Source organism: Acidovorax sp. Root217, from assembly GCF_001428645.1.
Taxonomy (GTDB): domain Bacteria; phylum Pseudomonadota; class Gammaproteobacteria; order Burkholderiales; family Burkholderiaceae_C; genus Acidovorax.
The window spans coordinates 138,931-194,218 of sequence record NZ_LMIH01000012.1; the positions used below are offsets into that span (position 1 = coordinate 138,931).

Here is a 55,288-nt window from a genome sequence, read left to right on the forward strand (position 1 = left end):
CCCAAACCGGACAGGGCCACCACTGCGCGAGCGGATACCATTTGCGCATGCCCGCCCCGTCCCGACCGAACGCCCATGCACGCCTGTACGGAATGCAGGAGCGCGCCGAGCACCTGGATTTCGACATCCGCTTCCAGGGGGCGCGCGACGTGCTCAGCCGCCCGCACCGGCACGAGTATTTCCAGATCCAGGTGAGCCTCGAAGGGGGCGATCGGCAGGTGGTGGGCACGGCCACGCGGCCCTTTGGCGCGGGCACGCTGAGCTTTGTGCTGCCCTACCGCATGCACGTGGTGCCTCACCCTGCAGGCGCGCGCTACGCCATCATCAACTTCGACCAGCGCTTCCTCTGGCCCGAGCTCGACGTGCCCGCCCTGGACCTGGAGGACGTGGGCATGGCGCAGCACCCGGAGCTGGCACCCTTCCTGTTCCAGGAGTCCCTGGACTTCGCCTTCGGGCCCGAGGATTTCGCGCAGATTCGCCATTGGCTCGATGCCCTGGTGGCGTACAACCAGCCGCGTACGCTGGGCTCGGCGGCCAGCATCCGCGGCATCCTGCTGCAGTTGCTGGGCCTGGCCTGCGCGCGCTTTTCCAGCGAGCTGCATGCGCAGGCCGCGCGCCACCACCGGCGAGGCGGCGTGCAGCACGACGCCCTGCAGCGCGCGCTGCGCCACCTGCGCGCGCATTCGCACGAGGACATTGCGCTCACCGACACGGCCACGGCCGTGGCGCTGTCACCCAACTACCTGGCGCACCTGCTCAAGAAGCAGACCGGGCGCACCTTCACCGAGCTGCTCACCGAGCGGCGCCTGGAACATGCGCGCGAGCTGCTGGCCGGCTCCGATACGCTGATCCGCGAGATCGCGCACCAGAGCGGCTTCCACGACGAAGCGTATTTCAGCCGCCGCTTCCGGCAGGAGGCCGGGCTCACGCCGCGCCAATTCCGCCAGCAGGCCCGTCTGCAGGGGTAAGCCTCAAGCGGGAAGAGGGCAGCCTGTGCGCTCGCCCAGCGTGCGTAGCTCGGCCAGCAGGCCGGCGGGTAGGGGCACGCCATCGCGGCTGCGTTGTCGCTCGCACTCGGCCTGGCGTTGCCCTGGGTAGCGGGCGTCAGGGCCGCCGGCCGCAATATAGGTCTCCATCCAGGCCCGCACGCTGGCATCAAAGGCCTCGCGCCCGATTGTCAATGCTGGGTTGATCACCAGCGCAAAGGCGCTGGCGTTGGCTGCAGAACCCGCCGTACCGGCGGCAGCGTCCGGTGGCGAGGCGATGCCGCCCATGCTCGCCGCCAGGCACTCGACCAGCATGGCCAGCCCCAGGCCCTTGTGGCCGGCGATGGGCTGCATGGCGCCCTGCAGCGCCAGTACCGGATCGGTGGTGGGTTGCCCGTCGGGGCCGAGCGCCCATTCGGGCGGTACAGTGTCCTGGCCCTCGCGCACGGCCTGGGCCACGTTGCCGCGCGCCACCACACTGTTGGCCATGTCGAACACCAGGGGCGCGCAGCCCGCCAGCGGCAGGGCAAAGGCCAGGGGGTTGTTGCCGATCACCGGTCCGCTGGCGCCCGGCAGGGCCATGACCGGCGGCGTGCGCTGGCACAGAAAGGCGAAGAACCCCTGCTCCGCCGCAGCCGCCACATACACCGCCAGCGCTGCCAGGTGGCCGGTGGCCCGGATGTGGCAGGCCACCAGGGGCTGGTGGCGCGCCAGGGCCATGGCCTGCTCCAGCGCGAAGCTGGCCACCACCTGGCCCAGGCCGCCGTCGCCATCGCAGCGCAGCCAACTGGCGGCATCGGCATCGATGCGGGGCACGGCGCGGGCATTCACCTCGCCGCTTGCGAGCTTGTCCACATAGCCCGGCATGCGCGCAATGCCATGGGTATCGATGCCGCGCAGGCTGGTGCGCAGCAGCAGACCGGCGGTGAGGGCGGCAGGCTCCTCGGCCACCCCGAAGCCCATAAGCACCCGCGTGGACCAGGCCTGCAGCGTGCCGCTGTCCAGGGTGTTGGCGGCGTCAGGGCTTGCTGGCATCGAAATGCTTGCGCAGGCCCTGCCAGCAGCGGTAGTAGTCGTCCTGCAGCTGCGCCGACTGCAGCGCCTGCGCGGTCGGGCGCTGCACGCAGCGGGTCTCGAACATGAAGGCCATGGTGTCCTTGATGGCGTGCGGCACCGAAAGATCGGCGTTGCTGGCCTTCTCGAAGGTCTCCGCATCGGGGCCGTGGCCCGTCATGCTGTTGTGCAGGCTGGCGCCGCCGGGCAGAAAGCCCTCGGCCTTGGCGTCGTAGACGCCGTGCACCAGGCCCATGAACTCGCTGGCGATGTTGCGGTGGAACCAGGGCGGACGGAAGGTGTCCTGCATCACCAGCGTGCGCGGCGGGAAGACCACGAAGTCGATGTTGCTCACGCCCGGCGTGTCCGAGGCGCTGTGCAGCACCAGGAAGATCGAAGGGTCCGGGTGGTCGTAGCTGATCGATCCGATGGCGTTGAAGCGCCTCAGGTCGTACTTGTACGGCGCGTAGTTGCCATGCCAGGCCACCACGTCGATGGGCGAATGCTCCATCTTCGCCGACCACAGGTGGCCCATGAACTTGGCCACCAGTTCGTGCGGCGCGTCGATGTCCTCGTAGGCCGCATGCGGCGTGAGGAAGTCGCGCGGGTTGGCCAGGCCGTTGGATCCGATAGGGCCCAGGTCGGGCAGGCGAAAGTTGGCGCCATAGTTCTCGCAGATGTAGCCGCGCGCCTCGCCGTCCGGCAGTTCCACGCGAAAGCGCACGCCGCGCGGTATCACCACGATCTCCTGCGGCTCGGCGTCGATCACGCCCAGCTCCGTCACGAAGCGCTGGCGGCCTTGCTGCGGCACGATGAGCATTTCGCCATCGGCGTTGTAGAACACACGCCGCTGCATCGACCGGTTGGCCGCGTACAGGTGCATGGCCGCGCCGTTCTGGGCGTGCGGGTCGCCGTTGCCGGCCATGGTGACGATGCCCTGCACGAAGTCGGTGGGCTCCGTGGGCATGGGCAGCGGGCTCCAGCGCAGCTGGTTGGGGGGCGTGGGCACTGCATCGAACGCGCTCACGATGCGGCCGTCATCGATGCGCTCGAACGGCGTGTGCATGGCCGACGGGCGGATGCGGTACAGCCAGGAGCGGCGGTTGTCCGCACGCAGCGCCGTGAAGGCAGTGCCGCTCAACTGCTCGGCATACAGGCCGTAGGGGCAGCGCTGGGGCGAGTTGCGGCCCACGGGCAGGGCGCCTGCAAGCGCCTCGGTGGCGAATTCATTTCCAAAGCCGGACTGGTGGGGGGTGCTCATGGTGTGTGGCGTGCAGGGTGGGCAAGGTGGGGCTGCGCCATCCCCGATGGAGGCGCCTCGCAGGCCATTGTGGAGCGGGTCGCGCGCAGGTTTCCTGCGTGCCCGGCATACCGGCCCTGGCGGGCGGGTCAATGCCCGGCGCTCGGCGAACTCACTCGACCGTCACGCCCGCCTTTTTCACCAGCCGGGCATAGCGCTCCTGCTCGGTCTTGAAGAACTGCAGCGAGGCTTCGGGTGTCATGGGGTTGATGATGTTCTCCTGCTTGGCCATGGCTTCTTTGGTTTCCGGCATGGCGAAGGCCGCCACCACGGCGGCATGCAGGCGCTTGACCTCGGCAGGCGGCAGCTTGGCCGGGCCGACCACGGCGAACCAGCCGGCCACGTCCACGTCCGGGAAGCCCTGCTCGGCAATGGTCGGCAGGTCGGGCAACGAGGCCACGCGCTGCGTGCCCATGATGCCGATGGCGCGCAGGGCGCCGCTCTTGAGCTGGCCCTGCACGGCGGGCAGCGCCACCACGCCGATCTCGACCTGGCCGCTCACCATGTCGGTGACCATGGGGCCCACGCCCTTGTAGGGGATGTGGCGCACGTCTACGCCCGCTGCCTCCATGAACATGGCGCCCGCCAGGTGGATGATGGTGCCGTTGCCCGAGGAGGCGTAGTTGTAGCCATCGGGCTTGGCCTTGAGCAGGGCCTGCAGCTCCTTGGCGTTCTTCGCCGGAATCTTGGGGTTGACCACCAGCACGAAGGGCGTGGCACCCACCACCGTGATCGGCGTGATGTCGCCGATGGCATCGAACGGCATCTTCTTGAACACGCTGGGGTTGACCACATGGTTGTTCGACACCACGCCCAGCGTGAGCCCGTCGGCCGGCGCACGCACGATGACCGAGGCGCCGGTGATGCCGCCTGCGCCGGGCAGGTTCTCGATCACCACGCTCTGGCCGCCCAGCGCCTTGATCAACTGCGGGGCGGCCGCGCGCATGATGGTGTCCACCCCAGAGCCGGCGCCCACGGGCAGCACCATGCGGATGGGCTTGTCGTTGGCGCGCACGGTGGTGGCGGCGGCGCCGCACAGGGCCAGGCCGGCCAGCCAGAGGGCGGCGCGGCGGTGGGGCTGGAAGGAAATGGCGGTGGCTTGCATGGTGCTTGTCTCCTTTGGTTCTTGTCGGTTTGCGAAAAAGGGGGTCAGGCCGGCACGCGGCTGGGCAGGCCGGCGAGGATTTCCTCGGTGTGCTCGCCCACCTTGGGCAGCGGGCGGCGCACGCCAGGGCGGCGCCCGTCCATGCGCAGGGGCAGCAGCACCACGTCGGTGGTGCCGCCGTCGTCGGTCTGCATGGGCACCAGGCCGCCGCTGGCCTTGAGGTGCGGGTCGTCCATCAACTGGTCGGGCCGCACGATGGGTGCATAGGGTATGCCGGCCGCCTCCAGCCGGGGTGCGAGGTCCTGCACGCGGTGGTGCTGCAGGATGGCGCCGAGCTTCTCCAGCAGGGCCGGGCGCACGCCCACGCGCAGGGTGTTGGTGGCCAGGGCTGGGTCGGCCGCGAGTTCGGGCGCCTCGATCACGCGGCACAGCGTGAGGAACTGCTTGTCGCTGACAGCGCCGATGAAGAGCTGCTCCCCATCGGCCAGCGTGAACACGTCGTACACGCTCCAGGCCGACACGCGCGAGGGCATGGGCGGCGGCGCCTCGCCGGTCATGGCGAACTGCTGCATGTGCTGGGACGACAGGAACACGCAGTTCTCGAACAGTGCGCTCTGGATCTCCTGGCCCCGGCCGGTGAACTCACGCTCGCGCAGCGCGGCCAGCACGCCGATGGCGCCGAACATGCCGCCCATGATGTCGTTGACCGAGGTACCCGCGCGCAGCGGCCGGCCCACGGGGCCGGTCATGTACGACAGCCCGCCCATCATCTGCACCACCTCGTCCAGCGCCAGCCGGTTTTCGTAGGGGCCGGGCATGAAGCCCTTGTGCGTCACGTAGATCAGGCGCGGAAAACGCTGGGACAGCGTCTCGTAGTCCAGCCCAAAGCCGGCCATCAGCCCGGGGCGGAAATTCTCCAGCACCACATCGCACTCGCCCGCCAGCTCGGCTGCAGTGGCACGGCCGTCTTCGGTGCCGATGTCGATCACCACACTCTTCTTGTTGCGGTTGAACGAGCGGAAAAAGCCGATCCCCAGGCCCGGCAGCTCGCGCGTCTTGTCGCCACCGGGCGGCTCGACCTTGATGACCTCGGCGCCCAGGTCGGCCAGCACCATGCCGCAGGTGGGACCCATGACCATGTGGGTGAATTCGAGGACGCGGATGCCCGTGAGGGGCAGGCGCGGTTCTGGGGTGGGGCTCATGGCGGGTTCCTTGGGGCGGTGCAATTCAGGCGGCAACGGCCGCCTGGTGGGGAAAGGTCTTGGGCAGGCCCGCGCGCCACAGGGTGCCGTGCAGCGTCTCGCCGGCCAGCCATTGCGCCACCTGGCCGCGCAGCGCCAACAGCGCGGCAATATCGATGCCGGTGGCAATGCCCATGCTGCCGAGCATGTAGGCCAGGTCTTCGGTCGATACGTTGCCGCTGGCGCCCGGCGCGTGCGGGCAGCCGCCGATGCCAGCCAGGCAGGCGTCGAAGCGGGCCACGCCCACCTCCAGCGCCGCAGCCACGTTGGCCAGGCCCAGGCCGCGCGTGTCGTGGAAGTGCCCGCACCAGAATCGGTCGCCCGCCAGGCGCACGGCGTCCTCGAACAGGTCGCGCACCATGGCCGGGTCGGCATAGCCCACGGTGTCGGCCAGGCTCACGCGGTCGGCACCGGCGTCGAGCAGGGCCTGCATCAGGCGCAGCACCTCGCTCTTGGCGACATGGCCTTGCAGCGTGCAGCCGAAGGCCGTGCCCACGCCGCCTTCGATCAGGGTGCGGCCGCCGGCGGCGTCGCGTGCAGCGCGGATGCGCGCCACCTCGGCCACCACCTCGTCGGGCGTCTTGCGCAGGTTGGCCAGGCTGTGGGCATGGCTGGCCGACAGCGGCACGATCATCAGGTCGGCACCGCCCGCGATGGCGCTTTCAGCACCGCGCAGGTTGGGCACCAGCACCGAGGCGAACAGCCCCGGCAGGGTCTTGGCGAAGGCCAGCAGCTCGGCCGTGTCGGCCAGCTGCGGCAGCAGCCGGGCGGGCACGAACGAGCCCACCTCGATCTCGCGCTGGCCGGCTGCGTGGGCAGCGCGTATCCATGCGCGCTTGTGCTCGGTGGGCAGGATGGTGGCAATGCTCTGCAAGCCATCGCGCAGGCCGACTTCGCGGATGACGGCAGTGCGCGGCAGGCGCTCGCTCGTGGGGGGCATGGGTGTCTCCAGGGTGGGGCGCACTGCAATGTGGGCTCTCGGATGGAACTGTAGGCATTCCCGATGCATTGATAAAGCGGTATTCTGGAAGCAATAGCGTTCCCGTTGGGAACGGCAGGAGCAACCCATCCCATGCGCGATCTGGATCTGACCACCCTGCGGCTTTTCGTGGCCGTCTGCGAGGCGCGCAACATCGCCCGCGCTGCCCAGCTGCACCACATCGTGCCCTCGGCCATCAGCAAGCGCCTGGCGCTGCTGGAGCAGACCGTGGGCAATACGCTGATCGAGCGGCGCCGCCGCGGCGTGGTGCCCACGGGGGCCGGCGAGATCCTGCTGGAGCATGCCCGGGCCATGCTGGCAGCCGCCGACCGCGTGGGGCGCGACATGGCGGCTTACGGCAACGGCATCACGGGGCAGGTGCGCATCCTGGCCACGGTGTCGTCGATCGCGGAGTTTTTGCCCGACGACATTGCCTCTTTCCTGCAGGTGCCCGCGCACCGCGACATCCGCATCGACATCGAGGAAGCGGTCAGCAGCGAACTGGTGCGCGGCCTGCGCGAAGGGGCGGTGCCCGTGGGCGTGTGCTGGGATGCGGCGGACCTGGCAGGCCTGCAGACGCGCAGCTACCGGCGTGACCACCTGGCCATCGTCGCCCCGCTGTCGCACCCACTGGCCCGGCGCAGACGCTGCGCGTTCGAGGACACGCTGGGCTTCGACCAGGTGGGCCTGCCCGCATCGACGGCTGTGCACACCATGCTGGCGCGGGCCGCGGCCATCATCGGGCGGCCCATCAACTACCGGGCGGTGGTCAGCACCTTTGACGCGTCGATGCGCTGCGTGCGCGCCGGCCTGGGCATCGCCGTGGTGCCGCGCGAGGTGGCCGAGCCGGTGGCTGCGACCCTGGGCATCCGCGTGCTGCCGCTCACGGACGACTGGGCGCAGCGGCGCTTCGCCATCTGCTTCAACGATGAAAAGCGGCTCTCACCGGCCGCGCGCATGCTGGTGGAACACCTGCACCAGGTGGCCCATGACGAGGCTCAGGCCGCAGGATAGAGGCCGCGCACCCGGCCGAAGAGGCGCACCAGGCCCAGCAGGGCATCGATATTCGGCGAGGGTTCGGCCACCCGCTGGCCGATCTCCTGCACCACCGCGATGATGGCGTCGATCTCCAGTGCACGGCCGGCCTCCACGTCCTGCAGCATCGAGGTCTTGAAGGCGCCGAGCTTGCGCGTGAGCGCATGGCGCTCTTCGGGGCTTTGCGCAATCGGGCAGCCGATGCGTGCGCCGATGCGGCCGGCCTCCTGCATGGCAGCCGTGCAGAAGCCGCGCACCAGGTCGTCGTCGAGCAGGCGGTCTACCGTGGCACCGGTGATGGCCGAGACCGGGTTCATGGTCATGTTGCCCCACAGCTTGTACCAGATGTCGTAGCGCACGTCGGCCGAGTGCGTGGCCTCGAAGCCTGCGTGGTTCAGCAGGTCGGCCACGCGCTGCACGCGCTCGCTGCGCCCGCCTGCGGGCTCGCCGATGACCAGGCCCCGGCCCATCTTGTGCTGCACCAGCCCGGGCCCGGGTGTGGAGGTGGCGGCGTGCACGACGCAGCCCACCACATTGTGCAGGGGAATGGCGCTGGCAATGCCGCCGCCGGGGTCCACGCTGGCCAGCGGTTCGCCGCCCCAGCCCGCCACGCCCTGGCAGAACCACCAGGGCACGCCGTTCATGGCCGGCAGCACCAGCGTCTCAGGTCCCAGCAGCGGCGCAATGCCCTGTGCCACGCTGGCCAGCGCCGGGCCCTTGACGGCGATGACCACCAGGTCCTGCACGCCCAGGTCGGTCGGCCGGTCCGTGGCGTGCGCTGGCGCCTGCACCAGCCCGTCTGCGGTCTGCAGGCGCCAGCCGTGGTCCTTGAGCGCGGCCAGCGTGGCGCCGCGCGCCACGGCACTCACCTGGGCACCGCCGGCCGCTGCCAGCCGGGTGCCGATGAATCCGCCGATGGCGCCTGCGCCGATGATGCAAACCTTCATGGATGCTGCCTCTGGTAGTGGATGAGGCGCGCGAGTCTGCCCGGCTATCGGGCGCCACACAATCAATGATTTCTGAGGGATTGATTAGCGCAGCTGAACAGTAGTCAACCCTGGGCCATGCGTTCCAGCATCAGGTCCAGGTTCTGCACGGCCGCGCCCGAGGCTCCCTTGCCCAGGTTGTCGAACACGGCGGCAAGCAGCACCTGCCCGTGCTGCGGGTTGGCAAACATGGACAGGCGCAGCTGGTTGCTGCCGTTCAGCGCCTCGGGGTCCAGGTGCTCGGTGGATTCGGCCTCGGCCAGCCCCGTCACCTCCACATGGCGCTGGCCGGCATAGTGCTGCGCCAGGGCGTGGTGGATCTTCTCGGCGGTAGTGCCTGCGGGCAAGCTGCGCAGATGCAGGGGGATGGTCAGCACGATACCCTGGCGGAAGGCGCCATAGGCCGGCAGAAAGAAGGGCCGCGCCGACAGGCCCGCATACCGTTCGATTTCTGGCGTGTGCTTGTGCGCCAGGCGCAGGCCATAGACCTGGAAAGCCGGCGCCTGCGCGCCCGGGGCCTCGTGCTCCTGCACGCGCGCCCGCCCACCGCCGGAGTAGCCCGACACGGCGTGGATCGCCAGGGGGTGGTCGGCAGGCACCAGGCCGGCCTGCACCAGCGGCCGAAGCAGCGCGATGGCACCCGTGGGGTAGCAGCCGGGGTTGGTCACGCGTGTTGCACTGGCGATGCGTTCGGCCTGGCCGGCATCCATCTCGGGAAAGCCGTAGACCCAGCCGGCATCGGTGCGGTGGGCCGAGCTCGCGTCGATCACGCGCACAGCCGGGTTGGTGACGGAAGCGGCCGCTTCGCGCGCGGGCCCGTCGGGCAGGCACAGCACGGCAATGTCGCAGGCGTTGATGGCCTCGGCGCGGCGCGCCGGGTCCTTGCGGTCCTGCTCGGGCAGGGTCAGCAAGCGGAGGTCGGTGCGGCCCTGCAGGCGCTCATGGATCTGCAGGCCGGTGGTGCCCTGGTCGCCATCGATGAAGACAAGCGGTGTGGTGTTGCTCATGCGGGGTGCTCCTGGTGTGTGCCAAATGGGGGATGCGTGATCTTCAGCCGCTGCGTAGAATTTGAAAAGTTGAATTTCACAACCATCAGCATCAGGATTTCTGAACGACATGCGTGAACTGAACCTCGACCGATTGCGCACCCTCGTCACCATCGCCGACCTGGGATCGTTTGCCGAAGCCGCGCGCGTGCTGCACCTGGCGGCGCCCACGGTGAGCCTGCACATGGCCGACCTGGAGGCGCAGGTGGGCGCGCCGCTGCTGCTGCGCAAGCGCGGCGAGGTGCGCGCTACCGGCGTGGGCGAGGCCCTGGTCGAGCGTGCCCGGCGCCTGCTGGCCGATGCCGATGACACCCTGGCCATGGTGCAGCGCCAGGTGCAGGGCCTGGCCGGCCGCGTGCGGCTGGGGGCCTCCACCGGCGCCATCGCCCACCTGCTGCCGCAGGCGCTGGAGGTGCTGGGCCAGCAGCACCCGGACATCGACGTGCAGGTGGCGGTGCTGACATCGCACGACACCATGGCCCGCCTGGCCGGCGGCACGCTCGATGTGGGCCTGGTGGCGCTGCCCCAGCCGCCGGTTCCCGGCGTGCAGGTGGAGCCCTGGCGGCGCGACCCGGTCATGGCCTTCGTGCCGGCGCAATGGCCGGCGCCCACGCGGGCCACGCCGCACTGGCTGGCGGGCCAGCCGCTGATCCTCAACGACGAGGGCACCAGCCTCTCGCGCCTGACCGGCGAGTGGTTCGCGTTGGCCGGCGAGCAGCCCAGGGCACGCATAGAGCTCAACTACAACGATGCGATCAAGAGCCTGGTGGCCGCCGGCTATGGCGCCACGCTGCTGCCGCACGAGGCTGCGGTTGCCACGCTGCCCGACCCGCGCATCCGCATGCTGGCCCTGCGCCCGGCGCTGTGGCGGCCCCTGGGCCTGGCGCACCGCGCCGGCGCGATGGAGAAGGCCACGCAGCATGTGCTGGACGTGCTCTGGCAGCAGCGCCAGGCGTGATCGAAAGAGGCGGGAAAGTGAAATGAAAAAAGCCCAGGCGCTGCATCTGCATCGCCTGGGCTTCCGATCCGAAACCTGGAAAGACTGCTCCAGGAAGGGCCGATCAGGCCGTTGCGTCCTTGAGCTTCTTGAGCGCGCGGGTCTTGATCTTCACGGCAGCGGGCTTGGCGGGGAACCAGCGCTCGGCACCGGTGAAAGGGTCCTTGCCGAAGCGCTTCTTCTTGGCGGGCACTTGCTGCAGGCCGATCTTCAGCACGCCAGGCAGCGTGAATTCGCCGGAGCCCTTCTTGTGCACGGAGCCCAGGATGGCGGCTTCGAGCGCTGCCAGCACGGCCTTGGTGGCCTTGGGTTCCACGCCCGATTGCTCGGCCAGGTGGGCCACCAGGGTCGTCTTGTTGAAGGCGGCCTTGATGGGCTTGAGCGCTGCAGGCGTTGCTGCGGCGGCGGGTGCAGCCTTCTTCGCTGCGGGGGCTGCGGCCTTCTTGGCAGCGGGCGCTGCCTTCTTGGCGACAGGTGCTGCGACCTTCTTGGCCACGGGTGCTGCAGCCTTCTTCGCTGCGGGTGCTGCCTTCGCGACAGCGGTGGTTTTCTTTGCAGTTGCCATGATGTTTGTTCTTCGTTTCAAAGTTGCAAGGTGCCCCCCTGCATGTGCGGGGAGGTGCGCGATTTTAGAAGCACTGCGCGCACAAGCGCTATAGGACAAGACCGCAGAACCTCAGCGGCCTTTGGATAGCGTGATTTTTACAACGGCTGCAGCGCCCCGCTGCACGCCTTCAAGCGGGCAGGAACTCCGATGGCGGGCGCCCCAGTCGCTTGCGGAACATGGTGGAAAAGGCGCCGGGGCTTTCATAACCGAGGTCCAGCGCGACGGCGGTCACGGCATCGCCGCGCGACAGGCGCGACAGCGCCGCCAGCAGGCAGGCCTGCTGGCGCCACGCGCCGAACGACATGCCGGTCTGCAGGCGAAAGAAGCGCGTGAAGCTGCGCTCGCTCTTGTGCAACTGCCGCGCCCAGGCATCGGGCATTGCGTGGACCTGCGGGTTGTGCAGAAAGGCTGCGCACAGTGCCGCCAGCGCAGGCTCGCGCGGCATGGGAGCGAAGAAGGGCAGGGTCGGTGCGCGCTGCAACTCATGCAGCATCAGCTGCGCCAGGGCGCCATCGCGCCCGCTCAATTCATACTGCGCCGGCAACTCGGCCGAATCCAGCAGCAGCTGGCGCAGCAGCGGCGAGACCTGCAGCACCTCGCATTGCGAGGTGGCTCGGGGAACGGCCCGCGGCTCGATGTAGAGGCTGCAGGTGCTCACGCCCACCATGCGCACGCGGTGCGGCTTGCCCGCCGGTATCCACACGCCGCTGCTGGTCGGCACGACCCAGGCGCCATCGTCCGTGCCGACTTCCATGATGCCCGTGGCGCCGTAGAGGAACTGCGCACGCCGGTGGCTGTGCGTGTCGAGCAGGGTGCCTGCGGGGTAGTCGGTGGCGATGGCCAGGACCGGGCGGTCCACGGCATCGACGGTGTGCAGGGGCGTGTTGCGCATGCTCCGGGTACTTTGGCTGAAACGCAAACATTATTGACCTGCCGGCGAAAGCCGGCCAGGCCACCGCAGCCTAAGCTGGCATGGTGTTTTTTGCAATGGAATGCGCGCATGGAGTTCTACCTTGTCCTGGCCGTGTTTGGCACCCTGGCCGGAGTCACCACCGTGCTCTTCGGCTTCGGTGGCGGCTTCGTCGTCGTGCCCGTGCTGTACCGCACGCTGGTGCACATGCATGGTGCCGACAGCCCACTGGGCCAATCGGCCATGCAGGTGGCGGTGGCCACCTCCACCTGCGTGATGATCGTCGGCGCGGGACTGGCCACGCGGCGCCACCACCGGGCGGGCAATGTGGATTGGGCGCAGGTGCGGCCGCTGCTGGCCTTCATCGCGGCGGGCTCGGTGGCGGGGGCGGCTGCGGCCACCCTGGTCCGCAGCGACTGGGTGCGCTGGGCCTTCGTCGTCTACCTGGCGCTCACCATCCTCGACGGGCTGCTGCGCCCGGGCTTCATCCGGCCGCGTGCTGCGGTGGCTATGGCGCAGGACGGGCCACGGCCCTCGGGTCCGGTCACGGCCTTGCTGGGGTTGGCCATCGGTGCGGTGGCGTCGTTCCTCGGCGTGGGCGGCAGCGTGATGACGGTGCCGCTCATGCGCCGGCGCGGCGCGCCCATGGTGCAGGCCACGGCGGCGGCCAACCCGCTGTCGCTGCCGGTGGCGCTGGCGGGCACGGCCACCTACGTGCTGCTGGCCTGGGAGCAGGCCGCCCCGCTGGGTGCCTGGCATGCGGGCTTCGTGGACCTGCGGGCCTTCGCCGTGCTGGTCGCCGGCTCCTGGCTGGGCATTCGCCTGGGCGGGCGCTTCGTGGGTCGCCTGCCCGATGGGCTGCACGCCAAGGTCTACCTGGCGCTGCTCGCGGTGGTGCTGCTGGCGATGCTCATGCGCTGACGACCACCTCCGCACGCGGCGGCGTCGCGTGCAGGGCATGCACGTCGTCCTCGCGCTGGGCCAGCACCGCACCCTGGTTGATGTAGCCCTTGTCGGTGATCTCGCAGGCCTCTGCATCGGGCGGCGTGCGCAGCACCAGGGCCCGCGTGGGGCATTGCGACGAGCCTGCGCCCGCATCGCGCCGGGCCTGCATCACGGCGCGCAGGGCCTGCTCCAGCCGTGGGGAGTCGCTTGCGCCGGCGGCCGACGGGAAGACCAGCATGCCGACCTCGTCGCGGTCGTGCCCGGTGAGCACGATGTCCTGCACCAGCGGCGCCAGCTGCGAGACCAGTTCCACGCGCAGCGTGCCCACCGAGACCCAGCTACCGGTGGACAGCTTGAAGTCCTCGGCCACGCGGCCGTTGAAGACCACGCCGCGCTCGGGCCGCTCGGCGTCAGCCAGAAAGCCCGCATCGCCGATGCGGTAGAAGCCGTCGTCGTCGAAGGCTGCCGCCGTCTCGCGCGGCGCATTGCGGTAGCCCGGGAACACCGACACGCCCTTGACCCGCATCTCCAGCTTGCCGCCATTGGGCACCATCTTGAGCGTGAGACCGGGCAGCGGCGCGCCGATGCAGCCCGCGCCCTGCAGGCGCCAGTGCGCCGTGGTGATGGCCGGGGAAGTCTCGGTCGCACCCCACGAGGTGGTGAGCCACAGCGGCCGCGCGGGCCGGGCGCGCGCGGCCACGGTTTCGAGCCGCTGCCAGGTGGAGGGCGCGAGCGCCGCCGCCGCATAGAAGGCCAGGCGCAGGCGCGAGAGCACCTCGGCAGCCAGGGCCTCGTCGGCCTCCAGGTAGGGCAGCAGCATGTCGAAGCCGCGCGGCACGTTGAAGAGCAGCGTGGGCCGCACCTCGCGCAGGTTGCGCACGGTCTTCTCGATCAGGCCGGGTGCGGGCCGCCCTTCGTCGATGTAGAGCGCGCCGCCGTGGCACAGCACCATGTTCAGGTTGTGGTTGCCGCCGAAGGTGTGGCTCCAGGGCAGCCAGTCCACCAGCACGGGTTTCTCGTGGCCGAGAAAGCGCCAGGTCTGCGCCACCATCTGCTGGTTGGCGCAGAGCATGCGGTGGGTGTTGATCACCACCTTGGGCCGCCCGGTGGAGCCCGAGGTCAGCAGGTACTTGGCGTGGTCATCGGGCGCGATCGCCTCGAAGGCCTGCGCCACGGCCGGTGTTTCCCGTGCAGCGAGCAACTGCGCAAAATCGAGGGCGCCGGGGCATTCCTGCGCATGGCGGCTGAAGACCCGCACGGCGTTGCCGGAGTAGCCCGCCAGGGCCGGCGCATAGGCGCGGGCATCCGACGCATAGACCACGCACGGCCCCAGCGCCGCCAGCATGCTATGCAGCCGCTCCGGGTCGCGCGAGCGAGCGTACGCGCTCGACAGCGAGCAGGGCGTGCGGCCGATGTGCATGGTGGCCAGCATCAGCACGGCATGGTCCACCGCGTTGTCCGAGAGGATGGCGACCGGCTGCCCCGCGGGCAGGTCCATGTCCAGCAGCGACTGGGCCACGGCACCCACGGCCTGGCGCAACTGGGCATAGGTCAGGCGGCGCCAGTCGTCGCCGCTGTCGTCGCGCTCGGCAAGCGCCAGGGCGTCGGGTGTCTCGCGTGCCCAGCGCTCCAGCCACTCGCCCACGCAGCGCGCGTAAGGGCCCAGCGGCTCGGGCGATTGCAGGGTGAAGGCGCCGTCGGCCAGGTGCGTGAGCACGGTGCGGGGTGGTGCCAGTTCGGCGGGGTCATCGACGAAATCGGGGTGCATCGTGTTGTCTCTGGTGTCGTTCTTGTGTTCAGTCCAGGTGGCCAGACGACTGCTTGGCCCGGATCAGGTCCAGCAGCAGGGCATCGCGCGTGCGCGCCAGGTCCTCGGTGCTGCGCTCGCCCAGCTCCTCGGCCACGCCCTGCGCCACCTGCTGCTTCAAGGCCTCGGTCATCGCAGGCGTGCCCAAGTCCTGCCACCAGCTCTCGATGGGGCCGCCCAGGTGGTCCAGTACATGGGCCACGCCGCCTGCGCCGCCCGAGAGGTGCAGGTTCATGAACGGGCCCATCAGCGCCCAGCGCAGGCCGGGCCCCTGGGCGATGGCGGTGTCGATGTCGGCGACCGTGGCCACGCCTTCGTTCACCAGGTGGAAGGCTTCGCGCCACAGCGCGGCCTGCAGCCGGTTGGCAATGTGGCCCTTGATCTCGCGGCGCACGTGGATGGGGCGCTTGCCGATGGCGGTGTAGAAGGCCATGGCGCGTTCGATGGTCTCGGGCGAGGTCTTTTCACCACCCCCGACCTCCACCAGCGGAATCATGTGCGGCGGGTTGAACGGGTGGCCCAGCACCACGCGCTCGGGCCGCGCGCAGGATTGCTGCATGTCCGTGACCGACAGGCCCGATGAACTCGACGCCAGGATGGCATGCGCCGGTGCAGCGGCATCGATCTGACGGAACAGCTCGGCCTTGAAGTCGATGCGCTCCGGCCCGCTTTCCTGCACGAAGTCGGCCGTGGCCACCGCGTCCTCCAGCCGTGCATGGAAGGCCAGGCGTGCCAGGCTGGCGCCTGGCGCCAGCCCCTGGCGCTCCAGCGTGGGCCAGTGCGCGGCCACGGTCTCGCGCAGCCGATCTTCAGCACCGGGCGAGGGGTCGGTGGCGTCCACGTCCAGCCCGCGCGCCAGGAAATAGGCGGCCCAACTGGCGCCGATCACGCCCGTGGCGACCACAGCAACGCGCTTTACGCTTGAATCCATGGGGTGCGTTCCTCTCAAGACTCTGCCGTGAAGCCGATCTTTTTCACGAGCGGTCCCCAGCGTTCGAACTCGGAATGCTGGGAGGCCGCCATTTCTGCTGCGGTGGAGCCCTGGGCGATGAGCCCGACCACGGCCAGGCTGTCGATGACCGACTTTTCCTTGATGGCTGCGTTGATGGCGGCATTGGCGGCGGCCACCGCAGCAGCCGGCGTCCTGGCCGGCGCGTAGAAGCCGAACCATTCCTCCGTGGTCAGTTCGGGAAAGCCCTGCTCGGCAAAGGTCGCGACTTCCGGCGAGAACGGCGAGCGTGCCTTGCCCGAGGTGGCGATCAGCCGCAGCTTGCCCGCCTTGTGGTTGGGAATGAAGTCGCCGCTCGGGGTCACCATCGAAGCGATCTGCCCGCCCACCACGTCCGTGACGCCGGGGATGGAGCCGCGGTAGGGCACGTGCTTCAAGTCCACGCCGTTGTTCAGGCCCAGCAGCGCGCCGATGAAGTGCGGCGTGGAGCCTGCGGCGGGCGAGCCGTAGTTGGCCTGGCCGGGGTTGGCCTTGGCCCAGGCCAGGAAGTCCTTCACGTTCTTCACCGACGCCGGCACCAGCGGCCCCACGGCCAGGCCATGGTGCATGATGGCCGCGATGGACACCGGCACGAAGTCCTTGACCGGGTCGTAGCTGAGCTTGCTGTAGATGTGCGGGTAGATCGAGGTGCACGAGAACGGCGACAGCGTGAGCACGCTGCCGTCGGCGGCGGCACCCTTGAGTGACTCCAGCGCGATGCGCCCGCCAGCGCCGGGCTTGTTTTCCACCACCGCCGAATTGCGCGTGTAGGCCGAGCCCGCGAGCTTTTCGCCCACGCGGCGGGCTACGCTGTCTCCCGAGCTGCCGGCCGGAAAGCCGTAGAAGATCTTGACCTGCTCGATGGTCTGCGCCAGCGCTGCCAGGGGCGACAGCGTGCCCAGCGCGGCTGCGGCGCCCATGTGGCCCAGGAACTGGCGGCGGGTGTTCGTCATCGTCATCATGTTGCTCATCTCTGTCTCCTCGATGGGGTGGGAAAGTCAGGGTATGGTGGAGCGGGAATCGCTGCGGTCAAGTTGGGGCAAACGCGGGGCGCGGGCCGCCCACGCGCGGCAGGCCCATCAGTTCGCGCGCTTCGGCCGGCGTGGCGGGCTCCATGTCCAGCTCGCGGATGATGCGCACGATGCGTTCGGTGAGCTGCACGTTGGTGGCCAGCTCGCCGTGGCGAAAGTACAGGTTGTCCTCCAGCCCCACGCGCGCATGCCCGCCCAGCAGCAGGGCGGCGACGTTGGCTTCGAGCTGCGAGGGGCCGATGCCGCTCACGCAGAACAGGCTGTTCTTCGGCAGCGTGTCCACCATCATCTGCAGAAAGCGCGGCGAGTAGGGCATGGCGTTCTGGAAGGCGCGGTGCACGTTCATCACCAGGTTGATGAAGTGCGGGCCCTCGTCGTCGTGCCCCTCCTCGATGAGCGTGGTGGTGTCCTGCAGGATGTGCGTGGGGCTGAACACCTCCCATTCGGGCTTGATGCCGCGTGCCTTCATGCCTGCGGCCAGCTCGCGGCCCCGGCTCAGCGGCGTATCCATCAGGATCTCGCGGCCATCGAAGCTCAGGTTCAGTGTGGTGGCATCCAGCGTGCACATCTCGGCGCCTGCGTCCATGCCCTTGATGCGCTCCTCCCACGCAATCTCCCAGCGGCCGCCGGGCAGGGGCTTGACCATGTCGCCGTGCACGCCGCCGCCGGTGGAGTTGTTGAGGACGATATCGCAGCCCTTGGCGCGGATGCGGCTGTTGATGTCGCGGTAGACATCGGGGTTGCAGGTGGCGCCGTCGTCGGGCCGGCGCGCATGGATGGCGACCACGCTGGCCCCGGCGTTCCAGCAGCGCTCCACGTCATCGGCGATCTCGGCCGGCTGGGTGGGCAGGTGGGGGTTCTGCGACTTGTGGGCCATGCCGCCCGTGGGGGCGATGGTGACTATGACTTTGCGCTTGCTCATCGTGGTCCTGGTGGAGAATTGCGGGGTGCTCCGCATTATTTTTTTGGGCACCTTTCCACTCAGTCATCGCGATGACATTTGAGGGCAGGGTATACGCGGGGCCAGTGTCTTCTTCCGGGAGAACCCCACTTTGTCACCCCCTGCGACACGGCCGTCCACCACCAGCCTGCTGGCCGCGTCGGCCTGGTTCCCTCTGCTCGATGCCCCGGCGCAGCAGCGCGTGCTCGACGATGCGCGCGAGGTGAATGTGCCGGCAGGCGGAGCACTGTGCCGCCGCGGCGATGTGCCCCTGCACTGGTACGGCGCCATCGAGGGGTTGCTCAAGTGGTCCGTGACCTCGCCCGATGGCCGCGCCGTGACGCTGGGCGGCCTCTCGGCCGGCAGCTGGTTTGGCGAAGGCACGCTGCTGCGCGCCCTGCCGCGCACGGCCGACATCATCGCCCTGCGCCCCAGCCGCGTAGCGCTGCTGCCGGTGGAGACCTTTGCGTGGTTGCATGCCACAGAGCGCAGCTTCGACCACTTTTTGCTGCGCCAGATCAACGAGCGCATGCACTGGTTCCTGGGCAACTTCACGGCCCACCACCTGCTCGACACCGACAGCCAGGTGGCCCGCGCGCTGGCCGGCCTGTTCCACCCGTTCCTCTACCCCGGCATGGACCGGCACCTGCAGATCTCGCAGGAGGAGATCGCCAACCTCACGGGCGTCTCGCGCCAGCGCTGCAATGCGGCCTTGAAGCGCCTGCAGGAGTCGGGAATTTTGCAGATCGAGTATGGCGGTATCACCGTGCTCGACCTGCCGGGACTCAGGCGCTACGTGGAATAGCTGCTCGTCTGCGCGATGAAGTCCGTGGCTGCGGCGATCACTGCGTCGGGCCGGTCGCGGTGCGGCGAGTGTCCGCACGCGGGCAATTCGAGCAGCTCTGTGCCCGGCACCCGGCGCGCGATGCCGCGTATCTGCTCCAGCGTACCGTACTCGTCGTCCACGCCCTGGATGGCCAGCACGGGCGCGCGAACGGTGCCGATCTCGGCCTCGATGTTCCATTGCCGAAAGGGCGGGTGCAGCCAGATGCGGTTCCAGCCCCAGAAGGCCGAGTCGGCATCGTCGTGGTAGCGGCCGAGCTTGGCAGGCAGGTCGGTGCTGCGGTAGGCATCCCGGGCGATCTCGATGTTGGCGATGGTCACGTCCTCCACGAAGATGTGCGGCGCCATCAGCACCAGGCCGCGCACGGCTTCGGGGAAGCGCGCTGCGTAGAGCAGCGCGATCGAGCCGCCATCGCTGTGGCCCAGCAGCCAGGGCGCTTCGGTGATTCCCAGCGCCTCGAAGAAGGCGGGCAGCACCTCGTGCGCCTGGCGGTGCATGAAGTCCACGTCCCAGGTCTCATCGGCCTCGCGCGGGGTCGAGCGGCCATAGGCCGGGCGCGAGAACACCAGGCCGCGCACGCCGGCCGCGGCGCACAGGCGCTCGGGGAAGTCCTTCCACATCGCCACCGAGCCCAGGCCCTCGTGCAGAAAGACGATCAGCGGGGCAGCGCTGCGCTCCACGCCAATCCACTGGTGCTCGATCTGCACGGTGCGGCCACGCCAGGTGATGCTGGCGAACTGGGCGGTGCTCGCTTGCGTCACGCGCGGGCCTCCTTCTCGCGCAGGCGAAAGCGCTGGATCTTGCCGGTGGCGGTCTTGGGCAGCTCGTCGATGAACTCGATGTAGCGCGGGTACTTGTAGGCCGCCAGCCGTTCCTTGACGAAAGCCTGCAGGGCCTGCGCGTCCACCTGCTGGCCCTGCTTGAGCACCACGTAGGCCTTGGTCTTGGTCAGGCCCTCCCCGTCCTGCACGCCGATCACGGCCGATTCGAGCACGGCGGGGTGCTGCATCAGCGTGGCCTCGACCTCGAAGGGCGAGACGTAGATGCCGCTGACCTTGAGCATGTCGTCGCTGCGGCCGGCGTAGGTGTAGTAGCCGTCTGCGTCGCGCGTGTACTTGTCGCCGCTCTTGGTCCAGCCGCCCTGAAAGGTCTCGCGCGATTTCTCGCGGTTGGCCCAGTACATCAGCGCCGCGCTCGGGCCGCGGATGTACAGGTCGCCCACCTCGCCATCGGGCACGGGGCGGCCGTCCTCGCCGCGCAGCTCCACCTCGTAGCCCTCCACGGGCTTGCCGGTGGTGCCGTAGCGCACGTCGCCCGGTCGGTTGGAGATGAAGATGTGCAGCATCTCGGTGGAGCCGATGCCATCGATGATCTCGCAGCCGAAGTGCGCCTTGAAGCGCTGTGCGATCTCGCCCGGCAGCGCCTCGCCGGCCGACGAGCACATGCGCAGCGCCACCGCCTCGCGCGCTGGCAGCGCGGGCGAGGCCAGCATTCCGGCAAAGCCCGTGGGCGCGCCGAAGAACACCGTGGGCCGGTGCTGCGTCCAGCGGCGGAAGGTGGCGTCGGGCGTGGGCCGCTCGGCCATCAGCACCACGGTGGCACCCACCGAAAGCGGGAAGGTCAGCGCATTGCCCAGGCCGTAGGCGAAGTACATCTTGGCGGCAGAGAAGCACACGTCGTCCTCGGTCAGGCCGAGCACGGGCTTGCCGTAGAGCTCGGCCGTCCACCACAGGTTGGCGTGGGTGTGCACCGTGCCCTTGGGCTTGCCGGTGGAGCCCGAGGAATAGAGCCAGAAGCCCGGGTCGTCCGCTGCCGTGTTCACCGGGGCTGCGAGCGACTTGGCCTGCGCCAGGGTGTCCTCGAAGTCCCGGGCACCTTCTGGCAGCGGCCCGGTGGGCTGGGAGACGAGCAGCGTGCGCACCTCGTGCGGCGCGCGTCCCATGGCGTCCTGCAGCACCCCCAGCAGTGCACCCGAGACGATGGCGGCCTGCGCGCGGCTGTGGTCCAGCATGTAGGCGTAGTCGTCCGCCGTGAGCAGCGTGTTCACCGCCACCGGCACCACGCCCGCGTACAGGCAACCAAGAAAGGCCACGGGCCAGTCGCTGCTGTCGAGCATGTGCAGCAGCACGCGCTCCTCGCGCCGGACACCGGCGCTGGCGAGGGCCGATGCCAGGCGCCGTGCGCGGTCTTCTAGCGCGCCATAGGCCAGGCTGCCCCGGTCGTCGATGTAGGCGGTGCGCTGAGCACGGCCCCTGTTGAGGTCGAACAGGTGCTCGGCAAAGTTGAATCGTGGGGGCAGGCACATGGTGTTGTCTCCTTTGGCCCTCTCGGGCCGGGTGCGCGTGGTTTTTCTTGTCGCGTCGGTTGTGGTGTCAGAGTCCCAGTGCCGCCAGCACGCTGGGGCTGGCCTGCACGGCCGTGCGCTGGTGGTAGAAGTCGAGCGCGCGCAGGCCGCCCAGTTCGGCGCCACCGCCGGCGCGGCCCGGGCCGCCATGCTGCGACATGGGCATCACATTGCCGTGGCCGCTGTGCGTCTGCGCCACGTCGGGCGTGATCACGTGCACGCGGCCATGGCTGGCGGCCACGGCCAGGGCCGTTTGCGCCAGCGCGGCCTCGTCGCTGCCGTACAGCGAGGTGACCAGCGAACCCTGGCCCCGGTGCGCCAGCGCAATGGCATGCGCGCTGTCGCGGTAGGGCAGCAGCGTGGCCACCGGGCCGAAGACTTCCACGTCGTGTACCTGCTGCGCGGCGTCGGCATCGCGCGCGCCCAGCAGCACGGGGCCGATGCAGGCGGCCACGGCCGGGTCGGCATCCACCAGAGGTCGGTCGCGCCCGTCGTGCAGCACCGTGGTCTGCGCCTGCAGCGCCGCCAGGCCTTCGCGCACCGCCGCCAACTGCGCGCGGCTCACGAGCGAGCCCATGCGCACGCCCGCGTCGCGCGGGTTGCCCACGCTGATGCCGGCGAGCTTGGCGGCTATGGCCTCGGCTGCAGCGTCGTACACCTCGGCTGGCACCAGGATGCGGCGGATGGCGGTGCACTTCTGGCCCGACTTCACCGTCATCTCGCGAACCACCTCACGCACCAGCAGGTTGAAGGCCTCGCTGCCCGGGGCCTCGCCCGGCAGCAGCACGGCGCTGTTGAGGCTGTCGGCCTCGATGTTGGCGCGCACCGAACGCTGAGCCACGGCAGGGTGCGAGCGGATCACGCCCGCTGTCTCGGCCGAGCCGGTGAACGACACCACGTCGAAGGGCCGCAGCTGGTCCATCATCCCGGCCGAGCTGCCGGCGATGACCGACAGTGCGCCTGCCGGAAGCACCCCTGCATCCACCACATCCTTGACCATGCGCTGGGTGAGCCAGGCCGTGGCCGTGGCGGGCTTGACGATGACCGGAACGCCCGAGAGCAGGGCCGGCGCGGCCTTTTCCCACAGCCCCCAGGACGGGAAGTTGAAGGCGTTGATGAACAGCGCCACGCCCTGTGTGGGCACCGACAGGTGCTGCGACTGGAAGGCCGGGTCCTTGCCCAGCCGGGCCGCATCGCCGTCGCGCAGGGCGCGGGCATCGCCCAGGGCGTCGCCCCATTTGGCGTACTGGCCCAGGGTGAAGATGGCGCCGTCGATGTCCACGCCCGAATCGTTCTTCACCGTGCCGGCATTGGCGGTGGCGATCTCGTAGTACGCATCGCGGTTGGCGAGCAGCACCTTGACGATGGCGGCCAGCAACGCCGCGCGTTCGCGGTAGGTCAGGGCGCGCAGGGCCGCCCCGCCTTGCTGGCGGGCAAAGGCAAAGGCCTCGGGCAGGTCGAGCCCGGTGGCGTCCACGCGCACCAGCTCGTTGCCCAGCACAGGGTCGAACAGCGGCGTGCCGTTGCCGGTGCCTGCCTGCCAGCGGCCGGCAGCGTAGTTGGAGAGAAGTTCGGTCATGGACATATGGAAGAAGATGGGCGTGCGGATTTCAGGTGCGCGTGAACTGAATTTGGCCTTCGGGCAAGAGATAGAGCACCAGCGCGCGGCCCTGGGCCACGGTGGGGCGGTGGGCGGTGCCGGGGCCGTAGACGCACCAGCCCGCAGGCCGGCCGTCGAAGGTGGCGGCACTGTCGGCCATGGGCATGATCAGGTCGATCTCGCCGTTCGGGTGCGTGTGGTGCGGGCCGGCCAGGTCCTGCATGTCGACCAAGTCCACCGAGAAGCGGTGCAGCGCGTCCTCGGCCTTGAAGACCCGGCCGTACCTGATGCCGCCGCCCTCGCGCTCGCACAGCCAGCCTTCGGCCACGCCGGTGAGGCAGGCGTCGCGCAGCTGCGCATAGGTGGGGCTGCCGGCACCGTGGGCTGCGTTGAGCCACTGGTCCAGCGCTGCATCGAGCGGCCTGCCTTCGAGCTGCGCGGTGAGGTCGGCCAGCAGGGCGTGGAAGGCATCCTTGCTGGAGGGGGCGGTGGCGGGCGTCATCATGGGGCGGGCTTTCAGGGGAAAGGCGGGCTGGGCAGGGCGTCTGTGCGCCGCTTGCCACGGAAAATGATTGCCTTGCATGATCCTGCGACGTGCAGTATCTTGCGTGCATCTGGACGATAAACCTGTGAATGATCTTAGTCAAGCACTATAGTGCATATTTATTGGGGCTGCCGACCGCAGACAATCGGGTGGTGTGAACAAGGACGCGCATGAATGAGCAAGACGACGCAGTGCTGGCCACTGCGCCCATCGACGGCAACGGCGCTGCGGCGCCTGGCGGCGAGGCCCGCAACCCGCTGCTGACGGCGCTGGGCGAGCGCGTGCGCAACCTGCGCGCGCAGCGCGGGCTCACGCGCAAGGCCGTGGCGATTGCGGCCGATGTGTCCGAGCGCCACCTGGCCAACTTGGAGTACGGCACGGGCAATGCCTCCATCCTGGTGCTGCAGCAGGTGGCGGGTGCACTGCACTGCTCGCTGGCCGAGCTGGTGGGCGATGTCACGACCAGCTCGCCCGAGTGGCTGCTGATCCGCGAGCTGCTGGAAAACCGCAGCGAGGCCGACCTGCGCCGCGTGCGCCTGGCGCTGGGCGAACTGCTGGGTACGGCCTCGGTCGACCCGGCCCGGCACAGCCGCATTGCCCTGGTGGGGCTGCGCGGCGCGGGCAAGTCCACGCTGGGCCAGATGCTGGCGGACGACCTGGAGCTGCCCTTCGTGGAGCTGAGCCGCGAGATCGAGAAGCTGGCAGGCTGCAGCGTGCGCGAGATCCACGACCTCTACGGCACCAACGCCTACCGCCGCTACGAGCGCCGCGCGCTCGAGGAAACCATCCAGATCTACAGCGAGGTGGTCATCGCCACCCCGGGCGGCATCGTCTCCGACCCGGCCACCTTCAACGAGCTGCTGGCGCACTGCACCACGGTGTGGCTGCAGGCCGCGCCCGAAGAGCACATGGGCCGTGTGGCCGCGCAGGGCGACACCCGCCCCATGGCCGCCAGCAAGGAGGCCATGGACGACCTGCGCCGCATCCTGAGCGGGCGCGCGGCCTTCTATTCCAAGGCCGACCTCTCGGTGGACACCAGCGGCAAGAGCCTGGCCCAGGCCTTCCAAGGACTGCGCTCGGTGGCCAGACAGTCCATGAGCGCCTCCTGAGCGGCGCTCCCTCCACCGGCGGGCCTTAGCCGCCACACCTTTCGCAACGAAAAAGAGCACTCCAGGCATTGACGCGTCTGTAAACATGCAGCATGATGCATGTCATCGAAATCAAAAGCTGCATTATTTTTCTTGTTTCGAGGTTTGCAGCCGCTACCGGCCCCACAGGAGACATGCCATGACCGCCACCACCACCAGCGCCCCGGCGCGCGTCGACTACCGCACCGAACCCGGCCAGTACCGTCACTGGTCGCTCAGCGTCGAGGGCGCTGTTGCGCGCCTGTCGCTCAACATCGCCGAGGACGGTGGTATCCGCCCCGGCTACAAGCTCAAGCTCAACAGCTATGACTTGGGTGTGGACATCGAGCTCAACGATGCGGTCAACCGCGTGCGCTTCGAGCACCCCGAAGTGCGCACCGTGGTCGTCACCAGCGGCAAGGACCGCATCTTCTGTTCGGGCGCCAACATCTTCATGCTGGGCGTCTCCAGCCACGCCTGGAAGGTGAACTTCTGCAAGTTCACCAACGAGACGCGCAATGGCCTGGAAGATTCGTCGAAGCACTCGGGCCTGAAATTCCTGGCCGCCGTCAACGGCGCCTGTGCCGGCGGCGGCTACGAGCTGGCCCTGGCCTGCGATGAGATCCTGCTGGTGGACGACCGCTCGTCCGCCGTCTCCCTGCCCGAGGTGCCGCTCTTGGGCGTGCTGCCCGGCACCGGTGGCCTGACCCGCGTCACCGACAAGCGCCATGTGCGCCACGATCTGGCCGACATCTTCTGCACCAGTGTGGAAGGCGTGCGCGGCCAGCGTGCGGTGGAATGGCGCCTGGTGGATGCCGTGGCCAAGCCCGCCCAGTTCGCTGCGGCCGTGCAGGACCGTGCGGAGCAGCTCGCTGCGGGCAGCGACCGCCCGGCCGGTGCCAAGGGCGTGGCCCTGACCCGGCTGGAACGCGAGGACGGTGCGGACAGCCTGGGCTACTCGCATGTACAGGTGCAGATCGACCGCGCCAGGCGCACCGCCACGCTCACCGTGAAGGCGCCCGCCGGCGCGCAGCCTGCCGACATCGCCGCCATCGAGGCGGCCGGCACGGCCTGGTGGCCGCTGGCCCTGGCGCGCGAGCTCGACGACGCCATCCTCAACCTGCGCACCAACGAACTCGATATCGGTACCTGGCTGCTCAAGACCGAGGGCGATGCCAAGGCCGTGCTCGCCTCCGACGCGGTGATGCTGGCCCACAAGGACCACTGGCTGGTGCGCGAGACCATCGGTGCGCTGCGCCGCGCGCTGGCGCGCCTGGACGTGTCCTCGCGCACCCTGTTCGCGGTGGTGCAGGAGGGCTCCTGCTTCGCCGGCACCCTGGCCGAGCTGGCCTTTGCCGCCGACCGCAGCTACATGCTCGCCTTGCCCGACGATGCCGACCGGGCACCCCGGCTCACGCTCAACGAATTCAACTTCGGCTTCTTCCCTATGGTCAACGACCAGAGCCGGCTGCAGCGGCGCTTCTATGAAGAGGCCGCACCGCTGGACGCCGCGCGCGCCGCGGCCGGCAAGCCGCTCGACGCCGACGAAGCCTTGGCCCTGGGCCTGGTCACCGCCGCGCCCGACGACATCGACTGGGACGACGAGCTGCGCATGGCCATCGAGGAGCGCGCCGCCATGTCGCCCGACGCCCTGACCGGCCTGGAGGCCAACCTGCGCTTTGCCAGCAAGGAGAACATGGCCACGCGCATCTTCGGTCGGCTCACCGCCTGGCAGAACTGGATCTTCAACCGCCCCAACGCCGTGGGCGACAAGGGTGCGCTCAAGGTCTACGGCACCGGCGAGAAGGCCGGCTTTGATCTCAACCGCGTCTGAACCGCAGTCCGAACCATCCAAGGAGCAACGATGAGCACGATCAACTACAGCGAGAAGATCCCCAACAACGTCAACCTCGGCGAAGACCGCACCCTGCAGCGTGCGCTCGAAGGCTGGCAGCCCAACTTCATCAACTGGTGGGACGACGTGGGGCCCGATGGCTCGACCAACCACGAGGTCTACCTGCGCACCGCCGTGAGCGTGGACCCGCAGGGCTGGGCCCAGTTCGGCCACGTGAAGATGCGCGATTACCGCTGGGGCATCTTTTTGAACCCGGGCGACGCCAACCGCGAGATCCACTTCGGTGACCACAAGGGCGAGAAGGCCTGGCAGGACGTGCCTGGCGAGCACCGCGCCAACCTGCGCCGCATCATCGTCACGCAGGGCGACACCGAGCCGGCCTCGGTCGAGCAGCAGCGCCACCTGGGTCTCACGGCGCCCAGCATGTACGACCTGCGCAACCTGTTCCAGATCAACGTGGAAGAGGGCCGCCACCTCTGGGCCATGGTCTACCTGCTGCACAAGCACTTCGGCCGCGATGGCCGCGAAGAGGCCGACGCCCTGCTGCAGCGCACCTCGGGCGATGAGAACAACCCGCGCATCCTGGGGGCCTTCAACGAGGCCACGCCGGATTGGCTGGCGTTCTTCATGTTCACCTACTTCACGGACCGCGACGGCAAGTTCCAGCTCTCGGCCCTGGCCGAAAGTGCCTTCGATCCGCTGGCACGCACCACCAAGTTCATGCTGACCGAAGAGGCGCACCACATGTTCGTGGGCGAGAGCGGTGTCTCGCGCGTGCTGTCCCGCACCGCCCAGGTGATGAACGAGCTCAAGACCGACGACCCGCAGAAGGTGCGCGCCGCCGGTGCCATTGACCTGGGCACGGTGCAGCGCTACCTGAACTTCCACTACAGCGTCACTATCGACCTGTTCGGTGCCGACCAGTCGAGCAACGCCGCCATCTTCTACAGCTCGGGCCTCAAGGGCCGCTACGAGGAAGGCAAACGCACCGATGACCACGTGCTCAAGGGCCAGACCTACAAGGTGCTGGAGGTCAAGGACGGCCAGCTCGTCGAGAAGGACGTGCCCATGCTCAATGCCTTGAACGAGGTGCTGCGCGACGACTTCATCAAGGACTCGGTCGCCGGCGTGGGCCGCTGGAACAAGGTGCTGGAAAAGGCCGGCATCCCCACCCGCCTGGTGGTGCCGCACAAGGCCTTCAACCGCCAGATCGGTGCGCTCGCGGGCATCAAGATGTCGCCCGAAGGCCGCGTGGTCAACGAGATGGAATGGGCCGCCAAGAAGGACGAATGGCTGCCCAGCCCCGAAGACTTCGCCTTCGTCGCCTCGCTGATGGGCCGCGTGGTCGAGCCAGGCCAGTTCGCCGGCTGGATCGCGCCCCCGGTGATGGGCATCAACCGCCAGCCGGTCGATTTCGAGTACGTGCGTTTCGGCTGATGGACAAAGAAGCGCCCTCGGCGTATGAACGAGGGCAGGGATGAGGGCAGGCCCCACGAAGACCGCACGCCCCATCCCAACCCCCTGGTTGGGGGTGACAAAGGAGAACCAATATGGACATGGCCGTTGAAGCCGGGGTCATCAAGCAGCATTTGATCGACCCGGAAATCTGCATCCGCTGCAATACCTGCGAGGCCACCTGCCCCGTCAACGCGATCACGCACGATGACAACAACTACGTCGTGCGTGCCGACATCTGCAATGGCTGCATGGCCTGCATATCGCCGTGCCCCACGGGTTCCATCGACAACTGGCGCACCATGCCGTTGGTGCGCGCCTATTCGATCGAGGAGCAGCTGACCTGGGAGTCGCTGCCCGCCGAGCTCACGCCTGATGAACTGGCGGCCGCCGGAGTCGATGCCGAAGCGGCGGATGCTCCCATCGCGGCAGACACCCAGGCCGCGCTGGCCACGGCCGAGCCTGGCGTGCAGCCCCAGCCGCCCTTGCACCGTGGCGCCACGGTGCCGCCGTGGTCGGCCGCGCATGCCTACACCAACCTCTACCCGCCCAAGGCGCCGACCACGGCCACCGTGGTCGGCAACTTCAACTGCACCGAGGCGGGCTTCGAGAGCGAAACGCACCATGTGGTGCTGGACTTCGGCAGCCTGCCCTTTCCGGTGCTGGAGGGGCAGTCCATCGGCATCGTGCCGCCCGGCACCGATGCCCTGGGCAAGCGCCACCATGCGCGCCAGTACTCGATTGCCAGCGCGCGCAATGGCGAGCGGCCGGGCTACAACAACCTGGCGCTGACCGTGAAGCGCGTCACCTCCGACCACGACGGCACCCCCGTGCGCGGCGTGGCCTCGAACTACGTCTGCGATCTCCAGGTGGGCGACAAGGTGGAGGTGGTGGGCCCGTTCGGCCATTCCTTCCTGATGCCCAACCACCCTAAGTCGCACGTGGTTATGATCTGTACCGGCACCGGCAGCGCCCCCATGCGCGCCATGACCGAGTGGCGCCGCCGCCTGCGCAAGAGCGGCAAGTTCGAGGGCGGCAAGCTGATGCTGTTCTTCGGCGCACGCACGCAGCAGGAGCTGCCGTACTTCGGCCCGCTGCAAAGCCTGCCCAAGGACTTCATCGACATCAATTTGGCCTTCTCGCGCACCCCGGGCCAGCCCCGGCGCTATGTGCAGGACCTGATGCGCGAGCGCGCTGCCGACCTGGCAGAACTGCTCAAGGACGGCAACAGCCACTTCTACGTCTGCGGCTTGAAGAGCATGGAAGAGGGCGTGGTGCTGGCCCTGCGCGACGTGGCGGCTGACGCGGGTCTGGACTGGGAGGCCCTGGCAGCCACCCTGGCGCGCGAAGGGCGCCTGCATCTGGAGACCTATTGAGGCCTACGTGCCTGTCAAGCTGGCCAAGCCTTCCTGCCGCACCAGTTCCTCGTACCACTGCTGGTAGCCCGCGCTGCTCGGGTGCAGGCCGTCGGCGGCATTGAGTTCGTCGGCGCGCTGCACGAAGGGGTCCTGAGCGCGCGGCTTGAGCAGGCGGATGTAGCGCACACCGCTTTCCAGCGCCACCGCCTGCGCGGTGGCATGCAGGCGCTTGGAGCGGCTGTCCATGAACCACGAGACCGGCGGTATGAAGAGGGGCGCGTGGCCCACATTGCCGCAAGGCATCAGCACCACCTGCTTGCCGCGCGCCTTCGCGGTGCGGATCACCTGCTCCATGTGGGCATGCAGCTCCTGCTCCGAAGTCAGCCGGATCACGTCGTTGCCACCGGCCAGCACCAGCACCAGATCGTAGCCCGTACTGGCACGCTCCAGTTGCGCCTGCACATCCTCGAACTTGGCGCCGTTGGCGGCCAGGTTGTCGATCTGCCAGCGCGGGTGCGCCGCGCCGATGCGCCCCGCCAGGCTGTCCTCGGGGCGGGCCGCACCAGTCCCCACCGCCGTGCTGTCGCCGACCACCAGGATGCGCCGCTCGGGCTGGGACGGCTGGGCGGTGTAGGAACGCGATGCCTTGGCCAGGTCCGACGCCGTCATCAGGCGCCAGGGCGCGCAGCCCGTGAGCAGCAGGGCGCCCGCCGCCACGGCGGCAAGGGTCCACCAGCGGGGCCGCAGGCCGTGACAGGGGGACTGGTGCGCAGTGGTCGGCGAAGGGATGGGCATAAAGAGACTTTGCAGAAGACACGGGTCGATACTGCAGAGTACGTGCCGAAACCATTCCTGGATGTCGGCTGCCTCAAGGCTTGCGCGTAGGACGCGGGGCCACGCCCGGTTGTCCTTGCCCCGTCCGCTGGGCCTGAGGGTCTTATACGGATTTGCATTTGATCGTAGAACTAGGCGGGAGCCGCAGACAGTGCTGCAGCACGGCAAGGCGAACCAACGACGTTATACGGTTGAAGGCAAATCCGTATTACTTCTTGAACACCACGGCGTCCAGGCCCATGCCCCGGATGTTCTGCGCCGCTGCGTCGGCCTCGGCCTTGGTGTCGAAGGGCCCCACGCGCACGCGGATGCGAGAGCCTTTGGCGCTTTCCAGCGGCTGGCGAAAGGCCGGCAGGCCTTCGTTGAGCAGGCGGGACTGCGTCTTGCGCGCATTGGCCTCTTCGGCGAACAGGCCCACGTTGATGTAAAAGCCCGGCGCACTGCCCACCAGGGGCGGCTCTGCGCCACTGGCGGCCGAGGCTGGCTCCGATGCTGCTGCTGCCGGCCTGGCCTTCGCTGCCGGTACCGGTCTGGAGGCCTTGCTGGCAGCCGTTGCTGCCGCAGGAGCAGCCTGCGGCGCGGGTGCCGCCGGGGCGCTGGCGCGGGCCTTGGCGGCCGAAGCGGCCACTGCCGGCGCGGGCTTGCTGGCCGTGGCCGCAGGGGCTATGGCCTTGGGGGGCAAAGGCGCCGCAGCAGGTGTGGCCGCCTTCGAAGCCGCCGGTGCTGGCGATGCGGACGCCGTCGGAGCCTTGGCAGTGCTGCTGGCCGGGCTGGCTGTCGACACCGGTGCCGGTGTCTTCGTCGGGGCCGGCGTGGGAGGGGCGGCCGCAACGCGCGGGGCGGAAGGGGGCGTTGCGGCGGCGGGGGCCGTCACCACGGCCGCTGGGGCGGTGGTTTCCTCTGCCGAGGTGGGCGCTGCAGCGCTTGGGGGCGATACCGTATCCGATGCCACCGCAGAGGCTGCGGTGGATGCCGCACGCGCTACCGACACGGCCGCCAGCCCGGACGTTGGGTTGGATGCCGGGGCTGCAGGGGGCGAGGTATTCGCGGCCGCGGTGCTGCCCTGTTCCGGCGCTGTACCGGGAGGGAAAAGCATGTAGGCCAGCACGGCCGTGGCCACCAGGACCACGTGCGCAATGATCACCCCGCTCAGCCGTTGGCGCGAGCTGGCCTGCCGCTCCAGCAAGGCGGCGGCCTCCGGCACCGTGCGCGAGACTGAGAGGGCACGGGCTATGCGCTTGCGGATCTCGGTGTGCAGCACGGCGTTGGCGAACAGGCCTGGCAGCGCGCAGCTGAACAGCGCGATGGCGGCCAGGATGCCCCACTCGACCGGCTGGGGCCAGTTGAGGAACTGCCGGCCCAGTCCGAACACCAGCAGCGCCAGGCCCTCGGCCGCGGCCACATAGACCAGGGCCGCGCCCCAGAGCTGGCGAAACACCAGCCAGCTCAGCGTGAACAATGCGGCCGGCCAGTTCCAGGTCGTGGTGGTGCGCCCTGCATCGTCGAAGCGCGCAAAGACCGGCAGGTAGTGCTCGGCATTCACCGGGCCCAGGGCCACCCGGTACAGCGCGGTCATGGCGTTGTCCGATGGAGAGTCCAGCGACATGGGTGCGATGGCGTTGGCAGGGTCCAGTGTCAGGGGCATGCCCGATTCTGGCACGGGCTGCAGGCTGCGCAAAAGGGGGAAGTGGCTACCGGAATCACCCTACGGGTGCCGATCAGACGCCTCCGCGCACCATGGACATGACCTTGGCGGCGTCCAGGGTCGCTGCCTTTTCGCGGATCTGCGGCAGGTACTGGGCCTGCAGGTCCTTGGCCGGGCCCAGCATGCTCTGGAAGCTCTCGCGCAGCACGGCCGTGCTCATCACCCGGCCGCCCGCGTAGTAGCGTTTGGCCACCCGGCCCAGGGCATAGGTGGTGGCGAACGAAAAGGCCATGCCCGTGGCCGCCTGGCCGATGCCGCCAATGGTGCGGCCCGCCACCTTGCCCAGCAGGCCGCCGAGCAGCTTGCGGCCGAACTGCTCAATGTACTGCGAGGCCATGCCCACGCCGGCCGCGGCGATGAAGTCCTTGATGTGGCCTTGGTCCAGCTCCACGCCATGGGCCTTGCCGACGGCGTAGACCATCTTCACCTGCATGGGGATGATGGCCATCGACGCCCAGGACTGCGGCAGCAGCTCCAGCGCGCCGCACACCAACGCGTAGTTCAGGATGCTCTTGTCCAGTTCGGCGCCAGAGACTTCCGCCACGTTGCGCACCGGCAGGGCCGCAGCCGCTGCGGCCGCCGCGCCTGCAGCCATCGGTGCCATGCCGCGCGCGATGGGTGCTGCGCGCTCGGCCACTTCCACCAGGGCATCGGCCTGCTGCTCGAAGGCGGCGGTGTCGCCCTCGCCCAGTTGCAGCCAGCCCTTGAGCTGCGCCAGGAAGGCGCGCTCGGTCTCGGTCTGGCGCCCGTCCACGTCGCAGACGCAGACCGCCATCTCGTAGGCCAGCTGGCGCAGCCCCGGCTCGGTCAGCGCCGTGGCGGCGGCCTCGGCACTGGTGCGTTGCAGCAGCACGTCCTGGTACAGGCGCGGCAGGTCGATGGCCGGCGCGTCCTGCGCCAGCGATTGGGCGATGCGCCGGATCTCCTCGCGCTCGCTGTCGCCCTTGTGGCCATCGGCGAAGGCGGCGAACAGGGCGAGGGTGAGAATGGATTGCTGCTGGTCGAGTTGCATGGTGGCGGGGGCTCCCGAGGGAGCCCGGAGGTGGCAGGACAGGTGTGCAGTGTGGCAAACGCGGGCTTTTCCATCACTGCGGTGGGGGCTTGCGAAGGCTGCGGGGCCGCCAATGGCCGTACCGCTGCAAGGGCGCGCCAATCGTCATAGCATGTTGGGCATCCCATTTGACCTCCCGGTGACCGCATGACCACAGCCCTCAAGATCGATTTCGTCTCCGACGTTTCCTGCCCCTGGTGCATCATCGGCCTCAAGTCGCTGGAGCAGGCGGCCGAGCGCCTGAAAGGCGAAGTCGCGCTCGACCTGCACTTTCAGCCCTTCGAGCTCAACCCCCAGATGGCGCCCGAGGGCCAGGATATCGCCGAGCACCTGCACGAGAAGTACGGCGCCACGCCCGAACAGAGCCAGAAGAACCGCGACGCCATCGCCGCGCGCGGTGCAGCGCTGGGCTTCACCTTCAACATGGCGCAGCGCAGCCGCATCTACAACACCTTCGACGCCCACCGCCTGCTGCACTGGGCCGAGGAAGAGGGCGACAAGCAGCCCGCCCTGAAAGAGGCTTTGTTCAAGGCCTACTTCACCGATGGCCAGAGCCCGGGCGACCATGAAGTGCTGGCCCGCGTGGCCGCCGGGGTGGGCCTGGACGAAGCCGAGGCCCGTGCCATCCTGGCGTCGGACCGGTTTGCCGACGAGGTGCGCGAGCGCGAGCAGTTCTACCTGCAGCAGGGCATCCACTCGGTGCCGGCCATCATCATCAACGACCGCCACCTGATCTCGGGCGGCCAGCCGCCCGAGGTGTTCGAGCAGGCCCTGCGGCAAATAGCTTCTGGCAAGGCATAACAAAGGGCGCCGCGGCGCCCTTTGTTTATTTACTTCAATGGAATGGGCGTCGCCCGGTCCACCGGCACGGCCGTCACGCTGTTCTGCGGCGAGCCGTCGACCAGCTTTTCTGAGTAGGTCAGGTAGACCAGCGTGTTGCGCGCCGGGTCCACCATGCGCACCACGCGCAGGCGCTTGAACAGGATGGACAGGCGCTCGCTGAACACCTCTTCCTGCTTGCGCAACGGCGCGGGGAAGCTCACCGGCCCTGTCTGGCGGCAGGCGATCGAGGCTTCCGAGCGGTCCTCGGCCAGGCCCAGCGATCCCTTGATGCCGCCCGTGCGGGCGCGCGAAACGTAGCAGGTCACGCCCGCCACGGCCGGGTCGTCGTAGGCCTCGACGATGATGTCGTGGTCGCGGCCCAGCAGCTTGAAGGCCGTGTCCACTGTGCCGATCTTGTCGGGCGCCGCCATGGCGGCGCCTGCCAGCAGCGTGAGGGTGGCCAGGGCCGCCATGCGCAGGGTCGTGCGCATCATGCCGCGGCCCCTGCGTCGGCGCAGCGCTTGGCCAGGTGGGCCAGGGCTTCTTCGACCTGGTCGACCAGCACCAGGCACAGATCGCCGGGCTGCAGGCGCGAAAGGGCCGTGTCGATGGCGATGAACTCGCCGCGGATCTCTTCCACATGCGTGGTGCGTGCCGCGCCGGCCAGGCCCTCGCGCAACAGGGCCATCACTTCGCCATCGCCCCGGCCGCGCTGGGCCGCGTCCTGGTACAGGATCACGTCATCGAAGGCGGCGCCCAGGATCACGGTCTGCTCGCGGATGTCCTCGTCGCGCCGGTCGCCGGCACCGCTGATGACCACGCTGCGGCGCTTGCCGGGCAGGGCGTCCACGGCGGCCACCAGGGCGCGCATGGCGTCGGGGTTGTGGCCGTAGTCGGCGATCACCGTGGCGCCGTTGTGGTCCATGATGTTGAAGCGGCCCGGCGCGTTGTCGCTGTCGTTGACGAAGCCTGACAGGCCGCGGCGGATGGTCTGCCACGGCAGGCCCGCGCCCCAGGCGGCGGCCACCGAGGCCATGACGTTCTCGACCTGGAAGCCGATGCGGCCGTTGCGCGTGATGGGCACGTCGCGCAGGTGGATGGTCTCGCGCCACGAGCCTTCGGAGGCGACGATGGAGTCCCCGTCCACGTACACGGTGCGGTTGCCCTGGGCGCGGTGCGTGGCCATCACGGGGTGGTGGCGGTCGGCCGCAAAGAAGATGATCTTGCCCGGGCAGGCCGGCGCCATGGCCGCCACGATGGGGTCGGCGGCATTGAGCACGCCATAGCCGTCGGTGGCCACGTTCTGCACGATCACGCGCTTGAGCACGGCCAGGTCTTCCACCGTGGTGATGTAGTTCAGCCCCAGGTGGTCGCCCGCGCCGATGTTGGTAACCACGGCCACCTGGCAGCGGTCGAAGCCCAGGCCTTCGCGCAGGATGCCACCGCGCGCAGTCTCGAACACGGCCGCATCCACCTCGGGGTGCAGCAGCACGTTGCGCGCGCTCTTGGGGCCGCTGCAGTCGCCGCTGTCGATCTGGCGGCCGTTGACGTACACGCCGTCGGTGTTGGTCATGCCCACGCGCAGGCCCTGCGCCGTGAACAGGTGGGCGATCAGGCGCGCCGTGGTGGTCTTGCCGTTGGTGCCGGTGACGGCCACCGTCGGGATGCGGCCGTCGTCGCCATGGGCGTACAGGCGGTCCACCATGGCCTGGCCCACGTTGCGCGGCTTGCCGTACGAGGGGGCCAGGTGCATGCGCAGGCCGGGCGCGGCGTTCACTTCCACGAAGCCGCCGCCTTGCTCTTCCAGCGGGCGCAGCACGGTCTCGGCGACCATGTCCACGCCGCAGATGTGCAGGCCGACCATCTGGGCGGCGGCAATCGCGCGCGCCGCCACCTCGGGGTGCACGTCGTCGGTCACGTCGGTGGCGGTGCCGCCGGTGGACAGGTTTGCGTTGTTGCGCAGGATCACGCGCTGGCCCTTGGGCGGCACGGACTCGGGCGTCAGGTCCTGGGCCGCCAGGCGCGCCACGGCGATCTCGTCCAGGCGGATCTTGGTCAGCGAGGTGGCATGGCCTTCGCCACGGCGCGGGTCGAGGTTGACCTGCTCGACCAGCTCACGCACGGTGTGCTGGCCATCGCCCAGTACCTGGGGCGGCTCGCGGCGCGCGGCAGCGACGAGCTGGTCGCCCACCACCAGCAGGCGAAAGTCGTGGCCCGGCAGAAAGCGCTCGACCATCACCGTGCCGTACTCGGCCGCGTTGCGGTAGGCCGCATCGAGCTGGGCACGGTCGGTGATGTTCACCGTCACACCCTTGCCCTGGTTGCCGTCCTGCGGCTTGACCACCACGGGCAGGCCCACCTTCTGGGCCACTTCCCAGGCCTCGTCCAGGCTTTCGACGGGCTTGCCCAGGGGCACGGGCACGCCGGCAGCATGCAGCAGGCGCTTGGTCAGGTCCTTGTCCTGGCCGATGGATTCGGCCACGGCGCTGGTGGAGTCGATCTCGGCGGCCTGGATGCGGCGCTGCTTGGAACCCCAGCCGAATTGCACCAGGCTGCCGCGTGTGAGGCGTCGGTAGGGAATGCCGCGTGCGACGGCTGCGTCCACGATGGATCCCGTGCTCGGGCCCAGGCGCTCGTCCTCGTCGAGCTCGCGCAGGGCGGCCACGGTCTTGTCGGCATCGAACGTGCCCTGGCCCAGCGCGGCCTGGATCAGTTGCTGCGCGTCCTCGAAGGCCTGGCGGCCCACGGCCTCCTCGCTGTACTCCACCACTACCTGGTAGACACCGGCATCGGTGGTGGCCGTGGTGCGCGCAAAGGTCACGGGGCAGCCAGCCTGGGCCTGCAGGGCCAGCGCCGCGATCTGCAGCACGTGGGCCAACGAGATGTCGCCATCGCCGCCCTCGGGGTGCAATGCACCGATGGCGGGGAAGAGGGCGCGCAGTCGCGCTTCGAACCCGTCCATCCGGCGGATGGCGCGCTCGCTCTCGTCGCAGGCCACCACGGCCTCGATGGCCATATGGCGGCTCCAGAGGTTGGGGCCACGCAGGGCCCGGGTGCGGGATACATCCATGGAAATTCTCTTTCTCAGTGTCCGTCGGGGCGGGCGGGCCCCGGTGTCATCGCGGTGTTCGGTGGTGAAGTCAGCTGCGCAGACCGGGTGGCGGCGGCAGGTCTGGCTCGAAGGTCTTGATGCCGGCGCCGATCAGGTCGGGCGCGATGTCCAGGGCCCAGGCGGCGCCCACGGCAGCCAGCAGGGCTTCGGTATCGGGCACTACGCCGTTGCGGCCGAAGGTCAGCTCGGCCAGGGTGCCCAGCACATGCTCGGCGCTGCCGGTGGCCAGCACCACGCGGCCGTTCTTCACCAGCACGGCACGGCCGTTGTCCTTGGCGCGGTGTTCGACAATGGCGGGCAGGGCAGGGTCCTGCGCGTACAGCACCACGTCGCCGTCGCACAGGCGGGCCAGGTCCACCACCTGTTCTTCTGCGGCGTTGAGCACGGCGGCGCCGTCGGCGAGCACCACGTCCACCTGGGTGCGCAGCACCTTGGTCATCTGGTCCTGCTCGTGCACGTCGAACTCGGCCAGGGTGGCCACGCCGTCCATGTCGGTGACCACGCCCACCTTGCAGCGGTCGTAGGCCAGGCCGTCGCGCAGGATGGTGCGCGCGTCGTTCTCGATCACGGCAGCCTGCACCATCTGGTTCATCAGCAGGCGGTGGGCGGCCTCCCAGTGGGCGCTGTCGGTGGTGTCCACGTGGCGGCGGTCCAGGAACAGGCCGTCGCGGCAGGCCACGCCGGTGTGGCGGCCGCCCAGGTGCAGCAGCCAGGCCACGAGGCGGGCGATGGTGGCGGTGTTGCGCGTACCGGCCACGCCCACCACGGGGATGCGGCCGGCCGTTCCTTCGGCATGGTCCTCGGCCGGGAACAGGTGCTCGACGATGGCCTGGCCCACGGGGCGGGGGGCGCCCACGGCGGGTTTGAGATGCATCAGCAGGCCGGGGCCGGCGTTGACTTCGACGATGGCGCCACCCTGCGCGTGCAGCGGCTTGGAGATGTCGAGCGCCACCATGTCGATGCCCGCGATATCCAGGCCCACCACCTTGGCGGCGAGCTGGGCGATGTAGGCGACCTCGGGGTGCACGTCGTCGGTGCAGTCCACGGCCACGTTGCCATTGCGTTGCACCACGATGGTCCGGCCCGCGGCAGGCACGGAGCCCGCATCCAGGTCCTGGCGCTTGAGTTCCAGCTGCACCTTGGTGTCGGTGGCCAGGTCGATGATCTCGAGCGGGTACTCCTCCTCGTAGCCGCGGCGCGGGTCGGAGTTGAGCTGGCTGTCGATCAGCTCCTTGACCGTGGAGCGGCCGTTGCCGGTGATGCTGACCACCTCGCCGCGCGCGGCGGCCACCACCTTGCCGCCCACCACCAGCAGGCGGTGCTCGTCGCCGGGGATGAAGCTTTCGACCATCACGTCGCTGCCCTCGGGGTAGGCCACGTGGTAGGCCGCCTCGATGTCTGCCTGCTTGCTCAGGTCCAGCGTCACGCCGCGGCCATGGTTGCCGTCCGAGGGCTTGACCACGACGGGCAGGCCGATGTCCTGCGCCGCTTCCCAGGCTTCTGCGGGGCTGTTGACCACCTGGCCATCGGGGATGGGCACGCCGCAGGCCTTGAGCAGGCCCTTGGTCAGGTCCTTGTCGCTGGCGATGCCTTCGGCGATGGCGCTGGTGAATTCGGTCTCCGCCGTCCAGATGCGGCGCTGGCTGGCGCCGTAGCCCAGCTGCACCAGGTTGCCGTCGTTCAGGCGGATGTGAGGGATGCTGCGGTCGGTGGCGGCCGTAACGATGCAGGCCGTGCTGGGGCCCAGGTACTGGTCGTCCACCTCGGTGCGCACGCGCGCCACGGCGGCGGCCACGTCGAAGGGCTCGTCGTTGATGGCCGACATCAGCAGCCGGTGGCCCTGGGCCAGCGCGATGCGCGCCACCTGCTCGTCACGCGCCCGGAACACCATGCGGTACACGCCGCGCTGCGAGGTGCTGCGCGTCTGGCCAAAGCCCGTGGGCATGCCGGCCAGGTTGAGCAGCTCGATCACGATGTGTTCCAGCACGTGGCCGCACCAGGTGCCTTCCTGCAGGCGCTGCAGGAAGCCGCCGCGCTCGCCCACGCCGCAGTGGTGCTCGATGAGGGCCGGCAGCCAGGCCGTCAGGCGGTCGTTCAGGCCGGGCAGGGTGTGGGAGGGGTGGTCTTCCAGCACGTCCAGGTCCAGCCAGACCTCCAGCACGGGCCGGTAGGTCCAGATATTGGGTCCACGCAGGTAGTTGATGCGAAGCAGTTGGATGTCGTTGAATTTCGCCATGGATTGCAGCGGGTAGGGGGTTCCGGCCTTTCGGGGCTGTGCGGGGGAGGACAACGAGAATATGGGGGAACATTGTGCTCCACTCGGATGGCAGCAGCGGCTGTCAGCCAAGGGGCAGTCGCAGACGTTACAGGTGGATGCCTTGGCGTCCTTGCGTGCAGTATCGGGGAGAATTCGCGCTGTGGCGCAATCGGTGACCGCTGGCTGCCAGGGGCGCAAATACCAATCCAACATGCAACATCACCATTCTGTGGACGCCTCCGGTGTCTTTTCCGGCCCCCAGGGGGCCGATCTGCGGGCCATGCTCGCTTCCCAAGAGAACGTGCTGGCCACGTTACAGGTTGACCTGAGTGCCGAATTGCGCTTCGCCACGGGCTGGGTGGTGGTGACTTCCGAGCGCCTGCTGGCCTGCGATCCCGGGACCAGCGCCTGGCGGGCCTGGACGCGCGCCCCGGGCCTGGCGCTGCGCATGCACGACCACGGGGGCATCGGCGCCCTGGAATTGCACGATGCCGATGCGCGCCTGGCGCTGTGGCGCTTCACGCTGGGCCAGCATGCCCAGGCGCTGCGCCTGGTGCAGCGCTTCGAGCAGGCCGCAGGCTCCGGCGAAGCGGACGAGGCCAGTTGTCCCCAGTGCCACGCGCCACTGCCCCCGGATACCGAAGAGTGCCCCGCCTGCGCACGCGCCCAGCCGCCGCAGACCTCCACCTGGGTGCTGCTGCGCCTGTGGCGTTTTGCCCGGCCCTACCGCAAGCAACTGGCAGCGGGCTTTTGCCTGACACTGGCCTCCACGGCGGCCACACTGGTGCCGCCCTACCTCACCATTCCGCTGATGGACGACATCCTGATCCCGTTCCAGAACGGGCAGAAGATCGAGCCCAGCCTGGTGCTGCTGTACCTGAGCGGGCTTCTGGCGTCGGCCCTGGCCGCCTGGGGCCTCTCCTGGGCGCGCACCTACATCCTGGCGCTGGTGTCCGAGCGCATCGGCGCCGACTTGCGCACCACCACCTATGAGCACCTGCTGCGCCTGTCGCTCGACTATTTCGGCGGCAAGCGCACCGGCGACCTGATGGCGCGCATCGGCTCGGAGACGGACCGCATCAACGTGTTCCTTTCGTTGCACGCCCTGGATTTCGTGACCGACGTGCTCATGATCATGATGACGGCGGCCATCCTGTTCTCCATCAACCCCTGGCTGGCGCTGGTCACCCTGGTGCCGCTGCCCTTCATCGCCTGGATGATCCACACCGTGCGCGACCGCCTGCGCACCGGTTTCGAGAAGATCGACCGCGTCTGGTCCGAGGTGACCAACGTGCTGGCCGACACCATCCCCGGCATCCGCGTGGTCAAGGCCTTCGCCCAGGAAAAGCGCGAGGCCCAGCGCTTTCGCGATGCCAACCAGCACAACCTGGAGGTCAACGACAAGCTCAACAAGACCTGGTCGCTGTTCACTCCCACGGTGTCGCTGCTCACCGAGATCGGCCTGCTTGTGGTCTGGGGCTTCGGCATCTGGCTGGTCTCGCGCAACCAGATCACGGTGGGGGTGCTCACCGCCTTCATCGCCTACATCGGGCGCTTCTACAGCCGGCTCGACTCCATGAGTCGCATCGTCTCGGTCACGCAGAAGGCGGCAGCCGGTGCCAAGCGCATTTTCGACATCCTGGACCACGTGAGCAACGTGCCCGACCCGGCCCAGCCGGTCAAGGTGGACAAGGTGCAGGGCGCCATCGCCATGCGCAACGTGGGTTTCCGCTACGGCAGCCGCTCGGTCATCAAGGGGTTGGAGTTGGACATCCGCCCCGGCGAGATGATCGGCCTGGTGGGCCACAGCGGCTCGGGCAAGAGCACCCTGGTGAACCTGATCAGCCGCTTCTACGACGTGAGCGACGGCTCCATCCAGGTCGATGGCGTGGACATCCGCCGCTTTGCCGTGGCCGACTACCGTCGCCACATCGGCCTGGTGCTGCAGGAGCCCTTCCTGTTCTTCGGCACCATTGCCGAGAACATCGCCTACGGCAAGCCCGAGGCCACGCGCGAGGAGATCGTGGCGGCCGCCCGCGCAGCCCACGCGCACGAATTCATCCTGCGGCTGCCCCATGGCTACGACTCGCTGGTGGGCGAGCGCGGCCAGGGCCTGTCGGGCGGCGAGCGCCAGCGCATCAGCATTGCGCGCGCGCTGCTGATCGATCCGCGCATCCTGATCCTGGACGAAGCCACCTCGGCCGTGGACACCGAGACCGAGAAGGAAATCCAGAAAGCCCTGGACAACCTGGTGCAGGGCCGTACCACCATCGCCATCGCCCACCGCCTGTCCACCCTGCGCAAGGCCGACCGCCTGGTGGTGATGGACCGCGGCGAGGTGGTGGAAGTGGGTCCGCACGACGAACTCATGGAAAAACAGGGCGCCTACTGGCGGCTGTACGAGGCCCAGGCCCGCCGCGCCGAGGAGGACGCCCAGGCTGCCGGCGTGATCATCGACAGCAGCCTGCTGCACCCGGCCCACCCGGCGGGCAGTGCCTGAGCACGCCGCTCGGCCCCACCGATGGATGACATTGCCATGAACGACCTGATGACTACATTCCCGCCCGCCTCGCTGCAACTGCACCGCAACGCCCACGGGCGCCTGGTGCTCACCCTGCCCGACGGCACGCTGCACGAAGGCGTGGTGCCGGTGCGGGCCTTTCCCATCGCGGCCCCTGCCGAAGGCCTGTCGCTGGTGGGCAGCGATGGCCATGAACTGGTGTGGCTGGACCGCTTCGACCAGTTGCCTGCGGCAGTACGCACCCTGGTGGAGGAGGAGCTCGCGGTGCGTGAGTTTGTGCCCACTATCGAAAAAATAGTCGCCGTATCGAGTTTTTCGACCCCAAGCACCTGGGATGTGGAGACCGACCGGGGTTCTGCGCGCCTGGTGCTCAAGGCCGAGGAAGACATCCGCCGGCTCGGCGGGCGCACCCGCCTGCTCATAGCTGCAGGCGAGGGTGTGCAATTCAAGGTGCCCGACACTGCGCTGCTCGACCGCCAGTCTCGCCGCTTCCTCGAACGTTTCCTCTGACCCAGCGCCGCACCAGCCCGCCGCCTGCGCCCTGCAGGCGGCGGGCTTTCTTTTGCCATCAACAGGCTTAAAATCTAGGGGTAAACCCTTGTTTTTGGGCTTAAGGGTAAAAAAGACCTCAATTTCCCCTTTTGTTTGCCGTTATGAATGTACGAAGAGCCCGGAAGTGCCTCTGTTCGTTCCTTTCACAACCTGGGGCCATGCCATGCAAATGCCACCTGTCGATCGATCGCCGACCTGGCGTCCTGCGGGCGCCGATTTGTATTCCACCGGCGCCTCGGGGGCGCCGCCGATACGTCCTGTCAATGCGCCGCTGCCCGTCGAGTCCATGGACCGGCTCGGGGAAGGGGCCGTCGTGCGCGAGCCCGACAAGCCGTCGGCGCCCGAGGCGCCGAACCGCGACTGGACCGAAGTGAAGAAGAAGGACACGGTGGAAGAGCCGCCCGAACCGCCGCCGGAGTCCATCTACAAGCAACTGCTGGAATTCATCCAGTCCATGTGGCGTGCCAGCGGCAGCGCCGTGGAAATGGCGCAGGACATCAACAAGGTGACCCTGCAGGAGCGCCTGGCCCAGCAGGTCAAGAACGAACCGTTGACCTACTCGGACCCCAAGGTCAAGCGCACGGCAGGGCTGTGAACCAGGCGGCAGGGTGAGGCGCAGGGTGTCGTTGTATGTTTTGCTATTGAAACGGTAGCAGTTTCGGTCACGGAGCGCTGGCTGCAGGAGCGGGAGCAGCGGGCGCCTGCTTCGCGCGATCCCGTTCGGCGCGGTATTTCACCGCAAAAGCGCGCACTTCTTCGTACGAGACAAATCCATCGTGGTCGGTGTCGGCCTCGTCAAAGGCATTGGCCAGGCGCGGGAACAGCTTGACCTCGGAGCGGCTGAGCTTGCCATCGCCGTTGAAGTCCAGCATCTTGAACTCGCGCATCGCCTTGGCCTCGCCCTTGGACGGGCCTTCGGCCTCGGCAGGAGGTGGCGGGGTGACCGGTGCCTGTGCAGATGCCAGGCCACAGCCCATCAGGGCGGCGGCACCCCAGGCCAGCAAAATCGTCTTCATGCGCTCTGTTCCTTGTAATGGGTTATGGTCGAACAGGTACGGCCACCTGGCGCCACTTGCAACCTGTCAGAGGCTCTCTTTGACCACAAGTTGCAACCCATTGCACAACTTTGCGCGCTGTCACCATCAATCGGCCAGCAGCGTGACCGGATTGGACACCCCGCTGTTCACATGCCCCGCCGGCACATGCAGCGAGGCCGAGGTGACGTGACCGGTCTGGTCGTCGAAGAAGAAGTCCGGCTCGAACTCGCGCAGGAACTCCCCCTTGGGCAGGCCACCGAGGAACATGGCCTCGTCCACCGCGATGTCCCAGTCCATCAGCGTGCGGATGGCGCGCTCGTGCGCAGGGGCGCTGCGCGCCGTGACCAGCGCGGTGCGGATGCGCATGCCCGTGCCGCCCGCATGCTGCAGCCGGTGCAGGGCGGCCAGCAGAGGCTTGAAGGGGCCGTCGGGCAGGGGCTGCGCCGCCTTGTCGCTCTCGTGCCGCTGGAAGGCGGCCAGCCCTTCGGCCTGGTAGACGCGCTCGGCTTCGTCCGAGAACAGCACGGCGTCTCCGTCGAAGGCGATGCGCACCTCGTTCGGGTTGGAGTCGCCGGCCCGCACGGATTCGGTCAGTACCCGCGCTGCCGGGTAGCCCAGGTGCAGCGCCTGGCGCACGTCGGCTTCATTGGCCGAGAGGAACAGGTGCGCGCCCAGCGGGCGCAGGTAGCGAAACGGATCGCGCCCCTGGGTGAACACCCCGCGCTGCACCATGGGCAGCCCGTGGGCCAGGCAGGAGCGGAACACGCGCATGCCGCTCACCGGGTCATTGCGCGAGAGCAGCACGACCTCCACCCGCTGGTGCTCGGTGGTGTTGAAGGCCAGCAGCTTGCGCACCAGCGAAAAAGCCACCCCGGGCGCCGCCGGAATGTCGATGCGCTGGCGCTGCATCTCCACGTAGGCGTGGTCGTCCGTGTCGTCGAAGAGGCGGTTCTCTTCCTCGAAATTGAACAGCGCCCGCGAGGAGATCGCGACCACCAGCTTGTCGTCCAGGGTTACGGCCATGTCGTGTCGATCTACTTGACGAACTGGTTGAGCTGAATGATGGGCAGCATGACCGCCAGCACGATGGCCATCACCACCAGGCCCATGGCCACGATCAGCAGGGGTTCGAGGATGGTCGCCAGTTGCATGGCGCGGCGCTGCACCTCCACCGACAGCTGGGTGGCGGCGCGCTGCAGCATCAGCGGCAGCTGGCCCGTCTGTTCGCCCAGGCGCGCAAACATCGAAAGCAGGCCCGGAAAGCGCTTCTTCTGCGCCAGGGCCGATGCCAGCGGCGCACCCTCGCGCACCAGCACCAGGGCGTCGAGCGCGTCGGCGCGCAGGGCGCGGTTGTTGAGGGTTTCGGCTGCGGCCTGCAGGGCGCGCAGGATGGGCACGCCGGCACTGGCGAGCATGGCCAGCGTGCTGGCAAAGCGTGCCGCGTTGTAGCCGCGTGCCAGCTTGCCCACCAGGGGTAGGTTGAGCCAGGCGGCGTCGAAGCGCTCGCGCACGCTCTCGGATTTGAGCGACCAGCGCAGGCCCAGCGCGCCAACGACCAGCACGCCGAACAGGGCCAGCCCATAGTTGCGCACCAGGGCGCTGATGCCCAGCATGAGGGTGGTGATGAAGGGCAGGGCACGCTTGGAGCCCGCGAACACGCTGGCCACCTGGGGCACCACATAGCCCAGGAGGAACATCACGATGGCGATCGCCACCAGGGTGACGATGGCCGGGTACAGTGCGGCGCCTATCAGCTTGGCCTTGAGGGCCTGGCGGTCTTCGAGGTCGTCGGCCAGGCGTTCGAGCACCAGGCCCAGGTTGCCGCTGTGCTCGCCGGCACCGATCACGGCGCAGTAGATGTCCGAGAACTCGCGCCGGTGCTGGCCCAGCGCACGGGCAAAGGTGGAGCCGGCGTTCACCTCGGCGCGCAGGGCCGCCACCAGATGGCGCTGCCGTTCGTCGTCGGCCTCGTCCGAGAGGGCGCTCAGGGCGCGTTCCAGCGGCAAGCCCGAGCTCACCAGCCCGGCGATCTGGCGTGTCCAGATGGCCAGCCCGGTGGCGTTGAACACCGGGCGCGTGAACAGGCTGCGGTTCCAGCCGACGGCGGAGCCATCGAGCCGCTGCCCGGTCTGCACCAGTTCCACCGCGATCGGCACCAGGGCCTGGGCGCGCAGCTGCCCGCGGGCGGCCTTGGCGGTGTCGGCCTCCATCAGGCCTTTGCGGGTCTGGCCCTGGGCGTCCAGGGCTTCAAAGGAAAAAGCGGGCATGCAGGTGGGGGTGGGCGGTAGCGACGTGCACAAATGCACCGTCATCAGCCTACGATGGTAGCGGCAACGGACCGTCCTGGCCGTGACGCTACGCTCCCACCGGTTACAAGTCGGGTCTCAGGCGGGCACCGCCATGCCCAGGGACGCATGTGCCTGCGCCGCAATCTCCAGCGAACGCAGCCGCAGGGCCGGCTCGTACACGTCGCTCACCAGCATCAGCTCGTTGGCACCGGTTTCGCGCACCAGGTCGGCCAGGCCGGCCTGTACCGTCTCGGGCCCGCCGATCACCGCCGCCGCCAGGAAGTCGCCGATGGCCGCGCGCTCCTGGGGCTGCAGGCGTGCCGCGAAGTTCTCCACGGGCGGCAGCAGCAGGCGCCGGTCGCCGGTGAGGATGCCCAGCACGCGCTGGTAGGTGCTGCTGGCCAGGAACTCGGCTTCCTCGTCGGTCGGCGCGGCGATCAGCGGCACGCCGATGGCCAGGTAGGGCTTGGGCCAGGCGGCCGAGGGGCGGTACAGATTGCGGTACAGGTCAATGGCCTGGTGCAGCAGGCGCGGTGCGAAGTGCGAGGCAAAGGCATAGGGCAGGCCGCGCTCGGCAGCCAGCTGCGCCGAGAACAGGCTCGAACCCAGCAGCCAGATGGGCACATTCGTGCCGGCCCCAGGCGTGGCCACCAGGCGCTGGCCGGGTTCGGCCGGGCCGAGCAGGCGCTGCAGCTCGGCCACGTCCTGCGGAAAGTCGTCGGCCGTTTCCACGCGGCTGCGGCGCAGGGCACGCATGGTCGCCTGATCGGTGCCGGGCGCGCGGCCCAGGCCCAGGTCGATGCGGCCGGGGTACAGCTCGGCCAGGGTGCCGAAGGCCTCGGCCACCACCAGTGGCGCATGGTTGGGCAGCATCACGCCGCCCGAACCCACGCGGATGCGCGAGGTGCCACCCGCGATATGCCCCACCAGCACGGCCGTGGCCGAACTGGCGATACCGGCCATGTTGTGGTGCTCGGCCAGCCAGTAGCGGGCGAAACCGAGCTTTTCGGCATGCTGCGCGGTGCGCAGGGCGATCTGCAGGGCCTCGGCCACGGTGCCGCCGTCGCGAACGGCCACCAGGTCCAGCATGGACAGGGCGGTGCGGGGGAAAACAGGTTCAGTCATGCGCGCATTGTGGTCCGGTCCGGCCGGGGGCGCTTGCGTCCGGGCCAAGAGCCGAGGCTGGCAGCAGGGCCGCAGTGCACACGCCGGCAGGGGTATGCCATTTTTTGGTAGCCAAAACACAAAACGCTACACAAAATGTTTCAAATGGGTGTGGCAGCTCTGGTACCAGAGGCCCCGCCTGCATACCAACACGGGGTTGCACATGGGTTTTTTCAGCCGACTGTTCAAGATGCGGGAGCAAGACCCGACCAGTCCCGACACGACCTGGGCCATGGAAGACAACGGCAGCGAGCTCGTGCTGGATGCCGAGTACGCCACCATGCTCATGACCGAGATCGATATCGACGCGGCCATCGCCAGCCATGAAGGCTGGCGCCTGCAGCTGCAGGACATGGTCAATGGCCGCTCCAACGAGGTCATGCGCCCCGAGCGCATCTGCCAGGACGACCGCTGCGACCTGGGCCGCTGGCTCAACGGCACTGGCCGGGTGCGGCTGGGCCACTACCCCGCATTCAGCATGCTGGTGGCGCGGCACAAGTATTTTCACCAGCAGGCGGCTGCCGTGGTCATGCTGTTCCAGGCGGGAGAGCAGCAGCAGTCGGTGCAATTGCTCAACAGCAGCTGCCGCCATGCGTCCAACCAGGTGCTGCTATTGCTCAAGGAGCTCAAGCGGGGTGTGGGGCGGTAAATGCCTCAGGCAGGTTGTCGCATAACGGACTTTCACTCCGTCGATTGCTGGTGGCGGCGTCCGAAATGGACGCACACGTAGACCAGCGCCACCGTGGAACTGGCTTTGCCAGGCCACTGGTGGCGTCCCCCTCAGGGGAAAGGCGCGAAGCGACTCAGGGGGGGTCAGTAACTCCTGCCGCCCTTGTACATGGCGTGCTGGCGCCGCTGCAGCGTGCCTGCTTCTCCCAGGCGGGCCATGGCGGCGCCTGCGTGGGCGTGGGTGATGGCCATGCCCAGGCCGTCGGCGGCGTCGGTGCCGGGCAGGCCGGGTAGGCTCAGCAGGCGGCGCACCATCTCCTGCACCTGGCTCTTGGCGGCGCGGCCATGGCCGACCACGGCTTTCTTCATCTGCAGCGCGGTGTACTCGGCCACGGGCAGGTTGCTGGCCACCAGGGCGGTGATGCAGGCGCCGCGCGCCTGGCCCAGCAGCAGGGTGGACTGGGGGTTCACATTGACGAATACGATTTCGACCGATGAGGTGTCCGGCTGGTAACGCGCCACCACCTCGGTGATGCCGTCGAACAGGATCTTCAGGCGCCCGGGCAGGTCGCCCAGGGCCAGCGTGGTGGTGCGGATGGTGCCGCTGGCCACGTAGCTCAGCTGGTGGCCATCCATGTCCACCACGCCGAAGCCGGTGGTCTGCAGGCCGGGGTCGATGCCCAGGATCCTCATAGCCCGAAGTACCAGCGCACCGAGTGGAAGAACACCGGGGCTGCAAAGCACAGCGCGTCCACCCGGTCGAGCAGCCCGCCTGCGCCAGTGACCGACATGCCCTGCATGCCCCAACTGGTGATGCCGCGGTCGCGCTTGAGCGCCTTCATCACCAGGTGCCCGAGGCTGCCGGCCACGCAGGCCAGCAGGGCCATGCCCAGTGCCTGGCCGGGCTTGAAGGGGGTGATGAAGGTGAGCAGGCCGCCCACCAGGCCACCCACGGCCACGCCGGCGAGCCAGCTCACCCACTGAAAGCTCTGGCTCACCTGCGGTGCCACGGGCTTGTGCGGAAAGCGCCGGCCCAGCAGGTGCTGCACCACCATGCAGGTCTGCACCACGAACACCAGGAAGAACACCAGGAAGGCACCCTTGTCCTTGTAGCCCGGAAAGTCGAGCAGCAACAACGCCGGCACATGGCTCATACCGTACACACATACCATGATGCCCCACTGCAGCTTGGCATTGCGCTCCAGGAAGCGCTGCGGGTCGTTGGCCAGTGCGCTCACCACGGGCAGCGCCAGGAACACGTAGACCGGGATGAACACCGTGAACAGGTCGAAGTGCCGGCTGCCCACGATCCAGAACTGCAGCGGCAGCACCACGAAGAAGGCCAGCACCAGGCTGCGGTGGTCGCCCCGGCGCGTGGGCGAGAGCGTAATGAACTCGCGCAGCGCAAAAAAGCCGACGATGGCGAACAGCACGGTGGCCACGGCATCGCCCAGCGCCCAGCCGATCCAGAACACGGTCGCCATGGCCCACGAGGTCTTGAGCAGGCCCCAGAAGCGCTTGGCTTCGAGCGCATCGGCTTCGGCCTGGGGGTCGTCGCTGGACTGCTCGCGCAGCATGCGCACGTAGGCCCAGATGGTGACGATGGACAGCAGGCCGAACACCACGAGGAACAAGGCACCGATCTGCTGGGTGGCCGTCAGGTTGCGAAGGAAGGCGTTCATCTCACACTTCCCTCAATGCGATAACCGCACGGCGTGCGCGGTCGAGAAAAGGGCGGCGTTCCTCGTCGGGCTCCAACTGGATCGGGGCCCCGAAGGTCACCGAGCACAGGATGGGCACGGGCACCACTTCACCCTTGGGCATCACGCGCTGCACGTTGTTGATCCAGGCCGGCACCAGTACCACCTGCGGGAACATCTGGGCCAGCTTGAACAGGCCCGACTTGAAGGGCTGGGGCTCTTCGCCATGGCCCCGCGTGCCCTCGGGAAAGATCACGATGGAGTCACCGCTCTCCAGCGCCTTCACCAGAGGCGCCAGCGGGTCGCCCTCGGGCAATGCCGCGCGCAAGGCCTCAGGCGTGGGGGGCTTGGGCGGCGCCTCGGGCGCCGGGTCGGGCCCGCCGGCAGAGGCCGTTTCCGACTCGGGCAGGGCCACGCCGGCAACTACGGGCTCCACAGGGGCCGGGCGTGCCGGCGTGGCCTGCCGGTCCACGTACACGGCGTTGAACACGGCGGTGGTGATCCACTGGCGAAACGGCGTCTTGGTCCAGTAGTCCTTGGCGGCGATGGGGCGGGTGATGCTGCGCAGTTCCTCGGGCAGGGCCGCCCAGATCAGCACCATGTCGGCATGGCTCTGGTGGTTGGCGAAGTAGATGCGCTGCTCCGCCTTCGGGGGGCAACCATACCAGCGGGCCTGGGAGCCGGTCAGGAACCGCACTATTCCCAGAAGGAGGAGACTCATCAACTTGGCAAGCATGGCGCGGATGATACGGGCGAACCCGCGTGACCTTGCTGAGCAGCGCAGGAGGCACCTGCCCTGGGGTGCGGGGGGCTGCCGGCGGGCGCATGGGGGCGCGCGTTCCCGCGCATACTGTCTGGCTTTTGCGCCGCCCCATGAAAAAGCCCCAAGTCTTCACCGTTCACGACATCGCCCGCATGGCCGGTGTGTCCGCCATGACGGTGTCGCGTGCGCTGAACACCCCGGAGCGGGTTGCGCCCGCCACCTTGCTCAAGGTGCGCGAAGTGGTCAGCCAGACCGGCTTCGTCCCCAACGGCATGGCCGGTGGCCTGCGCTCCTCGCGCGCCCGGCTGGTGGCCGCGGTGCTGCCCACGCTGACGGGGCCGGTGTTCCAGGAAACCGTGCGCTCGCTGAACCAGGCGCTGGACGAACGCGGCTACCAATTGATGATCGGCCAGAGTGGCTACGACGCCTCGCGCGAGGACGCGCTGCTCGACGCCATCATCCGGCGCCGGCCCGATGGCATCGTGCTGACCGGCATCATGCATTCGGTGGAAGGCCGTCGCCAGTTGCTGGCCGCCGGCATCCCGGTGGTCGAGACCTGGGACCTGACGCCCACCCCCATCGACATGCTGGTGGGTTTCTCCCACGAAGGCATCGGCGAGGCGGTCTGCCAATTCCTGTACCAGCGCGGCTACCGGCAGCCCTTGCTGCTCGGCGCCAACGATGACCGGGCGCGCCTGCGCATGGGCGGGTTTCGGCGCGCGGCCCGGGCACTGGGCCTGGCGGCCGAGGTGCCTGCGGTGCTGGTGCCAGCACCCACCACCCTGGGGTCGGGGCGCAGCGGGCTGGTGACAGCGCTGGCCGACCACCCCGACACCGATGCGGTGTTCTGCAGCTCGGACATGCTGGCCCTGGGGGTGCTGATCGAAGCCCAGGCGCGCGGCCTGTCGGTACCGGGGCAACTGGCCGTCGTGGGCCTGGGCGACCTGGAGTTCGCCGCCAGCCTGCAGCCGGCCCTGACCACGGTGCGCATCGACGGCACGCGCATCGGCCGCACCGCCGCCCAGTTCATCGATGACCGCGCGGAAGGCCGCCCGGTCGATCAGCCCATCGTCGACATCGGCTTCGAGATCGTCTCGCGCGCCAGCGCATGATGCCCTGGCGCATCCCTGCGCCACCCTGTGTGCACACGGCCAGAAGCGGTGCGGGAGGCGCACAGACAGCGCCTGGCTGTGGCAATAAAACACCAGAGTTGCGCGCTGTTCTTGAAAACACCGGCGCTCGCCCGTAGCATTCGCCCTCTTTCAAAAATCCTCACCTTCGAGACCGACATGCCCCGCATCCCCCGTTCCTGCTGAACGACACGCCACACGAAGCCCGCGGCCTCAAGCCTCGGGTCATGCCATTCGTGTGGGCATGCGGGCAAGCCAGCCAGTTCCCTGGTCGCACACCGTGCGCCCGGCCCCTGAACTGCCTGCCTTGAGCCAGCCACCCATGGTCACCTGCTGACCTTCTGCGTCGTCTTCGGCCCCTGTCCCAGGCCTTGCTTGCTGCCTGGTTCCCTGCCTGCCGGAGACTTCCATGACGCACACCTTTCTGCACAACCGCGAACTCGCGAAATACCCCCGTACGCCCCATCTGCAGGGCTCCCGCTACCAGCCCGGCGACAAGGGCGACCCCGTTCCCTATGCCGAGCTGTTGGGCAAGACCATCGTGGTGGAGGAAAAGCTCGACGCCGCCAACGCTGGCCTGAGCTTCGACGCTGCGGGCCAGTTGCTGCTGCAGTCGCGCGGCCACTACCTCGACGTGGACCGCCTGGGCGGCCGCGAGCGCCAATTCAACCTGTTCAAGCAATGGGCCCGGGCGCACGAGGGCCGGCTGCTCGACGTGCTGGAAGACCGCTACGTGCTGTACGGCGAGTTCATGCATGCCAAGCATTCGGTCTACTACGACGCGCTGCCGCACCTGTTCTGCGAGTTCGACATCCGGGACCGCCGCACCGGTGACTTTCTCGACACACCCGCCCGGCATGCCCTGCTGGCCGGCGTGCCCGTGGTCTCGGTGCCGGTGCTCTACGCCGGCCTTGCGCCGCCGCGCGTGCAGGCGCTGCAGGCACTGCTGGCGCCATCGCTGGCGCGCACGGGGCAGTGGCGTGCCGCGTTCGAGGACGAGGTGGCGCGCCAGGGGCTCGACCTGGCCCTGCGCTGGCAGCAGACGGATCGGTCCGAGCTGGCCGAGGGCCTGTACATCAAGGTGGAGGAGGGCGGCCGGACCGTGGGGCGCTTCAAGCTCGTGCGGCCGGACTTCATCCAGACCATCCTGGATTCGCAGTCGCACCACAGCGAGCGCCCGGTCATCCCCAACCGCCTGCGTGCGGGCGTGGACCTGTTCGGTCCCGAGGTCGACAAGCGCTGGCCCTTGGCTGGCGACGGCCGCCTCTGAGCGCAACAACCCCCACGGCGGGCCCACCCGCCCAGGAGAATGCAATGACGATATTTCAATGGAAAGACGTGCAGGGCCTGGTCCCTGCCGCAGGCGGCGCGCCTGATCTGGGCGCCTGCCTGGAGGCCTTCCCGCAACTGCGGCTGGCCGCCACGACGCCGCAGGACCCCGTGTTCCACGCAGAAGGCGATGTATGGACCCACACCGCCATGGTGCTGCGCGCGCTGCTGGACAGTGCCGATTACGCCGCGCTGGAACGTGCCGACCAGGAGGTCGTGTTCCTCGCCGCGCTGCTGCACGACGTGGCCAAGTGCAGCACCACGGTGGTGGACGAGGCCACGGGCCGCATATCGCAGCCCGGCCACTCGCGCAAAGGCGCCATCGACACGCGCATCGCGCTGTGGCACGCCGGTGCGCCGCTGGCCGTGCGCGAGGCCATCTGCCGGCTGATCGCCGTGCACCAAGTGCCGTTCTTCGCGCTGGAGACCTCGCGCAAGGGCACATCGCCAGAGTTCACCGTGCGCCAGCTGTCCTGGCAGGTGGACCTGCACCTGCTGGCCCTGCTGGCCGAGGCGGACATGCGCGGCCGCGTCTGCCCCGACCTGCAGCGCGCGCTCGATGCCATCGAGCTGTTCCGCGAACTCGCACGCGAGGAAAACTGTTATGGGCAGCCGCGCGCCTTTGCCGATGCGCACACCGCGCTCAGCTACTTTCGCGGTGCCAACGTGCACCCGGACTACGCCCTGCACCAGGAGCCTGGCTCTCGCGTGGTGGTGATGTCGGGCCTGCCGGCTTCAGGCAAGGACACCTGGGTCGCCACCCACCACCCCCGGCTGCCCGTGGTGTCGTTCGACGATGCGCGTGCGCAGCTGGGTCTGCGCCATGGCAAGAACGAGGGCATGGTGGCCCACCACGCGGTGGAACAGGCCAAGGCCCTGCTGCGGGCGCGCGAACCCTTCGTGTGGAACGCCACCCACCTGTCGGACCAGATGCGCGCCAAGACCCTGGACCTGTGCCTGGCCTACCACGCCGAGGTGGAGATCATGTATCTGGAGCAGCCGCGAGCAGAGTTGCTGGCCCGCAACCAGCGGCGCGACACCTCGCTGTCCAACAAGCGGCTGCTGGAGATGCTGCTGCGCTGGGAGGTGCCGCTGCCTACCGAGGCGCACCGGGTGAGCTATGTCCAGAGGCGATAGACCCAGAAGGCCTCGTCGCGGCGAATGCCGTCGTACAGCGCCTGGGGCGCATAGCCGGTGATGCGCCGCGTGACGCGGCACAGGTGCGACTGGTCCGAGAAGCCGGCGCCTGTGGCCACCTCGGCCCAGCGCACCGGGGATTCGGCGGCGTCCGCGGCCAGGGTGTCGAAGAAGGCCTGCTCGGCCTTGCCGAAGCCGCGCAGCTCGCGCAGCGGCAGCCCGGCCCAGCGCTTGATGCGCCGCTCCAGCTGGCGCAGGCTGCGGCCGGGCGCCGAATGCGCCGCGCGCTGCGCCAGGTGCGTGGCCCAGTCGGCATAGCGCTGCGTGGCAGTGGAGGCCCCGGGCCTGCAGGCCTGCCAGCGCGGCAGCAGAAACTGCTCCAGGCATTCCATGCGGGCCGCGTCGTCGGGCTGGTGCTGCACCGCCTCGCACAGGGCCAGCCAGTCGCGCGGCAGCAGCGTGGTGGCGTCCACCGTGCGGTCGGTCAGGTGCTCGGGCGCCAGGCCGGTGAGCAGGTGCAGCGCATCGGGCATGAACATCACCATCATGGCGTGCGTGGGCTCGGCGCACCAGCTGGTCGAGGGCCGGGTCTGCGGGCCTGCCAGCACCCAGCGCCCCGCGAAGGGCTCGCGCGGGCTATTGAGGTCTGGCATGCTGCCGGGCCGCTCGGGGACCAGGCATTCGCTGCGGCCCGTGAACCACCAGCTCAGGCTGCACAGCGGCGTCGCGGGAAAGCGGTTGATGCGTTCTTCATCGCTGAGCGCATGGCCCAGCGTGCTGCGCACGATGGTGCCGCGCACGCAGGCCGACAGGCCGGCATGCGGTAGCCACAGCTGGCCCGAAGGAATGAGCCCATCGGGGTGCCGGGCAGAAAGGGGTGCCTGAATGGCCATGGAGCCCGAGTGTAGGGGAGAGACGATGTCGCAATCGTTCAATACGCCGGTGGCGGGGCGCACCACCATGCCGGCATGAACACAACCCTTTTCGACGACCTTGCGCGTGCCGCAGCCCCACCCGCCCTGCAGGCATCAGGCCCATCGCCGCGTTGGTGGGGGTTGCCGCTGCTGCGTGCCATGCGTGCCGACTACCTGGGCTTCGTCACCCGGCTGCAGCGCGATCATGGCGATCTCACGCGCATGCGGCTGGTCAACGAGGATGCCTGGGATCTCATGTCCCCCGAACTCGTGCGCGAGGCCCTGGTCACCCATGCCGAGCACCTGGTGCGCTGGGAGCGCGGCATCGAGGTGTTCGAGCAAGTCTTCGGCCAGAGCGTGCTGGTGACCGAGCACGCCACCTGGCAGCGCCAGCGGCGCATGCTGATGCCTGCCTTCGCGCCCAAGCGGGTGGCAGGCTATGCGCAGTTGATGACCGGTGCCGCGCAGGCCGCGCTGGACGCGGCCGTACCGGCAGGCCAGGCCGAGGCCCTGGTCGGCATGGAGGGGCTGTGGACCGGCGTGGCCATGGACGTGATCCTGCGCACCCTGTTCGGCGAGTCGGCCAAGGAAGACGCGCGCGATGCCGCCTGGGCTACCCAGACGCTGTCGGCCGCTGCGTTCTCGGAGATGTTCATGCCCTTCACCCTGCCCGACTGGCTGCCCCTGCCGGGCAAGGCCGCCAAGCGCCGGGCGCTGCGCCTGCTGCGGGGGCTGGTGCAGCGCCACATCGACCAGCGGCACGCCCAGCAAGGGCTGGCGTCCACGGCGGACCGCAGCGACCTGCTGCAGATGCTGCTGGTCCTGCGCGACGAGGCCACGGGCGAGGCCCTTTCGCCTCAGGAGGTGTTCGACCAGTGCATGGTCAGCTTCCAGGCAGGGCACGAGACCAGCGCCACCGCCCTTTTGTGGTGGAGCCGGCTGATGGCCGAACATCCCGAGGCGGCACAACGCGCCCAGGCCGAAGTGGACGCGGTGCTGCAGGGCCATGTGCCAGGCCCGGAGCACATCACGCAGTTGCCCTGGCTGGCGGCCACCCTGAAGGAGGCCATGCGCCTGTACCCGCCCGTCGCCGCCGTGATGAGCCGGCGCACCACGGCACCCATCACGCTGGGCGGTGTGGCTGTGCCCCAGGGGGCGATCCTGCGCATCACGCCCTGGGTGCTGCACCGGGGCGGGCGTTGGTTTGCGCAGCCCGAGCG

General features: G+C 68.9%; 49 protein-coding genes (1 of these 49 cut by a window edge). 18 read left to right on the plus strand and 31 right to left on the minus strand.

Translation table 11 applies throughout. The features are described from left to right. The first annotated feature begins 47 nt into the window (after positions 1–47). On the plus strand, positions 48–968 hold the full coding sequence (locus ASE31_RS10800; RefSeq protein ID WP_057201653.1) for an AraC family transcriptional regulator: 921 nt from the start codon (positions 48–50) through the stop codon (positions 966–968). Positions 969–971: 3 nt separating this feature from the next. Here the strand turns inward: ASE31_RS10800 and ASE31_RS10805 are convergent, their stop codons facing one another. The 5 genes from ASE31_RS10805 to ASE31_RS10825 form a co-directional block, all read right to left on the minus strand. After that, positions 972–2,021: an Ldh family oxidoreductase gene (locus ASE31_RS10805; protein ID WP_057201654.1), complete on the minus strand. Its 1,050-nt coding sequence runs from the start codon at positions 2,019–2,021 to the stop codon at positions 972–974. After that, a complete protein-coding gene (gene hmgA / locus ASE31_RS10810) occupies positions 2,005–3,300 on the minus strand; it encodes a homogentisate 1,2-dioxygenase (RefSeq protein ID WP_057201655.1) in 1,296 nt (431 codons plus the stop codon). The genes ASE31_RS10805 and hmgA overlap by 17 nt, the downstream gene beginning before the upstream one ends. A gap of 151 nt (positions 3,301–3,451) precedes the next feature. Beyond that, the gene (locus ASE31_RS10815) at positions 3,452–4,444 is read right to left on the minus strand and encodes a tripartite tricarboxylate transporter substrate binding protein (RefSeq protein ID WP_057201656.1); all 993 of its coding nucleotides are present in this window, start codon (positions 4,442–4,444) and stop codon (positions 3,452–3,454) included. A 44-nt stretch (positions 4,445–4,488) separates the two neighbouring features. Further along, a complete protein-coding gene (locus ASE31_RS10820) occupies positions 4,489–5,646 on the minus strand; it encodes a CaiB/BaiF CoA-transferase family protein (RefSeq protein ID WP_057201657.1) in 1,158 nt (385 codons plus the stop codon). 25 nt (positions 5,647–5,671) lie between these two features. Next, positions 5,672–6,625, minus strand: coding sequence for a hydroxymethylglutaryl-CoA lyase (locus ASE31_RS10825; protein ID WP_057201658.1), 954 nt, complete (start codon positions 6,623–6,625; stop codon positions 5,672–5,674). 132 nt (positions 6,626–6,757) lie between these two features. Here ASE31_RS10825 and ASE31_RS10830 point away from each other — a divergent pair, with 132 nt between their 5' ends. Beyond that, positions 6,758–7,678, plus strand: coding sequence for a LysR substrate-binding domain-containing protein (locus ASE31_RS10830; protein ID WP_057201659.1), 921 nt, complete (start codon positions 6,758–6,760; stop codon positions 7,676–7,678). On the opposite strand, the gene ASE31_RS10835 is transcribed toward ASE31_RS10830, so the two are convergent. Both ASE31_RS10835 and argC read right to left on the minus strand, forming a co-directional pair. Then, positions 7,663–8,646, minus strand: coding sequence for a 2-dehydropantoate 2-reductase (locus tag ASE31_RS10835; protein ID WP_057201660.1), 984 nt, complete (start codon positions 8,644–8,646; stop codon positions 7,663–7,665). The genes ASE31_RS10830 and ASE31_RS10835 overlap by 16 nt on opposite strands. A 104-nt stretch (positions 8,647–8,750) precedes the next feature. After that, the gene (argC, locus tag ASE31_RS10840; RefSeq protein ID WP_057201661.1) at positions 8,751–9,692 is read right to left on the minus strand and encodes an N-acetyl-gamma-glutamyl-phosphate reductase; all 942 of its coding nucleotides are present in this window, start codon (positions 9,690–9,692) and stop codon (positions 8,751–8,753) included. Positions 9,693–9,801: 109 nt separating this feature from the next. On the opposite strand from argC, the gene ASE31_RS10845 reads away from it, so the two are divergent. Next, positions 9,802–10,689, plus strand: coding sequence for a LysR family transcriptional regulator (locus ASE31_RS10845; protein ID WP_057201662.1), 888 nt, complete (start codon positions 9,802–9,804; stop codon positions 10,687–10,689). A 103-nt stretch (positions 10,690–10,792) separates the two neighbouring features. Here the strand turns inward: ASE31_RS10845 and ASE31_RS10850 are convergent, their stop codons facing one another. Further along, complete coding sequence (locus tag ASE31_RS10850) at positions 10,793–11,293, minus strand: HU family DNA-binding protein (protein ID WP_057201663.1); 501 nt, start codon at positions 11,291–11,293, stop codon at positions 10,793–10,795. Between the two features lie 169 nt (positions 11,294–11,462). Continuing rightward, positions 11,463–12,227: a helix-turn-helix transcriptional regulator gene (locus ASE31_RS10855; RefSeq protein ID WP_057201664.1), complete on the minus strand. Its 765-nt coding sequence runs from the start codon at positions 12,225–12,227 to the stop codon at positions 11,463–11,465. 108 nt (positions 12,228–12,335) lie between these two features. Here ASE31_RS10855 and ASE31_RS10860 point away from each other — a divergent pair, with 108 nt between their 5' ends. After that, entirely contained in the window at positions 12,336–13,166 is an 831-nt protein-coding gene (locus ASE31_RS10860) for a sulfite exporter TauE/SafE family protein (RefSeq protein ID WP_057201665.1), read from the plus strand. Here ASE31_RS10860 and ASE31_RS10865 read toward each other — a convergent pair. The 4 genes from ASE31_RS10865 to ASE31_RS10880 form a co-directional block, all read right to left on the minus strand. Beyond that, entirely contained in the window at positions 13,156–14,958 is a 1,803-nt protein-coding gene (locus ASE31_RS10865; protein WP_057201666.1) for a feruloyl-CoA synthase, read from the minus strand. The two genes, ASE31_RS10860 and ASE31_RS10865, sit on opposite strands and share 11 nt — an antisense overlap. A 28-nt stretch (positions 14,959–14,986) precedes the next feature. Then, complete coding sequence (locus ASE31_RS10870) at positions 14,987–15,928, minus strand: 3-hydroxyacyl-CoA dehydrogenase NAD-binding domain-containing protein (protein WP_057201667.1); 942 nt, start codon at positions 15,926–15,928, stop codon at positions 14,987–14,989. Between the two features lie 14 nt (positions 15,929–15,942). Continuing rightward, positions 15,943–16,938, minus strand: a complete 996-nt coding sequence (locus ASE31_RS10875; RefSeq protein WP_057202456.1) for a Bug family tripartite tricarboxylate transporter substrate binding protein — start codon at positions 16,936–16,938, stop codon at positions 15,943–15,945. Positions 16,939–17,014: 76 nt separating this feature from the next. Beyond that, complete coding sequence (locus ASE31_RS10880; protein ID WP_057201668.1) at positions 17,015–17,938, minus strand: 3-keto-5-aminohexanoate cleavage protein; 924 nt, start codon at positions 17,936–17,938, stop codon at positions 17,015–17,017. A 130-nt stretch (positions 17,939–18,068) separates the two neighbouring features. On the opposite strand from ASE31_RS10880, the gene ASE31_RS10885 reads away from it, so the two are divergent. Beyond that, complete coding sequence (locus ASE31_RS10885; RefSeq protein ID WP_057201669.1) at positions 18,069–18,761, plus strand: Crp/Fnr family transcriptional regulator; 693 nt, start codon at positions 18,069–18,071, stop codon at positions 18,759–18,761. Here ASE31_RS10885 and ASE31_RS10890 read toward each other — a convergent pair. The 4 genes from ASE31_RS10890 to ASE31_RS10905 all read right to left on the minus strand — a co-directional run bounded on the left by ASE31_RS10890 (position 18,749) and on the right by ASE31_RS10905 (position 23,249). Then, positions 18,749–19,561, minus strand: coding sequence for an alpha/beta fold hydrolase (locus ASE31_RS10890; RefSeq protein WP_057201670.1), 813 nt, complete (start codon positions 19,559–19,561; stop codon positions 18,749–18,751). The two genes, ASE31_RS10885 and ASE31_RS10890, sit on opposite strands and share 13 nt — an antisense overlap. After that, complete coding sequence (locus ASE31_RS10895) at positions 19,558–21,105, minus strand: benzoate-CoA ligase family protein (RefSeq protein ID WP_057201671.1); 1,548 nt, start codon at positions 21,103–21,105, stop codon at positions 19,558–19,560. Before ASE31_RS10895 ends, ASE31_RS10890 begins: the two co-directional genes overlap by 4 nt. 67 nt (positions 21,106–21,172) lie before the next feature. After that, on the minus strand, positions 21,173–22,723 hold the full coding sequence (locus tag ASE31_RS10900; protein WP_057201672.1) for a 3,4-dehydroadipyl-CoA semialdehyde dehydrogenase: 1,551 nt from the start codon (positions 22,721–22,723) through the stop codon (positions 21,173–21,175). 31 nt (positions 22,724–22,754) lie between these two features. Next, the gene (locus tag ASE31_RS10905) at positions 22,755–23,249 is read right to left on the minus strand and encodes a DUF4863 family protein (RefSeq protein WP_057201673.1); all 495 of its coding nucleotides are present in this window, start codon (positions 23,247–23,249) and stop codon (positions 22,755–22,757) included. 209 nt (positions 23,250–23,458) lie between these two features. On the opposite strand from ASE31_RS10905, the gene ASE31_RS10910 reads away from it, so the two are divergent. From ASE31_RS10910 to boxA, 4 genes are all read left to right on the plus strand, one after another. Beyond that, positions 23,459–24,397 (plus strand): helix-turn-helix transcriptional regulator, encoded by a 939-nt coding sequence (locus tag ASE31_RS10910; RefSeq protein WP_057201674.1) that lies wholly within the window; start codon positions 23,459–23,461, stop codon positions 24,395–24,397. A gap of 178 nt (positions 24,398–24,575) precedes the next feature. Then, entirely contained in the window at positions 24,576–26,249 is a 1,674-nt protein-coding gene (boxC, locus tag ASE31_RS10915; protein ID WP_057201675.1) for a 2,3-epoxybenzoyl-CoA dihydrolase, read from the plus strand. 30 nt (positions 26,250–26,279) lie between these two features. After that, positions 26,280–27,707, plus strand: coding sequence for a benzoyl-CoA 2,3-epoxidase subunit BoxB (boxB, locus tag ASE31_RS10920; protein ID WP_057201676.1), 1,428 nt, complete (start codon positions 26,280–26,282; stop codon positions 27,705–27,707). Positions 27,708–27,820: 113 nt separating this feature from the next. Then, positions 27,821–29,101: a benzoyl-CoA 2,3-epoxidase subunit BoxA gene (gene boxA / locus ASE31_RS10925; protein ID WP_057201677.1), complete on the plus strand. Its 1,281-nt coding sequence runs from the start codon at positions 27,821–27,823 to the stop codon at positions 29,099–29,101. 3 nt (positions 29,102–29,104) lie between these two features. On the opposite strand, the gene ASE31_RS10930 is transcribed toward boxA, so the two are convergent. The 3 genes from ASE31_RS10930 to ASE31_RS10940 all read right to left on the minus strand — a co-directional run bounded on the left by ASE31_RS10930 (position 29,105) and on the right by ASE31_RS10940 (position 32,634). Further along, positions 29,105–29,878, minus strand: a complete 774-nt coding sequence (locus tag ASE31_RS10930) for an SGNH/GDSL hydrolase family protein (RefSeq protein ID WP_057201678.1) — start codon at positions 29,876–29,878, stop codon at positions 29,105–29,107. A gap of 247 nt (positions 29,879–30,125) precedes the next feature. Beyond that, the gene (locus ASE31_RS10935) at positions 30,126–31,562 is read right to left on the minus strand and encodes an SPOR domain-containing protein (protein ID WP_057202458.1); all 1,437 of its coding nucleotides are present in this window, start codon (positions 31,560–31,562) and stop codon (positions 30,126–30,128) included. A 73-nt stretch (positions 31,563–31,635) separates the two neighbouring features. After that, complete coding sequence (locus ASE31_RS10940; RefSeq protein ID WP_057201679.1) at positions 31,636–32,634, minus strand: YcjF family protein; 999 nt, start codon at positions 32,632–32,634, stop codon at positions 31,636–31,638. Between the two features lie 186 nt (positions 32,635–32,820). Between ASE31_RS10940 and ASE31_RS10945 the strand changes: the two genes are divergently transcribed. Next, positions 32,821–33,474 carry a DsbA family oxidoreductase gene (locus ASE31_RS10945; protein WP_057201680.1) on the plus strand — a complete coding sequence of 218 codons (654 nt, stop codon included), beginning with the start codon at positions 32,821–32,823 and terminating at the stop codon, positions 33,472–33,474. Between the two features lie 29 nt (positions 33,475–33,503). Here ASE31_RS10945 and ASE31_RS10950 read toward each other — a convergent pair whose 3' ends face one another. The 3 genes from ASE31_RS10950 to cphA (ASE31_RS10960) all read right to left on the minus strand — a co-directional run bounded on the left by ASE31_RS10950 (position 33,504) and on the right by cphA (ASE31_RS10960) (position 38,843). Beyond that, a complete protein-coding gene (locus ASE31_RS10950) occupies positions 33,504–33,986 on the minus strand; it encodes a CreA family protein (RefSeq protein WP_057202460.1) in 483 nt (160 codons plus the stop codon). Beyond that, the gene (gene cphA / locus ASE31_RS10955; protein WP_057201681.1) at positions 33,986–36,565 is read right to left on the minus strand and encodes a cyanophycin synthetase; all 2,580 of its coding nucleotides are present in this window, start codon (positions 36,563–36,565) and stop codon (positions 33,986–33,988) included. The genes ASE31_RS10950 and cphA (ASE31_RS10955) overlap by 1 nt, the downstream gene beginning before the upstream one ends. A gap of 70 nt (positions 36,566–36,635) precedes the next feature. Continuing rightward, positions 36,636–38,843, minus strand: a complete 2,208-nt coding sequence (cphA, locus tag ASE31_RS10960) for a cyanophycin synthetase (protein ID WP_057201682.1) — start codon at positions 38,841–38,843, stop codon at positions 36,636–36,638. A gap of 232 nt (positions 38,844–39,075) precedes the next feature. Between cphA (ASE31_RS10960) and ASE31_RS10965 the strand changes: the two genes are divergently transcribed. The 3 genes from ASE31_RS10965 to ASE31_RS10975 all read left to right on the plus strand — a co-directional run bounded on the left by ASE31_RS10965 (position 39,076) and on the right by ASE31_RS10975 (position 42,532). Then, positions 39,076–41,364, plus strand: a complete 2,289-nt coding sequence (locus ASE31_RS10965; protein ID WP_057202462.1) for an ABC transporter ATP-binding protein — start codon at positions 39,076–39,078, stop codon at positions 41,362–41,364. Between the two features lie 48 nt (positions 41,365–41,412). Further along, positions 41,413–41,895: a DUF1854 domain-containing protein gene (locus ASE31_RS10970; protein ID WP_235514408.1), complete on the plus strand. Its 483-nt coding sequence runs from the start codon at positions 41,413–41,415 to the stop codon at positions 41,893–41,895. Between the two features lie 205 nt (positions 41,896–42,100). Next, complete coding sequence (locus ASE31_RS10975) at positions 42,101–42,532, plus strand: hypothetical protein (protein ID WP_057201683.1); 432 nt, start codon at positions 42,101–42,103, stop codon at positions 42,530–42,532. Positions 42,533–42,599: 67 nt separating this feature from the next. Here the strand turns inward: ASE31_RS10975 and ASE31_RS10980 are convergent, their stop codons facing one another. The 4 genes from ASE31_RS10980 to ASE31_RS10995 all read right to left on the minus strand — a co-directional run bounded on the left by ASE31_RS10980 (position 42,600) and on the right by ASE31_RS10995 (position 46,387). Beyond that, a complete protein-coding gene (locus ASE31_RS10980; RefSeq protein WP_057201684.1) occupies positions 42,600–42,953 on the minus strand; it encodes an EF-hand domain-containing protein in 354 nt (117 codons plus the stop codon). Between the two features lie 126 nt (positions 42,954–43,079). Beyond that, complete coding sequence (locus tag ASE31_RS10985) at positions 43,080–43,997, minus strand: 5'-nucleotidase (RefSeq protein WP_057201685.1); 918 nt, start codon at positions 43,995–43,997, stop codon at positions 43,080–43,082. 11 nt (positions 43,998–44,008) lie between these two features. Beyond that, entirely contained in the window at positions 44,009–45,241 is a 1,233-nt protein-coding gene (gspF, locus tag ASE31_RS10990) for a type II secretion system inner membrane protein GspF (RefSeq protein ID WP_057202466.1), read from the minus strand. Positions 45,242–45,358: 117 nt separating this feature from the next. Then, positions 45,359–46,387: an LLM class flavin-dependent oxidoreductase gene (locus ASE31_RS10995; protein WP_057201686.1), complete on the minus strand. Its 1,029-nt coding sequence runs from the start codon at positions 46,385–46,387 to the stop codon at positions 45,359–45,361. A gap of 202 nt (positions 46,388–46,589) precedes the next feature. Between ASE31_RS10995 and ASE31_RS11000 the strand changes: the two genes are divergently transcribed. Then, entirely contained in the window at positions 46,590–47,075 is a 486-nt protein-coding gene (locus ASE31_RS11000; RefSeq protein WP_057201687.1) for a CZB domain-containing protein, read from the plus strand. Positions 47,076–47,239: 164 nt separating this feature from the next. On the opposite strand, the gene ruvC is transcribed toward ASE31_RS11000, so the two are convergent. From ruvC to ASE31_RS11015, 3 genes are read right to left on the minus strand one after another with little or no spacing between them, the layout of a single operon-like run. Further along, on the minus strand, positions 47,240–47,788 hold the full coding sequence (gene ruvC / locus ASE31_RS11005) for a crossover junction endodeoxyribonuclease RuvC (protein WP_057201688.1): 549 nt from the start codon (positions 47,786–47,788) through the stop codon (positions 47,240–47,242). After that, positions 47,785–48,777, minus strand: coding sequence for a phosphatidate cytidylyltransferase (locus ASE31_RS11010; RefSeq protein ID WP_057201689.1), 993 nt, complete (start codon positions 48,775–48,777; stop codon positions 47,785–47,787). Before ASE31_RS11010 ends, ruvC begins: the two co-directional genes overlap by 4 nt. Position 48,778: 1 nt before the next feature. Then, complete coding sequence (locus tag ASE31_RS11015) at positions 48,779–49,531, minus strand: lysophospholipid acyltransferase family protein (protein WP_057201690.1); 753 nt, start codon at positions 49,529–49,531, stop codon at positions 48,779–48,781. 137 nt (positions 49,532–49,668) lie between these two features. On the opposite strand from ASE31_RS11015, the gene ASE31_RS11020 reads away from it, so the two are divergent. From ASE31_RS11020 to ASE31_RS11030, 3 genes are all read left to right on the plus strand, one after another. Next, entirely contained in the window at positions 49,669–50,670 is a 1,002-nt protein-coding gene (locus ASE31_RS11020; protein WP_057201691.1) for a LacI family DNA-binding transcriptional regulator, read from the plus strand. Between the two features lie 427 nt (positions 50,671–51,097). After that, the gene (locus tag ASE31_RS11025; protein WP_057201692.1) at positions 51,098–51,958 is read left to right on the plus strand and encodes an RNA ligase family protein; all 861 of its coding nucleotides are present in this window, start codon (positions 51,098–51,100) and stop codon (positions 51,956–51,958) included. A 44-nt stretch (positions 51,959–52,002) separates the two neighbouring features. After that, positions 52,003–53,154, plus strand: a complete 1,152-nt coding sequence (locus ASE31_RS11030) for an AAA family ATPase (protein ID WP_057201693.1) — start codon at positions 52,003–52,005, stop codon at positions 53,152–53,154. On the opposite strand, the gene ASE31_RS11035 is transcribed toward ASE31_RS11030, so the two are convergent. After that, entirely contained in the window at positions 53,136–54,047 is a 912-nt protein-coding gene (locus ASE31_RS11035; protein WP_235514410.1) for a helix-turn-helix domain-containing protein, read from the minus strand. The genes ASE31_RS11030 and ASE31_RS11035 overlap by 19 nt on opposite strands. A gap of 75 nt (positions 54,048–54,122) precedes the next feature. Here ASE31_RS11035 and ASE31_RS11040 point away from each other — a divergent pair, with 75 nt between their 5' ends. Next, positions 54,123–55,288, plus strand: the 5' portion of a protein-coding gene (locus tag ASE31_RS11040; protein ID WP_082604127.1) for a cytochrome P450. Its footprint extends 250 nt past the window's final position; only the first 1,166 of its 1,416 coding nucleotides appear in the window; the start codon lies at positions 54,123–54,125; its stop codon lies off the right edge, out of view.

Coding starts and splice junctions, on each gene's coding strand:
- ASE31_RS10800 (WP_057201653.1), top strand. CDS start 48: ATGCCCGCCCCGTCCCGACCGAACGCCCATGCACGCCTGTACGGAATG.
- ASE31_RS10805 (WP_057201654.1), bottom strand. CDS start 2,021: ATGCCAGCAAGCCCTGACGCCGCCAACACCCTGGACAGCGGCACGCTG.
- hmgA (WP_057201655.1), bottom strand. CDS start 3,300: ATGAGCACCCCCCACCAGTCCGGCTTTGGAAATGAATTCGCCACCGAG.
- ASE31_RS10815 (WP_057201656.1), bottom strand. CDS start 4,444: ATGCAAGCCACCGCCATTTCCTTCCAGCCCCACCGCCGCGCCGCCCTC.
- ASE31_RS10820 (WP_057201657.1), bottom strand. CDS start 5,646: ATGAGCCCCACCCCAGAACCGCGCCTGCCCCTCACGGGCATCCGCGTC.
- ASE31_RS10825 (WP_057201658.1), bottom strand. CDS start 6,625: ATGCCCCCCACGAGCGAGCGCCTGCCGCGCACTGCCGTCATCCGCGAA.
- ASE31_RS10830 (WP_057201659.1), top strand. CDS start 6,758: ATGCGCGATCTGGATCTGACCACCCTGCGGCTTTTCGTGGCCGTCTGC.
- ASE31_RS10835 (WP_057201660.1), bottom strand. CDS start 8,646: ATGAAGGTTTGCATCATCGGCGCAGGCGCCATCGGCGGATTCATCGGC.
- argC (WP_057201661.1), bottom strand. CDS start 9,692: ATGAGCAACACCACACCGCTTGTCTTCATCGATGGCGACCAGGGCACC.
- ASE31_RS10845 (WP_057201662.1), top strand. CDS start 9,802: ATGCGTGAACTGAACCTCGACCGATTGCGCACCCTCGTCACCATCGCC.
- ASE31_RS10850 (WP_057201663.1), bottom strand. CDS start 11,293: ATGGCAACTGCAAAGAAAACCACCGCTGTCGCGAAGGCAGCACCCGCA.
- ASE31_RS10855 (WP_057201664.1), bottom strand. CDS start 12,227: ATGCGCAACACGCCCCTGCACACCGTCGATGCCGTGGACCGCCCGGTC.
- ASE31_RS10860 (WP_057201665.1), top strand. CDS start 12,336: ATGGAGTTCTACCTTGTCCTGGCCGTGTTTGGCACCCTGGCCGGAGTC.
- ASE31_RS10865 (WP_057201666.1), bottom strand. CDS start 14,958: ATGCACCCCGATTTCGTCGATGACCCCGCCGAACTGGCACCACCCCGC.
- ASE31_RS10870 (WP_057201667.1), bottom strand. CDS start 15,928: ATGGATTCAAGCGTAAAGCGCGTTGCTGTGGTCGCCACGGGCGTGATC.
- ASE31_RS10875 (WP_057202456.1), bottom strand. CDS start 16,938: ATGACGAACACCCGCCGCCAGTTCCTGGGCCACATGGGCGCCGCAGCC.
- ASE31_RS10880 (WP_057201668.1), bottom strand. CDS start 17,938: ATGAGCAAGCGCAAAGTCATAGTCACCATCGCCCCCACGGGCGGCATG.
- ASE31_RS10895 (WP_057201671.1), bottom strand. CDS start 21,105: ATGTGCCTGCCCCCACGATTCAACTTTGCCGAGCACCTGTTCGACCTC.
- ASE31_RS10900 (WP_057201672.1), bottom strand. CDS start 22,723: ATGACCGAACTTCTCTCCAACTACGCTGCCGGCCGCTGGCAGGCAGGC.
- ASE31_RS10905 (WP_057201673.1), bottom strand. CDS start 23,249: ATGATGACGCCCGCCACCGCCCCCTCCAGCAAGGATGCCTTCCACGCC.
- ASE31_RS10910 (WP_057201674.1), top strand. CDS start 23,459: ATGAATGAGCAAGACGACGCAGTGCTGGCCACTGCGCCCATCGACGGC.
- boxC (WP_057201675.1), top strand. CDS start 24,576: ATGACCGCCACCACCACCAGCGCCCCGGCGCGCGTCGACTACCGCACC.
- boxB (WP_057201676.1), top strand. CDS start 26,280: ATGAGCACGATCAACTACAGCGAGAAGATCCCCAACAACGTCAACCTC.
- boxA (WP_057201677.1), top strand. CDS start 27,821: ATGGACATGGCCGTTGAAGCCGGGGTCATCAAGCAGCATTTGATCGAC.
- ASE31_RS10930 (WP_057201678.1), bottom strand. CDS start 29,878: ATGCCCATCCCTTCGCCGACCACTGCGCACCAGTCCCCCTGTCACGGC.
- ASE31_RS10935 (WP_057202458.1), bottom strand. CDS start 31,562: ATGCCCCTGACACTGGACCCTGCCAACGCCATCGCACCCATGTCGCTG.
- ASE31_RS10940 (WP_057201679.1), bottom strand. CDS start 32,634: ATGCAACTCGACCAGCAGCAATCCATTCTCACCCTCGCCCTGTTCGCC.
- ASE31_RS10945 (WP_057201680.1), top strand. CDS start 32,821: ATGACCACAGCCCTCAAGATCGATTTCGTCTCCGACGTTTCCTGCCCC.
- ASE31_RS10950 (WP_057202460.1), bottom strand. CDS start 33,986: ATGCGCACGACCCTGCGCATGGCGGCCCTGGCCACCCTCACGCTGCTG.
- cphA (WP_057201681.1), bottom strand. CDS start 36,565: ATGGATGTATCCCGCACCCGGGCCCTGCGTGGCCCCAACCTCTGGAGC.
- cphA (WP_057201682.1), bottom strand. CDS start 38,843: ATGGCGAAATTCAACGACATCCAACTGCTTCGCATCAACTACCTGCGT.
- ASE31_RS10965 (WP_057202462.1), top strand. CDS start 39,076: ATGCAACATCACCATTCTGTGGACGCCTCCGGTGTCTTTTCCGGCCCC.
- ASE31_RS10970 (WP_235514408.1), top strand. CDS start 41,413: ATGACTACATTCCCGCCCGCCTCGCTGCAACTGCACCGCAACGCCCAC.
- ASE31_RS10975 (WP_057201683.1), top strand. CDS start 42,101: ATGCAAATGCCACCTGTCGATCGATCGCCGACCTGGCGTCCTGCGGGC.
- ASE31_RS10980 (WP_057201684.1), bottom strand. CDS start 42,953: ATGAAGACGATTTTGCTGGCCTGGGGTGCCGCCGCCCTGATGGGCTGT.
- ASE31_RS10985 (WP_057201685.1), bottom strand. CDS start 43,997: ATGGCCGTAACCCTGGACGACAAGCTGGTGGTCGCGATCTCCTCGCGG.
- gspF (WP_057202466.1), bottom strand. CDS start 45,241: ATGCCCGCTTTTTCCTTTGAAGCCCTGGACGCCCAGGGCCAGACCCGC.
- ASE31_RS10995 (WP_057201686.1), bottom strand. CDS start 46,387: ATGACTGAACCTGTTTTCCCCCGCACCGCCCTGTCCATGCTGGACCTG.
- ASE31_RS11000 (WP_057201687.1), top strand. CDS start 46,590: ATGGGTTTTTTCAGCCGACTGTTCAAGATGCGGGAGCAAGACCCGACC.
- ruvC (WP_057201688.1), bottom strand. CDS start 47,788: ATGAGGATCCTGGGCATCGACCCCGGCCTGCAGACCACCGGCTTCGGC.
- ASE31_RS11010 (WP_057201689.1), bottom strand. CDS start 48,777: ATGAACGCCTTCCTTCGCAACCTGACGGCCACCCAGCAGATCGGTGCC.
- ASE31_RS11015 (WP_057201690.1), bottom strand. CDS start 49,531: ATGCTTGCCAAGTTGATGAGTCTCCTCCTTCTGGGAATAGTGCGGTTC.
- ASE31_RS11020 (WP_057201691.1), top strand. CDS start 49,669: ATGAAAAAGCCCCAAGTCTTCACCGTTCACGACATCGCCCGCATGGCC.
- ASE31_RS11025 (WP_057201692.1), top strand. CDS start 51,098: ATGACGCACACCTTTCTGCACAACCGCGAACTCGCGAAATACCCCCGT.
- ASE31_RS11030 (WP_057201693.1), top strand. CDS start 52,003: ATGACGATATTTCAATGGAAAGACGTGCAGGGCCTGGTCCCTGCCGCA.
- ASE31_RS11035 (WP_235514410.1), bottom strand. CDS start 54,047: ATGGCCATTCAGGCACCCCTTTCTGCCCGGCACCCCGATGGGCTCATT.